The following is a 57,671-nucleotide window of genomic DNA, read 5'->3' as shown; positions in this document are numbered from 1 at the left end:
TACAAGAGAATCTAGTGATTTACATGAGGAATAAATGAGAGTATTTTACCGCTGTTTCGACATTTTGGATGTTTCTCTTCTTCAAAAAAAGCTTAGAATCCTCTCTGAGCACAAAAAAACAGTGATTTTCTAATAAAAATTTTAGAATTTAATTTTTGAATAGATAAAAATCTTCGAAAAGCCTGTATTCATACGCACGAAAAATTGTGTCCTTATTAACTGTAAACTAGGGAAATGAGAGCAACTATTTTTACAAAAAACATCAGTTCTGATAGGACAAATTTTGGGGTTTGGAGTAAACTAATTATAAAGAGGTGAAGAATAATGTTAGATGATCAATTAACGTGTCCAACCTGTGATACCCGCTTTTACTATGATGAAGTAAGAAAGATTGCTGATCATAGAATGAAGGAGATGCCGATTCGATGTCCAGAATGTAATACAGTGGTTAAAAGAAAATTATCTCATGGGTACTTTGTGTCTTACAAACTTGAAGAAGAAAAGAAAAGGAAACTATTTTCTGAACCGAAATTTTACAAAAATCATCAGACTGGTGCTATTATTTCCTCGGATGAGTATAGGCAGCTAATTGCTACAGAAGAAATGCGGTTTAATGAGTTAGGCTCAGGTCCTTCAATGGGAATGGATAGTTTGTTTGAAGCAGAAGAACAACGTCAGTTAGAAACATATGATGATTATGTACCATACGACAAAGAATAGTGATAGAATAGAAATTTGCTTTCTTTCGTTTTGTAGTATGTTTAAAGATTTAGCGATTTTCATCGCGTCTGTCCTTTGACTTGTTGTATAATACGAAATAGAAGGAGATGAATTATCGTGAAAAAAGCTAGTTACATTATCGTTTTTTCTCTATCCAATGGGAAAGAAATTCAAGTGACGTTTACTACTGACAAAAAGGATAATCCGTTTGAGCTTTATCAAGAAGTTCTTCAAGAAAAAGGAGATTTCTATCGAGTAATGGATGACTTTGGAAAATATCATAATATCCACAAAAAATCAATTATAGATATTGAAATAACTCCTGTAAAATCTTCTATTAATGATGTGCAGCTGTAGTTATGTCTGAAAAATAAAGGAGGAGCATGCAGTTACGCCAGCAACCGCATGCTCCTCCTTTACCATTTAATCCTAAGCACAAGCCAAATCATCCACAACAATACATAATAGTTCTAACTACTTCATCAGTAATTGAACGAGTATCATCACAATAAAGATTGGGAGAACTCCTTTAAGGAGCATATCAATCAGGAGAGGGATCTGGTTAGAATCAATATTGACCTTTGCATTTCCCAATAGGGCTGATTTTTGCATATCAAACAGCTTTTGCTGAGAAGCATAGGTATTACAATTTGGGCAAGTAAACTTGTAGTAAAATACCTGTCCTTTAGGTGAACTTTTTTTTATTTTTATCGCACCCTTAATTTTTTGCTTTGCTTCAATTCCATTTAATTTGTATTCTGTTTGGCAGGACTGACAAATAAATCTATGTAAGGTGTTTTCTGAAAAAGAGATTTTTGATGATTTACGAAATAATTGAACTGCTCGATAAAAAAAATTGATAGCTGCTAAGCCGAAAATAATCATAGCAACAAACCGCATAATAACTCCTCCAAATAAACTATAGTTGTGAATCTTTAATTCTTGCTACGCAATCCATCAAGTACTTCCGAAAAAGAAGCAGACGATTCAATCTGCCGATTAATCCATCTCTCATCTAAGAGAAAAATCATCAGTACTGTTATTTTAGCACAACGAAAAAAGCAACTCAAATTTACTAAGTGAAAGAAGAATACCACTTTTTCTGTAGAATAGGATTTTTTTCGTATGATGATACACAGTACCTTTTCTCAAAGCTGAACGCTTCTGTCTCAACCTCCTATTTATTTCACTGAATGAACAAAAAACCACCGGCAGAAAACCGGTGGCAAATACAGCAAACTAGTTTGTTTCAAGAATTTATTTTCAAAAACGGCTTATTTCTTGGGTTCATCTTCGTCCATCTTAAGAACAGCCATGAAGGCTTCTTGCGGCACTTCGACAGAACCAATTTGTTTCATCCGTTTTTTCCCTTCTTTTTGTTTCTCTAATAATTTACGTTTACGAGAAACATCTCCGCCATAACATTTAGCCAATACGTTTTTACGTAACGCTTTGATGTCTGAACGAGCAACAATTTTTTGTCCAATGGCTGCTTGAATAGGAACCTCAAACTGTTGACGTGGGATTAATTTCTTCAATTTTTCAACAATTGCCTTTCCACGTTCGTAAGCAAATTCTCTATGCACGATAAAGCTCAGCGCATCCACTTTTTCAGCATTTAAAAGAATGTCCATCTTCACAAGACGGCTTTCTCTATAACCCACCAATTCATAATCAAGAGAAGCATAGCCTTTTGTACTTGATTTTAATTTGTCAAAGAAGTCAAAAACAATTTCAGAAAGTGGAATTTCATAAACAACGTTCACACGATAATCATCTAAATAATCCATGGTAACGAAGTCTCCACGTTTTCGCTGAGATAATTCCATCACGGCTCCAACGTAATCATTTGGTACCATAATTTGTGCTTTTACATAAGGTTCTTCAATCTTTTCAATACTTACAGGATCTGGAAATTCTGCTGGGTTATCAACAACTACTAAAGAGCCATCTGTTTTTTCTACATGGTAAATTACAGAAGGTGCCGTCGTAATTAACTCTAGATTAAATTCACGCTCCAAACGCTCTTGAATAACATCCATATGAAGTAAACCTAAAAATCCACAGCGAAAACCAAATCCTAAAGCTTGAGATGTTTCTGGTTCAAATTGTAAGGCAGCATCATTTAACTGCAGCTTCTCTAGTGATTCACGTAAGTCATTATAACGAGAGGTATCGATAGGGTACAAACCACAATAAACCATAGGATTCATTTTTCTATAACCATACAGAGCTTCTTTTGCGGGATTATCAGCCAAAGTAACGGTATCACCAACACGAGTATCCTGAACTGTTTTAATACTTGCTGTGATGTAGCCAACATCGCCAACCATTAAGAAATCTCTAGCAATTGTTTTTGGAGAAAAAACGCCTACTTCAGTAACATCAAATGTTTTTCCGTTACTCATTAATTGAATTTTATCTCCAGGTTTCACCACACCATCCATAATCCGTACATTTAGGACCACCCCACGATAACTATCATAAATAGAATCAAAAATTAAGGCTTTTAAAGGTGCTTCTACATCACCTGTAGGAGCTGGAACATACTCAACCACTTGTTCTAATATGTCTTCAATCCCAATTCCTGCTTTGGCACTTGCTAGAACAGCTTCACTTGCATCGATACCAATCACATCTTCAATTTCTTGTCGAACGCGTTCAGGGTCTGCAGCAGGCAAGTCAATTTTATTTATTACAGGTAGGATTTCCAAATCATTATCTAATGCTAGATAAACATTGGCTAAAGTCTGTGCTTCAATTCCTTGTGCAGCATCTACAACTAAAACGGCCCCTTCACAGGCAGCTAAACTTCGTGACACTTCATAAGTAAAATCCACATGTCCCGGAGTATCAATCAAATGGAAGATATAGGTTTCACCATCTTTTGCATCATACGTTAATTCAACTGCATTTAATTTAATCGTAATCCCACGCTCACGCTCAAGATCCATCGAATCTAATAGCTGTTGTTGCATTTCACGAGTAGTTACTGTATCTGTTTTTTCTAAAATTCGATCAGCCAAAGTTGATTTTCCGTGGTCAATATGGGCAATAATCGAAAAATTCCGGATTTTTTCCTGTCGTTTTTTCATTTCGTTTATATTCATGGATTAATTCCTCATTTCTTTTAATCAGCACTTACCATTATACCAACGAAAGCATCATAATTAAAGTATTTTTCACAACACGAAGAATTCCCACTTTTCCTTCGCATTTGTTATACTATACTTATAAAGAAAACTGGAGATGAAAGAATGGAACAAAAAGAATTTCGAGAGAGTCTTGAATTAAAACAGGTGGGAGAAGAACACGTCGATCAGTTTAATGAGCTTTTATCCTACGTGTTTCAAGTCACTCAAGCCGACATAGAAGAAAGTGGCTTCGAAAATAAAAGAGAATTTATTAAATCAAAACAACCTATCTTAGAGTTATCCAAAGTATTTGGCTGGTTTCACGAAAACAAGCTGATTTCTCAAATTGCTATTTATCCATGTGAAGTCAACATACACGGATCCATTTATAAAATGGGCGGAGTCACAGGAGTTGGAACCTATCCTGAATATGCCAACCATGGTTTAATGAAAGATTTAATTGCCTTAGCCTTAGAAGATATGCGTGCAGACAAGCAGTGGATATCTTATCTTTATCCATATAATATTCCTTATTATCGTCGTAAGGGATGGGAGATCATGTCGGACAAACTCTCGTTTAAAATTCGAGATACGCAGCTGCCAAAGCAAGTGCCCGTCTCTGGGATGGTAGAGCGGCTTGAAGTTACTCACCCAGACGTGATTCGAGTTTATGAACAATTTGCGCGACAAAATCATGGGGCACTGATTCGCAGTGAGTTTAACTGGGAAGAGTACTGGCGATTTGAAAATGAAGAAGAACGGACGGCTGCTGTTTATTATGGGGCAAACCAAGAACCACTTGGGGTGCTATTTTATTGGGTGGCAGAAGAGGTTTTTCACATCAAAGAGCTGTTTTACATTAATCAAGAAGCTAGAAATGGCTTATGGAATTTTGTAAGTGCACATTTTTCGATGATTTATTGGGTTAAAGGGGATATCTATAAAAATGAACCTCTTGCATTCTTATTAGAGGATGGACAAATAAAAGAATCAATTGAACCATATTTTATGGCTAGAGTCGTTGACGTAAAAGAATTTCTAAAAGTTTTTCCTTTTGCAAGTACTGCAAAGCCTTTTCATTTTATCATTGAAGATCCTGTGGCAAAATGGAACAATGGTATATTTAGTGTTCTTTGGGATGAAAATGATCAAGTCCATATTTCGGATGAGCCACTGGGATCACCTGTGAAACTAGACATTCAAACCTTTACTTGTCTCATGATGAATTATCGTAGAAGCGCCTATTTACATCGGATTGAACGAATTGAAACAGATAAGGAAACTTTAAACAGCTTAGAAAGAATCATTCCTGATACGGAAGCGTACTTTAGTGATTACTTTTGAAAAAAATCTAACCATATGAAAAGAGGAAACAAATGAATATTTATTTTGCAGCACCTATGTTTGCTAAAAGTGATTTGCTATACAATGCATCTGTAGTAGCGAAGATACGCGAACTATCTGAACGGATCTCTGTTTATCTGCCGCAGGAAAATGGGGCAATCAATGATAAGAGTGCCTATGCTGATAGTAAAATGATCGCGCAAGCTGACACAGAAAAAGTAGTAGAAAGTGATCTTCTGATTGCTCTGTTGGATGGTTTGGTCATTGATCCAGGAGTAGCCTCTGAGGTAGGGGTTGCTTATGCGAAAAATATCCCTGTGATTGGCCTGTATACTGACACTCGTCAGCAGGGAAGTGACAATCAAAAGAAACTTGCCGCACTTGGTGAAGTCGCTGAAAATCAATTCCATTATGTAAATTTATATACCACTGGCTTGATTAAGCTAAATGGAACAATTGTTTCTAACGAGGAGCTTTTGCTTCAAAAAGTAAAAGAGTTTATGAATAAAGAGGATTGAGGTGTGTAACAATGAAAAATAATGAAAAAAAAGTCCAACTATTTATGATTTTATTCGGTGTATTTGTCTTCGGTTATACAATTTATGAATTTAGTATTGGCAGATATTCAGAAAGTCAATCTTGGATTTTTGTGATAGAAGCGTTAGCGAGTATCGCACTAATCTTCTTACCTCAGGTCATTCGAAAGCTGTTTAAAATTGAAGTGCCCACATCAATCATCTATTTTTACTGGTTTTTCTTATTGATTTCGGCCTTTATAGGCACAGGTTTACATGTGATTAGTTATATCTCATTTTGGGATAAGATTCTTCATGCCGTGAGTCCTATGTTGTTAACTGCTTTGGGATACGGACTAATAGGGTTCTTTATGAAACGTGCAAAAATTGCTGACTCGAGTCCTTGGCTCTTTTTACTCTTCGGTTTTGCATTTGCAGGCTTATGTGGTGTTTTCTGGGAGTTCTGGGAATTTGGTTGCGATCAATTTTTCTCTATGAATTTGCAGCGCTATATTGCAAGTAACGGTGCAGCTCTTGTAGGTCGAGCAGCGTTAATGGACACCATGGGTGATTTGATTACGAATACCATCGGTGCACTGATTATGGGAATATTTGCTTGGAGCAAGAGTCGAAAGAATCCTTCTTATTTTGAAAATTATCGAATAACTAAAAAAAAGAACTAGAAACACAATTAAAAGGAGAAGGTGGGAGATGACTAATTAAGTTATACTCCACCTTCGTAAACTCTTAATAAAGGTTGGGAACAGAAAGCAACTCCTTCTTATTTATCGGAGCTGAACACTTCTATCCTAACCTCTTTTTGTATCCTTTTTCAACTTATTATCTTAGCAGTGAATAGAGCGTTTGATTTGAACATTTGAAAAATCTCTTTTTATGATGTTTAATAAGAGAGAAGGACGATAGAAAAGAGGCGTTTCATGGAAAAGGTGAGTAAAAAAAAAGAGAATAGCATTCAAACACGTCAAGACTTGCTTGATGCAGCATTTGATAACTTTTATACAGTTGGCTTAGAAAATGTATCCTTAGAAAAAATCTCAAAGGATGCAAAAGTAAGCAGGGGAGCAGCATACTGGCACTTTAAAAATAAACAGGACTTATTTAAACAAACAGTCATTGATACTTTAGAAAACATCCGCAAAAAAAAAGAGCCCATTTATCAAGATTCTACACTCGATTTTAAGGATAAAGTTGTAAAAATGATTCTTTTACCTTATAAAGACCGTAAATATTATGCATTCATACAGCAAGCCGCTGTGTCTATCCATGCCAATCAAGAGTTTGAGGATTTAGCAAATCTGATTGAGGAGTCCAGAGTAAAATTATATACATTTTTTAAAACAGGAGTAGAAGAGCTTCAAGAAAAGAATATCCGTCTTAAAAATTGTGATTCAGCTGTTGTTGCCAGTTTGTTATATTCTTATTTTGAAGGTATGCACAGCAGTGATACGCCAACTATCATTGCCAAAAATTATACAATTGAAAGCATCAAGCAAAGTATTGGTTTAATTTTAAATGATGATTTATAAACAACGGTCGGGACAAGAGTGTTCATCTAGAACCAAGTATGTTTCGACAGCTATTTCAGCTGATTACAAGCATATCCCATGCGTAGAAGTTGAGGAGAGCGAGAAAGATGTTGGGTATGAGTTACTTCTCTTCCCAAGCTTTATTAACATTTTCCGAGGCTAGGATATAACTTAGATGGTTATATCCTAGCCTCGTTTTCTTTTTTCAGATAAGAGGATTTGAGTATATTTATCAGTAGCGAAGAAACAAGTAACGTTTATTTCTAAGCATAACCTCGATTTATCATGTTCAATAATCAACAAATAAAGGATGCACTATAAAAAATTTACATAAAAAACTATTTTTTTACCTAACTTGAACCTCTTTTTTTATCACACTGACAAGTAGTTATTTTCACTTTCCGATTATTAATTGACAACTGGAAAAGAATAAATTATGATGTAGGTGTAAAACATACATGCGCGTATGTATGTAAAAAGCGACGTCGTAAACTATTTTTTTACCTTATTCTGAAAACGCTTTCTAAAAATGTAAGGAGGAATGTATTATGAACACGCTCTCGGATAAAATTCTAAGAGGTCGTCAGGCAATGCAGTCAATTTCTAATTACACACAAGAACAAGTGGATGAGATGCTTTCGGTTATTTCTAAGACAATTTTTGATCATGCAGAGGAACTTGCAAAAGAGGCGGTTGAAGAAACAGGATTAGGAAACTACGAACACAAAATCGGGAAAAATCAAAATATGGCTATAAATATTTTTTCTCATTTAAAAGGCAAGAAATCAGTTGGTATTATCCAGACACTAAAAGAAGAAGGGGTAGTGGAAATTGCTCATCCTGTAGGCGTCATTGGTTCAGTAACCCCCACAACAAATCCGACAATCACTCCTTTAGGCAACGGATTAATGGCTTTAAAAGGAAAGAATGCCATGATTGTTTCTCCACATCCAAGAGCAAAAAAAACAACCAAGCATACGATTGACTTAATGAGAAGTGCACTAGAATCAATTCATGCTCCAAAAGACCTGTTACAAGTTATTGAAGAACCAAGTCTTGAACTTTCTCAACAGTTGATGAGAGAGAGTGATGTTATTGTTGCAACTGGAGGACCAGGGCTTGTAAGAGCAGCCTATTCAAGTGGGAAACCTGCCTTTGGTGTTGGACCAGGAAATGTTCAAGCGATTTTAGATGATGATTTTGACATCAATTTAGCTGCAGAGCTTACTGTCATTGGGCGTTCTTTTGATAACGGAATTGTCTGTGCGTGCCAACAAAGTTTGCTTTATCCAGAAAAAAAAGAAGAGGAACTATTTCAAGCACTTGAAAATAACAAAGCCTATATAATTAAAGAGGAGATAGATGTTCAAAAAATGAGAGAGCTTTTATTTCCAGGTGGAAAATCAAATCCGGATTTGGTAGGACAAACCGCCACATTTATCGCTGAAAAAGCAGGAATTAAGGTACCAGAGGATACCATTATTCTAGCTGTTAAAGTGACTACGTCCGGGCAAGAAGAGCTCTTAGTAAAAGAAAAAATGAATCCTGTTTTAGTAGTAAAAGGATGCGAGTCATTTGAAGAAGCACTTTTAGATGCTAAAAATAATTTATGGGTTGAGGGCGCTGGACATTCTACGGGAATTTTTTCAAATAATGAACAGCACATTCTATCAGCTGGAGAAACGTTACCAGTTAGTCGAGTAGTTGTCAATCAGCCAACTATTGATGCAGGCGGAAGCCCAACAAATGGGTTAAACCCAACCGTTTCATTAGGCTGTGGTTCGTGGGGGAATAATAGTATTTCAGAAAATTTATCTTATCATCACTTAATAAATATCTCCCGCATTGCGTATCCAATTTCACCCAAACATACAGAAACACCTTGGAACTAAAGAGAGGAGTATCGCTATGAGCATAACAAGTTTTCATCAACTTGCTGAAATTACTCCCCATCCAAACAAAGTACGTATCGGTGTGGTTTATGCTAATGATTTGGCTGCTTTACAGAGTCTCTTTGATAAAACCATTCGCTTACACGTATTTCCTGTTTTGATTGGTCCGAAAAAAAAGATTTTTCAACAGATGGAAGAAAGAAACTACACGGATTATCCCTATGAACTCGTTGAAGCAGCGAATGAAGAAGCTGCAGCTCAGATAGGTACTCAGCTGGTTCATGAGAAAAAAATTGATTGCTTAATGAAAGGGCATCTGCAAACAAGGACGTTTCTAAAAGCAATTGTTTCAAAAGAACAAGGACTCGTTTCTGACTCTCTTTTATCACATATCTCAGTTAATCAATTGCCAAACTATCATAAGTTACTTTTGACAACAGATGGAGGAATGGTTGCAGCCCCAACTTATGAAGAGAAAAAGAAGTTATTGCATCATGCAATAACTGTCATGCAATCTCTAGGTATAAAAAAACCTAAAATTGGTGTACTAGGAGCAACGGAACTTGTTAATCCGAACATTCAATCATCAGTTGAAGCAGAGAAATTAATGATTGAATTTGAAGAGAAATTTTCAGATAAATGTTTCATTGATGGACCAATTTCTTTAGATTTAGCTTTGAGCCAAGAGATTGCTTCTATTAAAGAGTATACAAGTGCTGTTGCAGGTGACGCAGATATTCTGCTTGGCCCAGATATAACAACAATGAATGTTCTTGGAAAAAGTATGACACTCTTAGCTAAAGGGAAAATGGCTGGCTTGATTATGGGGGCCCAGATTCCCATCATTCTGACTTCTAGAGGATCAGATGCTGAAGAAAAGAAAAATGCGATATTGTTAGCAATGTCTGTAAGTCGAGGGGGGGAAATATGAATATCCTAGTCATTAATCCTGGATCAACCTCTACAAAAGTTAGCTTTTTCATCAATGAAGAAAATCAAAAAACGGTTAATTATCCGCACACTAGAGAAGAATTAGCCGTGTATCCTACCATAAATACTCAAATAGAATTTCGGAAATCGATTATTTTCCAATTTTTAGCTGAAAATGAAATAAAGCCAGAATCTCTGGATGTAGTGGTAGGGCGAGGAGGAATACTGCCGCCTGTAAAATCAGGTGCCTATGAAATAAATCAGAGGATGATTGACTATCTACTTTCTGCAACAAAAATAGAGCATCCATCAAATTTAGGCGCTATTTTAGCAGAAGAAGTACGAAAATCAGCAAACAAAAAAACAAGAGCGCTGATTTATGATCCTGTATCAGTCGATGAATTCTCAGAAGTAGCACGTATTTCAGGATTAAAAGGTGTTCCCAGACAAAGTATCGGTCATGCACTTAATATGCGTGCAGTTGCCATGAAAACAGCAGTCGATTATCACTCAGATTATAAGTCTCTAAACATGATTGTGGCTCATTTAGGTGGTGGAAATAGTATCAGTATTCATGAGAAAGGAAGAATGATTGATTCTATATCAGATGACGAAGGCCCTTTTTCAACAGAACGAACAGGTGGACTCCCCTTAAAACATGTCATTCATCTTTGTGCGAGTCATACTGAAAAAGAGATGTTGCAACTGTATAAACGTGCAGGTGGACTTCTTTCTTATGCTGGAACAAATGATGCAAGAAAAGTTGAACAAAGAATTGCTGATGGAGATAAAAATCTGCAGATTGTGTATGAAGCGCTAGCTTATCAAATTGCAAAAGGAATTGGAAGTCTTGCAACTGTGGTTGAAGGAAAGGTAGATTTTATCGTTTTAACTGGTGGACTTTCTTATTCTGAGTACATCGTTGAGGAAATTAAACGTCGAACGGCATTTATTGCTCCTATAAAAATTGAAAAAGGAGAACATGAGATGCAGGCACTTGCAAGTGGCGCTTATCGTGTATTGAGTGGAAAAGAACAAGCGAGAGAATTTGATTAAAGAAAGGTGCGAAGAATAAAATGGAGATAAAAGCAGCTTTAGTTAGAGAAAAAGGAATGCCTTATGAAATTAGTGAAGTGAAATTAGCAGAACCAAAAGAAAAGGATGTATTAGTGAAAATTGTTGCTTCTGGACTTTGTCGTTCCGACTATGGCGAGCGTACAGGAAACAGTATCCAATTTCCTAACGTATTGGGACATGAAGGATCAGGAATTGTCGAAAAAGTGGGTACTTCAGTAACTACAGTGAAACCCGGAGATCACGTGATTTTATCCTATGCCTATTGTGGTGAGTGTAAACACTGTGCTGAGGGACATCCGTCTTCTTGTTCACACTGGTTTGAAGTCAACAATATGGGGAAAAACAAACGCGGAGAATATGTCATTCATACACCGGAAGGAGAAGCAGTCAATAACTTCTTTAATCAATCGGCTTTTGCTACCTACAGTTTGACGGATGAATCAAATATTGTAAAAGTAGACAAAGATATTGATTTACGACTTGTAGGACCATTAGGCTGTGGATTAGGGACAGGAAGTGGTGCGGTCTTAAGTGTTTTAAAACCAGATGCAGGAAGTACGATTGCGGTTTTTGGTACTGGTGCAGTTGGATTTGCGGCAATAATGGCAGCAAAAATCGTTGGCTGTTCACAAATCATTGCAGTTGATATTAACGATGCCAGACTTCAAACTGCAAAGGAATGTGGTGCAACAACTATCATAAACAGTAAAATGACAGATCCTAAAGAACAAATCATGAAACTGACAAAAGGAATTGGGGTAGATTACACGATTGATACAACAGGTGTTCCTCCAGTAATGACGCAAGCACTGCAGGCTTTAACCAACAGCGGGACGTTTATTCCTCTGGCAGTAACTAAAAGCAATTTTGAATTGAATACTTTCTTTGATTTAGTATTTGGCAACAAAAAAATGGAAGGCGTACTCATTGGAAATACAATTCCTAAATTCCATTTACCAAGATTGCTAGATTACTATAAAAAAGGAGAATTTCCTTTCGATCGCTTTGTAAAATTTTATGACTTCCAACAAATTAATGAAGCAGAGGCAGACTCTTTAACAGGAGAAGTTATTAAACCAGTTGTGGTTATGGATAAAACGTATCAGCCACCTAAATAAAGGAAGGTGAATAGTGATGAAAAAGGGCGATTTTCTATGGCTAGGAATATTTATAGGTATACTTTCTCTCTTCATTATTCCTGTAAGTAAAGAGTTTATTATGGAGCAATCAGCAATTCATCCTTACATCTCAGGCTTTTTAACCTTTGCTATCTTGGCATCTATGGGTGATTTATTAGGAAAAAGGATAGCGACAGGCACATATATTTTTGAAGCAGGATTTCTATTGCGGACACTTGTTTGGGGAGTAATCGGATGGATGGTTACCCTTGTATTTACCGTCTTTATGTCAGGGGCAGCAGCCGCACAAGAGGCAGGATTATTGCCTTTTCCAAAGCAAATCATCGCTCAAGCAATTTTTGGAAGCAGTATTATGAATTTAACATTCGCTCCCATGATGAACACTTTTCATCGAGTAATGGATGAATTAATTGAAATGAAATATAAAGAGACCGAAAGAGGAAAAATTTCCTTTCGACGTGTATTAGGAAAAATTGATTGGGTAACATTTGTAACTTTCAATTGGCTGAAGGTAGGTATTTTCTTCTGGATTCCTGTTCATTCGATTGTCTTTTTATTGCCGGAAGAAATTCGAGTAATTGTAGCAGCCTTTAGCTCGATTGCTCTAGGAGTCATTCTTTCTTTTGCAGCAAAAAATGCGAAGCTACAAAAAGAATTTGTAGAGTAATTATAGAAGAGAAAATTAAAAGAGTAGGCAACATCAGTATGGTTGTCTACTCTTATCACATGAAATTATCCAATTTGTTTGACTCTCCCGCCTATTTGGTTTGCAAATTTTTGTGCATGCTCTTTACAAGAAAAAGTCAGTAAAATTTGTGGATTCTTATTTCTAGTTCGTTTTCCATCTTTTGCAATATATCCATGAAACACTTTCACAGCAAACATAGCCTCATCTCCTCTCTACTATTTATCATAGGAGGTATTTTTACGAACGTCAAGAAATCACACTCAAAAATGAGAAAAAGTCGGTCATTTGATTAAATAAAAGTGAAAAAATACTATATTTTTAATGGAAGAAGAGAACTGTGAAGATTAATACAAAAGAGAAGCGGGAAGTAAGGAGAGGGAAATAATCATTATCACTGATAAGCGGAACGATTTATAAATATAATAAGTCTGATTCAAAAAACGAATAATTGGGATGGCAGGGCTCGAACCTGCACTTATCTGATTCAGAGTCAGACGCCTTACCAATTTGGCCACATCCCATTAAGAAGATTACTAGTTAATTGTAGCACTTTTTTTGCAGATGGACGAATAAATCGTACTTGCATTTACCTCTGAAAATTGTACAATACAGACAAGGGAGTGGCATACAATGGATTATGAAAAAAAGTTAGATGAATTAAAAGAAGGCACAATAAATGAGATTGAGGTTTCCAAAGAAAATTTCTTTTTATTTAGAGAAGCTTGGTTAAAAAGAGAAGATAGAAAATTTTTCGTAGGAGAAGCACATTTAAACGGGGATATTACCTATCGATACAATCCGAATGTTTTATAATATGAGGTTTAGAAAAAGCGGCTTAGATCTGAGGGTGGGGCATAACTTAAACAGTTGTCCCACCCTCACGTTCTTTAAAAAAATAAGATACTTGTATTAATAATAGAATAGTTACTTTAAATGAAGGTTTAAAACTTTATTGATTAATTTTCTTGATAGTAGGGTTCTTCTGAATTATTTTGCTGAATTATCCCTTGACGCTTTCCATTATACTCATTTTCATCTATTGTAATGAATTTTTCTGGACTCGATACATAAAGATAATAAGAAGTCTTTCCTTCGATTTCGGTTGTCTTTATGACATAGATTCGTTTATTACCCGAATAATTAGGGGTATATATTTCTGTAGAAAATGTTGTTCGATCTGCACCTGAAGAAGATTCTATCAATTTCAAAATTTCTTCTATCCCTTCAGGAAGTTCTTTATGTATAGATGCTGTAGTTGATTCTGATTGTTTGGTTTCTGCAGCTGAACTGTTTGTATTTGTTGTCTTTTGTGTATCAACTTGACTACATGCTCCGAGAATCGGAACAAAAATAGCCAAAAGATAAAACACTCTTTTTTTCATAGAAACGCCTCAAGTCTATTTTGATTTCAAAAATGTAAGAATAGTTAGTGGTAAACATAAAACAATATAACCAATCACTGTGAACAACAGGCCCTTAACCCAAATACTAGCTTCTGGAAAAAATGAAATTACGCCATATCCTACAATGACAGAGAGCAGATAACAAATAAATAATTGAAAAAAACGTTTAAAAGTCATGATTATTTTCCTTTATATACTATTTACTAATAAAAATATTTTTAAAAGCATTGTCTCTATTATAACAAAAGCTCAAGAAAAAACAGAAAATTTTGTCCGACTATGAAACAAGAGAGCCATCATCATGAGAATAACTCACTTTGATAGCTCACGCCCCTGCCAAGAAAACAAGTATAGCATGAAATAGATACTCTAGCTATTAGAGAATAGATTATAGAAATTGAGAATAGATTTATTACTCTTTTTAAATAAAAAATCATTTTTCCAAAATAATCAAAATATTGGCGTATATTAGTTATGAAAAGGAGAGCACCCGTTGAAAGAAGATTAATGATTCTCGAAAAATCATATCAAATATTCGAATTTTCCTTAATTAAATTATGAAAAAAGTAAAAAAAACGCTTTAATTTCAGAAAATAAGGTATAATTGTTCTATAGGAGGCGAGTAATATGCAGGATAAACGACAAATTGATCAATTGAAAAAAGATAAAATGAAATATGTTCAACGGCTCGCTGCCTATTATCAGCAAATTGATTCTATGGAGCTAGGCGAAAAACGCGACCAAGTGATTAAAGAAATTTTAAGTAATCGTCAAGAAATTTTTTCAATAAATAAACAGCTTGAGGCCTTAGAGCAGCATTCTGATGAAGAAACAAACATCAAAAAATAAAAGGGTAGTACGAGACTCATCATCACGTACTACCCCTTTTGATATAGACTATTACCTATAGAGCTTTCTCAACTGAAAGTAATTTACAAGTTCAGATAATCCATTAACAATTAACAGAACACCAAAGACTTGGCAAACCACTAGAAGTGTTTTAAATGGATTAAACATAAGTATCAAACCTGCTGCAAGCATGATAATACTAAATATCAACCACAAACCTTTCCCTTTTGGCGTATTTAAGGCTTGAAGAAGTTGGGATAGTCCATTTACTACTACTAGTAAACCGAGGAAAAATGGGATGATGCTTAAAATTGCTTTTGAAAAGAATAGTACGATAACCGCTAGAAGAAAGAAAAACAATCCTGAAGCCATACTAAACCCATAGCTTCCAGTTTCCTTATGAAGTTTTCTTGCGGCTAAACAATTGATAATTCCCATCAATACAAAGTATCCTGCGATGAAATAAATAATTGCTTTAAAAAAAACACCGGGATTCGTCAGTGCAAATATTCCCACAAGCGTGTAAGCAATTCCTCTTAAAATAGCGTATTTTTGAAATTGTTTAAAAAATGCTTCCATTACATAATCACCCTTTCTTTTCTACATTGTATCGAAAATTTATAGAAATGACGAATCATTTGCTATAATAAAGAACCTTTTGATTGTGAAAACGAAAACAATTCGATATAATGCTCTTAAGGATGAAAGTGAGGGGATGCTTTGTGGAAATTCTAGACACAAAATATACTGAAATGGACCGTCATTTTACTTCTGTTTATAGGGATATGGCTTGTGGTATTGACTATGATTATTTAGATGATGCTGAGCAATGGTTAATTACAACATGGGGAATGCAAGAAGGCCATTTAATTGATTTGTTTAAAACAAATCCACAATTAGAGGTGGATGCGATGCTCTTGTTGGAAAAACTAATAAAAAATTAGGATGTTGTAGGAGGTTGCTTTGGATGCAAGAAGAACAAGTTGAACTGGGGCAAAACTATCAATGCCAGCCAATTGGTTTTGAGAAAATTGTTGTTGGAGAAGTCGTTTCCAAAATGATAAATTGTGCCGTTGTTCGTGTTAACTCATGCGAAACAATTGATGCAGAACAATTAGAAGCAAAATCAAACATGGTTGTTGCACGATATGATACATTTAATCAAGCGCTTTAATAGAAGTAGATTGAGGCTAAAGCTTTCAATCTACTTTTTCTTTTTAATTGAAAATAATTGGTTCTATAGTTGAAGAAAGAATTTTTACGAAAAAGGATAGGAGAATTTCATGAGTCTATTTACACTGCTTTTGTTTTTATTTGTAATTATCATGTTTTTATATTTAAATTTAGTGAGAAAAGAAGTACGAATCGCCACACTTAGAAGAAAAAATACTTCTATTATAATAGTAGGGCTTTCGATTCTGACTATTTGGATGTCGATTACTACATATACTACTCTAGATGATCGTGTTCGAGGCGTACTTGCTGCACTGATATTTTTAAGTTTCTTATTGGATAGAAAAGGTTTAACTGATGAACGTATAATTCTAAACGTATTTGATCGTCGAGGGGTTGCTTATTCTGAGATTGATCGTATTGTACTCTATCAAAATAAAGAGTCCAATGAGGTAAAATTAAATTTTTTTCGAAGCGGACTCCGGGGACCACTTTTAAAATTTTCTATTCCAATGGAAGAGCTGGTACTTTTTCTTTCAACAAAACTTAAAGAAGATGCAGATTTGGAAATCATTATTGAGTAATTATTTTTATTATGCCGACTTCTTATTTCCTTCTTTTTTCTGAAAAAACGACAAGCATTTTCTAATTATTTTCCAACTAATTAATCATCAGGCTAAAATGTTTAGAGTATAAACTTACAGTTATTAGTTTTTTAGGAATATTCATACAATTCATTATGACTATTCTGAATAAAAAAAAGAATTGGGGTTTTACAATGGAAAACGAGCAGGATCGATCCTTCTTCGGGCAACCCAAAGGTCTATCGACATTGTTCTTCACAGAAATGTGGGAAAGATTTAGTTACTATGGAATGCGTGCCTTACTAATTTTTTACATTTATGACACCGTAGCAAATGGGGGACTAGGCTTACCACGGACAACCGCATTAGCAATTATGTCCATTTATGGTTCCTTGGTATTTATGTCGAGCATTATTGGTGGCTGGCTATCTGACCGAGTGTTAGGCTCTAGAAAAACGGTCTTTTATGGCGGCGTCTTTATTATGATTGGACACGTTGTTTTAGCTACACCGTTTGGTATCGGCGCTCTATTTATTTCCATGCTTCTAATTATCATTGGAACAGGGATGTTAAAACCAAATGTTTCAGGTATGGTTGGTCATCTTTATTCTAAAACAGATTTACGACGTGACGCTGGTTTCTCCATTTTTTACATGGGAATCAACATGGGGGCATTGCTTGCGCCATTCATCGTAGGAACGCTAGGTCAAAATTATAACTATCATTTAGGATTTTCTATTGCTGCTTTTGGAATGTTCTTTGGTCTGTTGCAATATTTGATTCAAGGAAAGAAAAGCTTAGGAAACATTGGAAGAGTTCCAACAAATCCTATGGATGCAGCAGAAAAGAAAAAATTTGGGATTGCTGCATTAATTGCTGTTATTCTCGTTGCTGGTATTTTTGGCATCGCTTATGCAACTGATAATTTAACCATTGATTTTATTGTCAATGCGATTAGTATCTTGGGAATTTTATTACCTATTTATTATTTCGTGAAAATGTTGACATCAAAAGATGTAACAGCTGAGGAAAAACCTAAAGTGATGGCCTATATTCCGTTGTTTCTTTCCGCTATTGTCTTTTGGTCTTTAGAAGAGCAGGGCTCTTCTATATTAGCTTTATTTGCAAGCGAGCGTACAAAAGGGGCATTGCTTAGTTTCCCAATTGCGGCTAGCTGGTTTCAATCGTTAAATCCAATCTTTGTTTTTATTTTAACGCCTGTATTTGTTACTCTTTGGACAAAACTTGGAAATAGACAGCCCTCTACAGTAGTTAAATTTTCATTTGGATTAATTTTTGCTGGTCTCTCTTTTGTGTTGTTGATGTTTCCAGGATTGTTATTTGGAACTGAAGGACGAGTAAGCCCCATGTGGTTAATCCTTAGCTTCTTTATTATGATTGTTGGAGAAATGTGTCTATCTCCTGTAGGATTATCAATCACAACTAAACTAGCACCAAGGGCCTTTGAGTCACAAACAGTTGCTATTTGGCTACTTGCAGATGCAGCTTCTCAAGCAATCAATGCGCAGATTGCTCGTTTTTACACGCCTGCCACTGAATCAGCATATTTTGGTATCGTTGGTGGCGTTGCAGTAATTGCTGGGATCATTTTAATCTTAGTAAAAAATCCAATAAAAAAATTAATGGGCTCTGTTCATTAATTAAGGAAGAGGTGAGACATTGTGTCTTGCCTTTTTTATTAAAAATATATTTCTTTACGAGTGATCTTTTTCCTGGATTCGCTTATCACTTCTTATTCAAAGATAATATTTTCACATGTTTAACCTTTGTTTCTCAATTAGGCTTTATGGTAAACTGATTTTACAAATAAATAGGAGGGAAAATATTGAGGCGGTTGAGATGGATATATATGGTTAATGGACTTCTCTTTTTTGTCTTATTACTTGTTTTCTTACGTATTTTTTTATTTACGCCTGTTATTGTAAAAGGAGATTCCATGGATTCGACATTAGTGAATGGTCAACAAATCCTTACTGTTTCTCATACAAAAATCAAGCGATTTGATATTATCACGTTCTTAGCGCCTGATGAAGAAAATACAAATTACATTAAGCGAGTGATTGGCCTTCCCGGAGATGAGATAGAATATAAAAATGATATTCTTTATATAAATAAAAAAGCATATGCTGAACCTTACTTAGATGAAAATAAGAATAAGTACGCAGCAAGTTTGCCATTGACTAATGATTTCACGTTAACTGAATTGTATGGCCTAAACAAAGTTCCAGAAGGGATGTATTTTGTTTTAGGAGATAATCGTCCTGTTTCAAAAGATAGTCGATATGCTGAAGTCGGTTTCATAGATGAAAAAGCTATTTTAGGAGATGCGCGGTTTGGATTTTTTCCATTGAATAGAATCGGAGAAATTAAATAAAAAAGAGCACTAAGTTATTTTTACAAAAAATGAATCATTCATTTGCGTATGTAGAAATAGAAGGGGCTCTTTTTTCTGTTTCTATGCTAAGAAATAATCTAAAATAGATAGAAATAAGAAAAGAGAAAAAAAAGAACAAACGTTCCTTGTTTTTGTTATAATAGAAGTGCGTAACTCCATTTTGTTTCATTTAAAAGAAAAGGTTGTGATTGTGTGAGTTTACAGTTTATTATTGGTTCTGCCAACCATAATCATCAAGCTTCTTTAATTGAAGAAGCGAACGAATGGCTTTCTAAAAACCCAAAAAATGAGGTTTATTTTCTAGTTCCTAACTATAATAAATTTGAACAAGAACAAGAAATTTTATCTAAGCTTCGCCACTCAAAAAAATTAACAGCTATTAGTACGACTAAGGTACAAGTCTTTAGTTTCTATCGTTTAGCTTGGTTTTTTCTTCAGCAAACAACATTACTATCAGGAAACGAGTTAAGTGAAGCGGGAGCTGCAATGATTTTTCGCCAAATTTTAGAAAAAGAGCAAGAAAATCTTACTGTATTTCGTGGAGAAGTAAATAAGACAGGATTTATTCAACAGTTATACTCTTTATATACGGAGTTGAAAAGTGGAAATATTACCCCTGAAGATCTCCAAATAACATATACAAATCCTAAAGCAAAGCAATTAGACGAGCAGCTGAAATTAACCGATTTATCTTATCTTTTTTCAAAATTTGAAGAAGAGTTACTCAACCGTGATATCCATTCACCAGATGTTTTAGATTTGTTAATGAGCTATTTACCAACAATTGATTTAACACATACGAAATTTATCGTTTCTGGCTTCTCTCATTTTAACGCGCAGGAACATCAGTTAGTTTCTACTCTGATGACTTACGGACACCTATCTATCGCACTAATTCTTGATGTAGGGTATCCAGCAGAAAAACCGCAACCGTTAAATTTATTTAGAGAGACTGGGGAAGTTTACTATCGGTTACGGCAAGTTGCCGCTGAGAGGGGTATTCAAACTTTCATTGATAAAGTTGCTCCAGTTAAACAAAAGATTGAGGAATTTGATGCGCTAAATAATTTATGGATTGCTACACAAAATCAAGAAAAGTTTCAAAAAAAACAATTCAATCATACACAGGCAATTCAAATTTGGAGGGCTGAGACACCTACTGTGGAGATTCAACACATTGCTGTTGAAATCCGAAGACTCGTCTCTGAAGAACATTATCGTTATCGAGATATTCAGCTACTAACAGGGGATGTAGATTTATATAAACACTTAATTGAACCTGTATTTACTCAAATGGATATTCCTTGTTACATTGATGAAGATCAATTGATGGAGCAACATCCACTAGTTGAGTTTCTAAATTCACTTTTCGCTATAGATCGTTATCAGTTTCGTTTAGCGGATATTTTCAGATTCTTACGGACAGAATTATTTTTACCTAACTCAGATAGTGATACTTGGTTAAAGCAACGTGATAATTTTAGACGTAAGGTAGATATAACAGAAAATATCTCATTAGCGTATAATTTCCAAGGGAGTTTTTGGACTAGGGAGCGTGACTGGCATTTTATTTCCTATGATTTTGAATCAGAGACATTAAATGAATCCGAGTCGTTAGAAACTCTCTCTAATGAGATTAGAAAACTAATCCAAAATCGACTGCCTGAATTTTTTAAGACGATAAAAAAGGCGAAAACTGGGAATGAAGCCGCAGTATTTTTATACAAATTTTTAATAGCTTCCGGAGTTGAAACTCAGCTAATTGCCTGGCGAGATCAAGAGGTTGCTAGAGGAAATTTAGAAGCAGCTAGAAATCACGAGCAAACATGGAATGCGTTCATTGACTTACTTGATGAATATGTAACTATTTATGGGAGAGAGTCATTTGATTGGCGCGCATTTCAAGATATTTTGAGTAGTGGTCTTGAAAATCTTAGCTATGGGAAAATTCCGACCGCTATTGACCAAGTACAAGTAAACAAGCTTGATTTGGCACGAATTGATCAAGCAAAAATCACATTCGCTATTGGATTAAATGATCAGATTTTCCCAGGTCATTCTGAGACTAAAGGACTGTTAACAAGTGAGGAACGTCAACTGCTAAATGAACGTTTAGAGGATAATCAATATTTAGTTGATGCATCAAGCCAATCAATGTCTCAAAAACCTTTTCAGGCATATTTAGTATTCTTATCAGCAAGCGAAAAACTTTATCTTACGTATTCTGCAAACTATGATACACAAAAAAACTTGAGACTCTCACCTTATGTATCAAGAATAAACGACTATTTAGGGATTCCTATTCAAGAAAAAATCTCTTTACATTTAACAAGTGAACTCTCTCAATTCGTAGGGACGTATAGAAGCTTAATCAGTAGTTTAAATACGTTGTATCGATTATCAGATGAAGAAAAAGTAAATATTCCACTGAATTGGCAGACAATAGAAAAGAAATTGAAAAATTCATCTTACGCGCCGCTTGCTGAAAAGGTTTTTTCTAGTCGCTCTTATCAAAATATCCCTGTGTCACTTTCAGCTGATCTTGCTGAAAAATTATATGGGGAAGATTTATATGCATCCATCTCTCGTATGGAAAGCTTCTACAACTGTCAATACAAATATTTTGCTAATTTTGGATTGAAGCTAAAAGAAAGGGAATTGTATGGTCTAACGCCTGCAGCAACTGGCGATTTTTACCATGAGGCTTTGGATCAATTCTTTAAGCTTCTCTTTTCAAAAGACTTATTATTGACTGATTTAAACGAAGAACAACGGTCAGCCTTTGCTGAAGAAGTGTTAAAAAATGTCTTTGGAGAAATTCGATTTGAAATTTTAGCAAGCTCAGCACGTATGAATTATATTCGTCATCAGCTTAGCCAAACGATTCAAAAAGTCGCTTGGGCCTTACAAAAACAAAGTCAGCGAACTAACATGAGTCCTTTACAGACGGAAATTCTCTTTGGACAGATAGCTGGAGAAAAAGGAATCCCAGGGATTGAGCTTCCTTTAAACAACGGTGGAAAACTTCACCTGCGTGGGAAAATTGATCGTCTTGATGTAGCTAAAAATGAAAATCAAACTTGGCTTAGCGTGATTGACTACAAATCAAGCGGACGAAGTTTCGATATAACAGAAGCTTATTATGGGCTAGCAATGCAGTTACTAACCTACCTTGATGTTGCACTTATGGATGCTACGAGACTTACTGGACAAGCAAAAGAGTCTATTCATCCAGCTGGTGCATTCTACTTACATGTCCATAATCCTGTATTAACCTCTGAAAACTCAATAGAAAAAGAAACATTAAAAAAATATAGCTATGATGGACTATTTGTCGATGAGCCTGAATTATTTTCAACGTTAGATAATAGCTTGGAAGCCAAAGAATCGTCTTTGCTTTATCCTATCAAAAAAAATGCAAAGGATCTTTATCAAAAGAATGCATTAAGTAAGGATAAATTTTTTACAGAAGATGAACTGGCAAAATTTATGGAACATAACAGAAAAAATATGAAAGAAGCGGGAAATTCAATTACCTCTGGAGAAATCCAGCTGAATCCTTCCTATAAAGATAAACAGCGTATTGCTTGCCAGTATTGTCCATTTCGCAGTATTTGTACCTTTGATGTCATGCTTAAAGAGAATAATTATCATCGCTTAGAGAAGCTAACTAAAGAAGAAGCACTACAAAAGATACAAGAAGAACAAACAAAAGCCACGGATGAAGGAGGAAACAAACATGGTTAAGATTCCCGAAAAAGGCCCGACAGAAACATATACTCCTCAACAGTGGCAAGCCATTTATGATGGGGAAGACAATCTCCTTGTTTCAGCCTCAGCAGGTTCAGGAAAAACAACTGTATTGGTACAACGGGTAATTGAAAAACTAAAAAATGGAACAAATATTGATGAATTGCTAATAGTTACGTATACAGAAGCAGCAGCCAGAGAAATGAAGGAACGTATTCAGCAATCCCTGCAAGAAGCAATCAATACAGCAGCTACGGATACTGACAAACAGCATTTTACAAAACAACTACTGCTTTTGCCAACAGCAGCCATTTCTACACTACATGCTTTTTGTCTAACTGTTATTCGTCGCTTTTATTACTTGATTGATCTTGATCCTGTGTTTCGGATGCTCACAGATGAAACAGAAACAATTTTATTAAAAGAAGATGTTTGGGAAGAACTGCGAGAAACGCTTTACGAAGAAAATGAAGCCTTGTTTTATCAATTAACGACTAATTTTTCTAATGATCGAAATGACAATGGGTTAACGGATATGGTCTTTTCTCTCTATGAATTTGCTCGCGCAAATCCTTCTCCAAAAGAGTGGCTTAAGTCTCTCGCAGAAAATTACAGAGTCGGCACTGGGATTGAAGAGTCCGCACTTTACCAAAACTATGTTCGTCCGCAAATCATCAGTCAGCTTTCTCACGCAGTTCAAAGCTATGAAAAAATGATAGAGATTTCTCAAATACCGGGTCTTGAAAAGATAACAACACTTGTTTCTGATGAAAAACACATGTTTGAGGGCTTCTTATCTTCGATTGAAGAGGACAATCTTGAAGAAGCGTATCGGTATGTTGAGTCAATTGTTTTTGAACGCTATCCATCAATTAGAAAAGAAGAGCTAAAGCCTTATTCAGTGGAAATAAAAGGGTATCGCGATAAAACAAAAAAACAATTTGAAACACTTGTTAAATCATTTTTTAGTATTTCACCAAAAAAAATGAAAGAATTAATGGCGCAATCCTTGCCATTAGTAGAACTGATGGGTGAGATTACCACTTTATTTATGGACCGCTATCATCAACGAAAGCTGGAAAAAGGTGTTTTGGATTTCAATGACTTAGAGCATTTTACCCTTCAAATCCTTGCAACATCTGCTGAAGGCAAATGGCGAGCAACCGAAGCTTCACATTATTACAGAAGCCGCTTTAAAGAAGTTATGGTAGATGAATACCAAGATGTAAATAGGCTTCAAGAAAACTTGCTTTATTGGTTAAGAGAGCCGAATGATGCACAAGGAAACATGTTCATGGTAGGTGATGTAAAACAATCTATCTACTCCTTTAGATTGGCTGATCCGACATTATTTATCGAAAAATACAATGCCTTCAAAGATGAGCATGGCGGGCGTAGAATTATTTTAGCAGAAAATTTCCGTTCACGATCCGAGGTTTTAGACTTTACCAATCTAGTATTTGAACAATTAATGGACGAGAAAGTTGGACAAATCGAATACGATGCTGCTGCAAAACTTGTTTACGGATTTCCCGCATTTCCGGAAAGTAATGAATTTAGCCCTGAATTATTAATCTATGAAAAAGAACAAGATGTCTCTTCGGAAGATTCTCTCATTCCCTCTGAGTTCATTGAAGATAAAACAGATGGCGAACTCTATATGACGGCATTAAAAATTCGAGAACTGATTGATTCTGAATTCTTGATTTATGACAAAAAAGCAAAAGAGAATCGTAAGGTTACTTATAAAGATATTGTTCTATTAACACCAACAAAGAAAAATAACCTTGCTATTTTAGATGTGTTTAAAACATTGAGTATTCCTGTCGAAGTGAATGACGCACAAAACTATTTTCAAGCAACCGAAATTCGAATTATGATTTCTTTGCTACAAATTATTGACAATCCTTTTCAAGACATTCCGCTTGTTTCTGTACTACGCTCTCCGATAGTAGGTTTACTTGAAGATGAGTTGGCTCAAATTCGAGTGAGTGATAAGAAACGTAGTTTTTATGAAGCTTTGTGTCTCTATGAAGAACAGGAAACCACCACATTAGCCGGAAAACTTTCTGTTTTTCTAGCGCAGCTTTCTTCTTGGCGAGAACTTGCAAGGCGAGAACCCTTAGCTACGTTGATTTGGACAATCTATGATGAAACGGCCTATCTCGATTATGTTGCTGGTCTTCCTGTAGGTAGTCAGCGACAAGCAAACCTAATTGCATTAGTTGACCGAGCAAAAGCGTATGAGCAAAGCAGTTTTCGAGGGCTATATCAATTCGTTCGTTTCATCGAAAAAATGCAGGAAAAAGATAAAGATTTAGCTGAACCACTTGCAGTTACCGAAGAGAATGCAGTACGCGTTATGACTATTCATGCAAGTAAAGGATTAGAATTTCCAGTCGTATTCTTATTGGATATGAGTAAACAGTTTAATTTGCAAGATGTAAAAGCACGCTACATGTTTGAAGAAAATTTAGGTGCAGGTATTCGTTACCTAACTCCTGACACACGTGTTCTGTACGATACGCTTCCTTACCAAGCAATTAAACAGGTAAAGACAATCAAGCTTCTCTCAGAAGAAATGAGAAAGCTCTACGTCGGCTTAACTCGAGCAGAACAAAAGCTGTTTCTTGTTGGTTCCTATAAGAGTAAAGAAGATACCTTAAAAGCTTGGTCAGACTCATATGAGCAGCAATCACTTGTTTTGGATTCTGCTTCTCGAATAAAAAGCCAAGGAAGCCTACTTAGCTGGATTGGTATGACCTTAATGAGACATCCTGACATGAAGCAGTATGATGAAAACTATGTGCCATACAGTCCTCTACAGGAGCATGCAGGAAGCTTTAAGATTCATTGGGTAAACCAGACACAGCTCATGGAGAAGATGTCTGAACAGATACAAGTGACATTTGAAAAAGGAAACGAAAATCAAGTGGAGCTGGCAAGAGGTGACTTGCAAAAAGTTGCCAAGCGATTAGATTTCATGTATTCTTTTCAAGAAGCAACCCAAACTACGAGTTATCAATCAGTTTCAGAAATCAAGCGTTTATTTGAAGATCCGGATGATGGACAAACAACAAAATTAACGTGGGAAAGCCATGAAGAAAAAGCACTAAATCAAAAATTTCGCTATACACAAGAAAAACTGGCGACACCGAAATTTTTAAATCAGAAACGAGAAGTTACGGGTGCAGCAATTGGAACTGCGACTCATTATGTTTTACAATTGCTGCCTATTGACCGAATTCCTTCTGAAGAAGAGATAGAAGATTTGATAAATCAACTTGTTCAAAAACGTCTAATCGCAGAAGAAGTTGCAAAAAAAATTGACAGACAGACAATTTTATGGTTTTATAAAACAACACTTGCTAATGAGCTCATACAAAATCACCAGTTTGTGAAAAAAGAACAGCCATTTTCAACATTGATACCTGCTGATGAGATTTTTACAGATTATCCAACAAGTCAGGATGATTTGCTTATTCACGGAATTATTGATGGCTACTTGGAAAAAGAAAACGAGCTCATCTTGTATGACTTTAAAACAGATTTCATTTCAAGTGAAAACCGTCAACAGTCAATTGATGAAGTGAGTCAACGCTATCTAGGTCAATTACGTCTATATCAAAAATCTCTTAGTGATGCGCTTAATAAACCAGTTACAAGAGTATATTTGATTTTATTAGCTATTCATGAAGTAATTGATGTAACTGAAAAATTATAGAAGTGCAAATCAACTTACAAAAGGTAAGCAATGTGATATACTCGATGCATGAGGTGAGGTAGAATGGAACAAGTAAAATTTGATGAGTTTACACTCTGTCCAAAATTCGAAAAAACTTTCTCTATTTTAGGAAAAAAATGGAATGGATTAATCATTGATGTCCTCCTGGAGAATGGACCACAGCGATTTGTTGACTTGGCTAATAAAATTCCAATGGTCAGTGATCGTGTATTAGTCGAACGCCTAAAAGAATTAGAGAAAGAAAACATTGTCACACGTAATATTTCTTGTCAAGAATCCAGTCGTTCAGAATATATGTTAACCGAAAAAGGGGCCGATTTGAAAGAAGCCATGGGACAACTTCAAAATTGGAGTGATCGTTGGGTAACAAAAGAAGAATGCAGTTGATTTACTTAACAAAATCTTGTACACTGTTAGTAATTGGATAAGAAAAAATGTCGATGGAAAAGAGTAATTTGGCTGAGACTTACTAGGGAGATTTGTCAGGGACTGAAAGCAAATCAAGTACTCGAAAAATGAAGTTCACTTCCGGAGTTGTCTGTGTAACTGACAGACCGGCGCAAGTCGTTAATAAATTAAGTGCGCAATCTCTTTGATTGCGAATTAGGATGGTAACACGAGCCTTCGTTCCTTGATGGATACGAGGGCTTTTTTTCGTTCATTTTTTCCAAGTAATTTTTGAGGAGGAAGCAACAATGTCTTTACAAGCACAATTAGAGTCATTAAAAAAAGAAACAATTGAAAAAATTTCAGCAGCAAATGACTTAACGCAATTGAATCAAATTCGTGTAGAAACATTAGGTAAGAAGGGACCCATCACAGAAGTTCTCAGAGGGATGAAAGATTTAACACCTGAAGAACGTCCAATAGTTGGAAGCTTCGCAAATGAGATACGTGATTTGTTGGCGTTGGAAATAGAAAATAGAAAAGTAGTCTTAGAAGCGGCTGCATTAAATCAAGCATTGGCTAAAGAAACCATTGATGTGACCTTGCCAGGTACAAAAGTACATCACGGAGCTCGTCATGTACTAACACAAATTATGGAAGAAATTGAAGATATTTTCGTTGGTATGGGTTATCAGGTAGTGGAAGGATATGAAGTAGAATCAGACCACTATAACTTTGAGCGAATGAATTTACCTAAAGATCATCCGGCTCGTGACATGCAGGATACTTTTTATATCTCAGAAGAAATATTAATTCGTACTCATACTTCTCCAGTACAAGCGCGCACAATGGAAAAACATGACTTTTCAAAAGGTGCTTTGCGAATGATCTCTCCTGGAAAAGTATTTCGTCGGGATACGGATGATGCAACACATAGTCACCAATTCCATCAAATTGAAGGACTTGTTATTGATAAAAACATAACAATGGGCGATTTAAAAGGAACGCTTGAAGTCATGATGAGAAAAATGTTTGGTGAAGATCGAAATATTCGTTTGCGTCCTAGTTATTTTCCATTCACTGAACCGTCAGTTGAAGTAGACGTAAGTTGTTTTAAATGTGGTGGAGCAGGATGTAACGTCTGCAAACATACAGGCTGGATTGAAATATTAGGTGCTGGGATGGTTCATCCTAATGTCTTAAAAATGTCAGGAATTGACCCGGAAGTTTACTCTGGTTTTGCCTTTGGTTTAGGGCCAGATCGTGTAGCGATGTTACGTTACGGAGTAAACGATATTCGTAATTTCTATCAAAATGATTTACGTTTCTTAAGTCAATTCAAGGGGGAATAACTATGTTAGTATCATATAAATGGTTAAATGAATATTTAGATTTATCATCTGTAACACCAAAAGAGCTAGCAGATAAAATGTCTGTAACAGGTATCGAAGTAGAAGGTATTGATATTCCAGAAGAAGGTTTGAAAAAAATCGTCGTTGGTGAAGTAAAAGAATGTCAGCCTCACCCTGATTCAGATCACTTATCCATTTGTCAAGTGGACATCGGAGAAGAAGAGCTGTCACAAATCGTTTGTGGTGCGCCAAATGTAAAAGCTGGTATCAAAGTAATTGTTGCGTTACCTGGATCAAGAATCGCTGGAAACGTCAAAATTAAAAAAGGAAAAATGCGTGGACAAGTATCTAATGGGATGATTTGTTCATTGGAGGAGCTTGGATTTTCAGATAGTGTCATTCCAAAAGAATTTTCTGACGGAATTTATTATCTTCCAGAAGAAGCAATCAACGGAGAGCCTGTCTTCTCTTATTTAGAAATGGATGACAGCATCATTGAATTATCAATCACGCCAAATCGTGCAGATGCATTATCTATCCGTGGTGTTGCCTATGAAGTAGGGGCGATTTATCGACAAACACCTGCATTTAATGATGAACCATTGGTGGAATCAGTGGAAAAAGCAAGTGATAAAATATCGGTTGCTGTTACCGATATAAAAGACTCTCCAGCCTATCAGATTCGAATAATCGATAATGTAAAGGTTGCCCCAAGTCCGCAATGGCTGCAAAATCGTTTAATGAATGAAGGCATTCGACCAATCAATAATGTAGTTGATGTAACAAATTACATCTTACTTTTATTTGGTCAACCACTTCATGCTTTTGACTATGACAAATTAGGGAGCAAAGAAATTCTTGTTCGTCGTGCAGCCAATGAAGAAGAGCTAATCACCTTAGATGGTGAAACAAGAACCCTATCTTCTGAAAATATCGTTATTACAAATGGCCAAACCCCAGTTGCTTTAGCAGGTGTCATGGGTGGGGCTAACTCTGAGATTTCGGATGAAACAACCACAGTTGCACTTGAAGCTGCTTTATTTGATAACGTATCTATCCGACGTACCTCAAAACAATTCAATCTTAGAAGTGAATCCTCTTCTCGTTTTGAAAAAGGAATTAACCAAGCAACAGTCGGAGAAGCGAATGAAGCTGCTGCTGCATTGATTGCGAAACTTACTGGTGGAACGGTTCTTTCAGGAGCAGTGGAAGGTGCATCTGTTCATCCTGAAAACGTAACAGTAGAAATTGAACTAGAAAGAATTAACCGATATCTTGGTACAAATCTTTCAGAACAAGAAGTAAACGAAATTTTTGAAGCTTTACAATTTGAGTATACGGCTGCTAATGGACACTATTGTGTTTCTGTTCCACCACGTCGTTGGGATATTTCAATTGAAGCAGATATTATTGAAGAAGTGGCTCGTATTTATGGCTACGATCGTTTACCATCAACACTACCGAGTGGAGAAACAGTCGCAGGAAGTCTGACAGATGAACAAATTTTAACTAGAAAAGTTCGTTCGCTCCTTGAAGGCAGTGGTGCAACCGAAGCAATTAGCTATGCATTAACGACTGAGGAAAAAGCACGTCAATTTACGATGAAGAAAAGCAATCTAACTCGTTTAGACTGGCCAATGAGTGAAGAACGTTCCGTTTTACGAATGAATTTAATCAGCGGATTATTAGATGATGTAGCATATAACGTTGCTCGTAAAAATACATCTCTTTCTTTCTATGAAATTGGAAATGTCTTTTATCAGGAAAATGATGCCAAAAAGAATCTTCCTTTAGAGGAAAATCATTTAGGTCTTGCTTTAACAGGACTTCGTGAAGTCAAAAACTGGCATCAACAAAATCTAAAAGTTGATTTTTATACAATCAAAGGGATTCTAGAAAATCTATTTGAGCAACTATCTGTTTCTGCTGATATTCGCTATCAGCCAACAACTGAAATGAAAGATATGCATCCAGGAAGAACCTCAGATATATATCTAGGTGAAGAAAAGATAGGGTTTGTAGGACAGGTTCATCCAGCTGTAGCAAAAACCTACGATATCCCAGAAACCTATGTTGCAGAATTAAATTTACACGGCTTATTAACGATGGAAAAAACAGCCTTTGTCTACAAAGCTGTCACAAAATTCCCGGCCGTTAGTCGAGATATTGCATTGTTGGTTTCAGAAGAAGTTACCAATCAAGAACTCTCTGAAACAATCAAAAAAGCAGCAGGAAAATATCTAACTGCTATTCAACTCTTCGATGTGTATCAAGGGGACTCAATTGAAGCAGGTCATAAATCAATGGCATACAGTTTAACTTTTACAAATCCTGAAGCAACACTAACCGATGAAGAAATTAATAAATCAATGAACAAAGTAATCACTGCTTTAACTGAGACTCACGAAGCAGTAATTAGATAAGAAACATACTAAGAATAGAAGGTAAACTCATCCGTTGAAGAGTTTACCTTCTATTTTCGTATTCTTTAGGTTTATAGTAAGGAGTGAAAGAAAAATCGACCATTCTCTCTCTTAGACTTCGAGTCTCTTAAAAAAATGGTCTCCTTTACTATCATTTTAAAGTATGGTTAAAGTACGTTTGAGCTTCAAGCTCATATTTAAGAAATTAGAAACGAAATGAAACAGAGAAGAACCTTTCAATCAAAGAAAGCAGATGAAAAAAAGACTTATGCACTTGCATTAGATAGTTCATGCGCAGAAGTTGCTGAGAAGCAAACGAAGTGGAGACCTTCAACTCAAGTATGTATCATGCGTAGAAGTTGTTGAGAGCGAAATGAAATGGAGACCTTCAATTCTTAAAGTGTTCCACTTTTAGAGATTGATGAGAGCGAAACGAAGTGGAGACCTTCAACTCAAGCATGTATCATGCGTAGAAGTTGTTGAGAGCGAAATGAAATGGAGATGAGTTTTCCCAACCTGTACTAATATGTTAAGAGAGGATGGGACATAACTAATTAAGCTATGTCCCATCCTCATAAAATATTAATAACTGACGGGAGCTGAACGCTTCTGTCCCGACTTCTCACAAAATTTATTAGCCGAAATACTCGATTCCCATTGCCGTTTTTACTTCTTTTAATGTTTGAGCAGCAACTTTTTCTGCCTCTTTACTTCCTTTTTCTAAAATAGCCATCACAGCTTCCGGATTTTTACTTAGTTCTTCACGTCTCGCACGGATAGGGGCTAATTCTTCTTCTAATACATCGATTAAATAGCGTTTTATTTTTACATCCCCAAGACCACCCCGACGATAGTGTTCTTTTAGCTCTTCAATTTTTTCTTTGTCTTTCCCAAATACATCAAGGTAGGTAAATACCATATTTCCCTCTACTTGACCGGGATCTTCTACATGAATATGGTTAGGATCTGTATACATGCTCATTACTTTCTTTTGAACCACTTCTGCTGAGTCAGCAAGATAAATACCATTTCCAAGAGATTTACTCATTTTGCCGTTCCCGTCAATTCCAGGTAAGCGTCCCATTCCTTTAGGAGGGAGAACCACTTTTGGTTCAACTAATACTTCTCCATAGGTATTGTTAAAACTTTGAACAATTTCCTGTGTTTGCTCCAGCATTGGTTTTTGATCATCTCCAACAGGGACAAGCGTTGCTTTAAACGCCGTGATGTCTGCTGCTTGTGAGACTGGATAAATGAAAAAGCCAGAAGGGATGCTCTCACCGAATTTCTTTTGTTCAATTTCGGCCTTTACTGTTGGATTTCTTTTTACTCGTCCAACACTTACTAGATTTAAAAAATACATAGTCAATTCTGCAAGCTGCGGAATTTGCGACTGAATGAAAATCGTTGTCTTTTCTGGATCTAATCCAATTGAAAGGTAATCCAGTGCGACTTCTAATAAATTAGTAGAAACCTTTTCTGGATTTTTTGCATTATCTGTTAAAGCTTGCATATCCGCAATCATTACATATAATTTATTTTCTGGATCTGCCTGCATCTCCACACGTTTTTTTAATGATCCTACGTAATGTCCTAAATGTAAACGCCCTGTAGGACGGTCACCTGTTAAAATAATGTTCGTCATCTAAATATCCACCTTCTTAATTCCATTTGGGAAATCCCATGCACTTAACATCTTACCTTTTTTTTGAAGGAGAAACAACTAGTAAACCTAGGGTAGATCATAAGGAATTTATAAAAGCGTTTTATTACCATTTTTTAATAATTATTACATCACAATGTAAGGTTAACGAACAAAAGATTATACTTTTATAGGTCTTTTCTTAAATAAAACTTTACACATTGATGATTTTTCCGTTATAATGTGAAATGATTGAGGGTTTGTGAGAATTTTTTAATCTAAATTTTAATTAGGAGCGTGACGTTATGGCTATGATCGAGTTTAAAAATGTAGAGAAATATTATGGAAAATTTCATGCATTAAAAACAATCGATTTATCTTTTGAAAAAGGTGAAGTCGTGGTTGTGATTGGGCCCTCTGGTTCAGGGAAAAGCACCATGCTTCGCTGTATCAACGGTTTAGAAACAATTACTTCAGGTGATTTACTGATTAATGGTCAGGATATTCATGGAAACAATGTGAAACTAACAGAAATCCGAAAAAACATTGGTATGGTTTTTCAGCATTTTAATTTGTATCCAAATAAAACCGTGTTAGAAAATATCACGTTGGCACCAATAAAGGTTCTAAAACAGGATGAAGCAACCGCTGTTAAGAATGCGGAGAAATTTTTGAAGAAAGTAGATATGTATGATCGAAAAGATTCTTATCCATCGATGCTTTCAGGTGGACAGCAGCAGCGCGTGGCAATTGCCCGTGGACTTGCAATGAATCCAGAAATGCTTCTTTTTGATGAACCAACCTCGGCCTTAGATCCTGAAATGATTGGAGACGTCCTCAATGTTATGAAAAAGCTGGCTCGTGATGGGATGTCAATGATTGTTGTTACTCATGAGATGGGCTTTGCAAAAGAAGTAGCTGATCGAGTAATCTTTATGGCTGATGGAGAAGTCCTAGAGGATAGCAGAGACGTCAACGGCTTCTTTGAGAATCCAAAAGAGGAACGTGCAAAACAATTTCTTAGCAAAATTATAAATCATTAGAAGGAGGATATTGTATGAAACGATTGAAATCAACTCTTTCAGTTTTAGTGATGGGCCTTCTCTTGTTTACACTAACCGCTTGTAAAAATAGCAGCGTGTCCAATGAGGACATTTTGGAGAGAACAGAGAAATCTCCCGAAATTATATGGGGAGTAAAGTATGATACACGATTATTTGGTATGATGAATGTTTCTACAGGTGAAGTAGAAGGATTCGATATTGATATCGCAAAAGAAATTACCAAACAAATGTTAGGAGAAGATGCCAAAGCAACTTTTGTAGAAGTAACTTCAAAAACGCGAATTCCACTATTAAAAAATGGAAACATTGATGCAATTATTGCAACAATGACAATAACGGAAGAGCGAAAAGAGCAAGTTGATTTTTCCGATGTTTACTTTGATGCAGGACAATCTCTGCTTGTGAAAAAAGGAAGTAAGATTAATGGTGTAGCTGACTTGAATAGTAATACTACGGTTTTAGCGGTGAAGGGGTCTACATCAGCAATTAATATTCGTGAGCACGCACCTGATGCAAAAATTCTTGAGTTAGAGAATTATGCAGAAGCTTTTACTGCATTACAATCTGGTCAAGGAGATGCAATGACCACCGATAATGCTATTTTGTTAGGCATGGCTGATGAAAATCCAAACTACACACTTGTAGGAGGAAATTTCACAAATGAACCTTATGGAATAGCCATAAATAAAGAACAGGAAGCCTTTTTAACAGCTGTAAACCAAGCTTTGGAAGAAATGCACAAAAACGGCACTTATGACAAAGTATATAATAAATGGTTCCCTGACTCTACAGATGGAAAAGTTCAATAAGGAGGAGAGACAATGAGTCAATTATTTCAGACCTATTCTGGAATGTTTTTTGAAGGGTTTAAAGTAACTATTTTATCAAGCCTGCTGGCCTTATTTTTTAGTTTAGTCATTGGAACACTGATGGCAATTTTTCAATTATCCAGTAATAAATTCATTCGTGGCTTTGCAAAAGCATACGTTGAATTTTTCAGAAACATTCCTTTATTAATTATTGTTATGTTTTTTTACGTCGTTGTTCCTCTTTACTGGATGAGCTTTGATGGCTTTCAAGCAGGAACAATCGGACTCACAATCTATACTTCTGCATTTATTGCAGAAACGGTGCGCTCCGGGATTCAAACCGTTCCAAAAGGACAAACAGAGGCAGGTTTATCTTCTGGGTTCACTTATGCAGAGACAATGCGCTACATTGTTTTACCTCAAGCATTTAAAATTGTAGTGCCTCCTCTAGGAAATCAGTTTATCAATCTTGTAAAAAATTCTTCTATTTTAGCAATGGTAGCTGGTGTTGACTTAATGTATCAAGGCGATCTAATTGCAAGTACGACATTTAACACGTTTGATACTTATATCATTGTTGGATTATTTTATTTAGTCATTACTTTACCGTTATCTTACTTAATGGTTTATTTAGAAAAACGTTGGGCAATTCGCTCATAGAAAGGAGAGTCCTCTATGGATTTCAGTCAAGCATTTTCGTGGATGAATATCCGCTTCTTACTAGAAGGCCTGTTAGTTACCATTGAAGTCTCTCTAGTTTCTATTGTGTTCAGTTTCATTATTGGCGGACTAATTGGAATTATCCGTTTTACCAAAGTTCCTTATTTTTCCAAAATCGTTGGAATTATTACAGACATAATAAGAAACTTACCTTTGCTTCTTATTATTTTCTTTGCTTACTTTGCCTTGCCGCAAATTGGTGTGCGTTTAAGTATTTTTTGGTCAGCCGTAGCCGCATTGACTATTTTTGAATCGGCAATGCTCTCTGAAATTTTTCGTGCAGGATTGAATGCTGTACCAAAAGGGCAGATGGAGGCTGGTTTGTCTACAGGGTTAAGTTATGTCCAGACAATGGCAACTATTGTATTTCCACAAGCATTTAAATCAATGATTCCAGCAATTGTTAGCCAGTTAATCTCATTAATTAAAGATACTTCGTTAGCTGTAATTATTTCATTGCCAGAACTAACACATAATGCAAAAATAATTTATGGGCAAAATTCAAATTACGTGATTCCGATGTTTCTTGCAATGACTTTTTTCTACTTTGTGGTTTGTTACCTACTTTCTTTGTTATCTAAATATCTTGAATCTAGACAATATAACTACTAGATATTCTTCAAAGAAAAAAGACGATTCAGCCGATTCCTTCAAGTATTTATTCCATGCTTGAAGGAATCGTAAACTGAATCGTCTTTTTTAATACGGAAAACCATTGCCACTGTTTTTAGGCGGGATAGGAGGGAGCAATTCACTGATTCCATCCTTATCTTTTCCTTCTTTTGGTACATCATCGTCATCTTTATCATCTAAATTCAATTCTTTTTCAACTTTATCTAGTTCCTCAAAATCTTTTCCATGGTTGGTTTCTTCTGCAATGTCTGCGAGTTTTTTTTCAAAATCTTTTTCGGGCATAACAAATTCCTCCTCTCATTTCCTTTAGGATACCACGATTATAAAAAGGGTTAAAATGAAACGCTTTCTTAAGGTTTTCTAAAGAAAAGAAAACTTGAAAAATATGTACAAAAAGGCGACAATGGATAGGGTGAAACTTTTGTTTTACATTTCCTAATAAAGGATGGATGAATTTTGCATAATAATCAGCCAATTGGCTTTATTGATTCTGGCGTAGGAGGATTAACGGTTGTAAAGGAAGCCTTAAAACAACTACCAAATGAAAATATACTTTATGTTGGTGATACAGCACGTTGTCCATATGGTCCTCGTCCAGAAGAACAAGTCATTGAATATACTTGGGAAATGACTCGATATTTGATGAAGAGAAACATTAAAATGCTTGTTATAGCATGTAACACCGCAACAGCTGTCGCATTAGAAGAAATTAAAGAAGCATTAGACATACCTGTAGTTGGCGTGATTTTACCTGGGACTCGTGCGGCGTTAAAAGCAACAAAAAATAATAAAATAGGGATAATTGGTACCTTAGGGACGATTAAAAGTGGTTCTTATGAGACTGCACTAAAGCAAAAAGCACCTCAAACTACAGTTACCAGTTTAGCCTGTCCAAAATTTGTTTCGATTGTTGAAAGTAATGAATCTCATTCTTCTGTGGCAAAAAAAATTGTCGCAGAGACACTTCAGTCTTTGAAACACAAACAATTAGATACACTGATTTTGGGTTGTACACACTATCCGTTACTTCGTCCAATTATTCAAAATGTGATGGGACAATCTGTTACCTTAATTGATTCTGGTGCAGAAACAGTTAGTGAAGTAAGTATGCTATTGGATTATTTTTCCATTGCAAATCGTCCAAGTCGTCAATCAGAGAAAAGAATTTGTGACTTTTACACAACCGGCTCTGCAACTATGTTTGAAGAAATTGCAAAAAGCTGGTTAGACTTATCTACGATTTCGGTTTCACACATAGAGTTAGGAGGAACTACTTATGCGTCACGATAGAAGAAGCGAACGAGAATTACGAAAGATTACTATACAAACCAATGTATTTAAACATCCTGAAGGCTCTGTACTCATTTCATTTGGCGATACTAAAGTAATCTGCTCTGCTACCGTTGAAGAGTCTGTTCCGCCATTTTTACGTGGTGGAGGAAGCGGATGGGTAACAGCGGAATACAGTATGTTGCCTAGAGCCACAAATACACGTAATCGACGTGAGAGTGCAAAAGGAAAACTAAGCGGTCGAACAATGGAAATTCAACGATTAATCGGTCGTGCGCTTCGTGCAGTGATTGATTTAGAAAAATTAGGCGAGCGAAGTATTGTGATTGATTGTGATGTGATTCAAGCAGATGGCGGAACACGCACTGCTAGTATCACTGGCGGATTTGTTGCATTAAAATTAGCAATCAATCGCTTGCTCCAAACAAACCAATTGGAAGAAGATCCTATAAAAGAGCACCTTGCAGCAGTTAGCGTAGGAATTTTACCTGATGGCTCATGTGTAGCTGATTTAGATTATGTGGAGGATTCGACTGCATTTGTCGATATGAATCTTGTCATGACCGAATCTGGTCAGTTTGTGGAAATTCAAGGGACTGGTGAAGAGGCAACATTTAGTGGAGAAGAATTAAATACGATGCTCTATTACGGCAAGGGCGCGATAGAGGACCTCATTGCCTATCAAAAAGAAGCGCTGTTGGCGTCTGAACCTGTTTCAGTAGCAATACCAGAAAATACTTTAGTCATCGCTACCAGAAATCCTGGTAAAGCAAAGGAATTCGCTTCTTTATTTGCTCCGTCTGGCTATACGATTAAAACATTATTAGATTATCCCGAGTTACCTGATATTGAAGAAACTGGAAAAACCTTTGAAGAGAATGCGCGTTTAAAAGCAGAAACTATTGCTCAACTCATTCAACAACCTGTTTTAGCAGATGACTCAGGATTAAAAGTAGATGCTTTAGGCGGCATGCCAGGAATTTATTCAGCTCGATTTGCAGGGGAACCAACTAGCGATGCGGCAAATAATGCCAAGCTTCTCCATGAACTTACTGATGTTGAAGATGAGAATAGAAAAGCACAGTTTCACTGCACATTAGTGTTTGCAGCGCCAAAAAAAGAGAGTCTTGTTGTGGAAGCAGAATGGCCTGGAAGGATTGGTCGTATCCCACGTGGCGATCAAGGCTTTGGCTATGATCCACTATTTATTGTAGATGGACTTGAAAAAACTGCAGCAGAGCTTGACCCTTCTGAAAAAAACAAGCAAAGTCATAGAGGGCTTGCAATGGAAAAATTAAAAAAACAATGGAAAGAATGGTTGGAGGCATAATAGATGAAGTATTTAGTAGTAAGTGATAATCATGGAGATCGTCAAATTCTTCTTGATCTAGTTGAACGGTATAAAGAAAAAATGGACTATTTTTTTCATTGTGGGGATTCAGAACTAGATAGTCATGACAAGCTTTGGGATACGTTTATTGTTGTGCGCGGAAACTGTGATTATGGCGGAGATTTTCTGGAACGACAAACAATCAGTACGCAACAGGATATTGTCTATATCACACACGGTCATCTGTCAAATGTTCGCTTTGGATTAACTCAACTTTCCATAGAAGCAAAAGAATCCAATGCAACAATCAGTTTATTTGGGCATACTCATCAAATCGGTTGTGAGGTTGTAGATGAAATACTTTATTTAAATCCGGGAAGTATTTCACAGCCTCGTGGACCAATTCAAATTCCTTCTTATGCAGTGATTGACAGTACGCCTGATGCATTTGATGTACAGTATTATAATCGTGCGCATCATCCAGTAGAGGAGCTTCATTTTTCATTTCCTAAATTAACTAGAGAATAGATAAATGAGCCTTTAAAAGACTATCTTTACTCATTAAAAAAGTAATAAGATTTTCAATAATTTCGAACTTTACAGCATATCCACCCATGTTTTCGGTAAAATAGAATTGTTGATTGAAACTGAAATGGAGGCAATCGAATGATTGGACCTACGGTAAAAGAATTGTTACTAGAAAATCAAGAAACCTTTTTAATTCCAGCAAAGAATGTTGCAAATGTTATGTATCAAAATCCATTAGATCACTGCTTACTGGTGTTAACGAAAGTTGGCTATAGTAAAATCCCTGTCTTAGATAAAGGGGATCGATTTGTTGGATTAGTCAGTTTATCTGAAGTTGTTGAAAAAATGATTGATTTAAAAGAAATCGATATGGAAAAACTAAACGGACTCACAGTAGCTGACGTCATGCAGACACATGTCTCTGTTGTATCGGAGAATTGGGATTTAGAAGAGGTGCTACATTTATTGGTAGACTTACCTTTTCTTCCAGTTGTAGATGATCAGCAAATTTTTAAAGGAATCATTACAAGAAAAGAAATTTTAAAAGCAGTGAATCATATGTCTCATGAATTAGAACGCCGAAACTTACTTCTATCAAAGACAGATCCTATTTTAGAAAAACAAAAAATTGTGTAATTATTTCCTATCACTTCACATTCTTCTTATTTTTTGATACGCTTAATTTTATAATAGAAGAAAGGGCGTGAACGATGGACGCACATGAGATTATTCGTCATATTGGAAATGCAAAAAAACGAACACCCGTAAAAGTGACAATAAAAGGAAACTTAAAAGAGCTGATCTATCCAGATGATATACGCTCATTTACAAATTGTAAAACCGGAACGCTCTTTGGTGAATGGGAGGTCATCAAGCCATTCCTAGAAGAAAATAGTTCACTTATTAGTGATTACGTTGTAGAAAATGACATGCGTAATTCAGCAATTGCGCTATTGGACAAAAAAGAGCTGAATGCACGAATTGAACCTGGGGCGATTATTCGCGAACAAGTTGAGATAGGCGATCATGCAGTGATTATGATGGGCGCCATTATTAACATCGGTGCAGTTGTTGGTGAAGGAACCATGATAGATATGGGCGCTGTATTAGGGGGACGTGCTATTACAGGAAAAAACTGCCATATAGGGGCAGGAACTGTCTTAGCAGGTGTCATTGAACCACCTAGTGCAAATCCTGTTGTAGTAGAAGACGATGTATTAATTGGCGCAAATGCAGTTGTATTAGAAGGAATTCGAATTGGTAAGGGCGCAGTAGTTGCAGCTGGTGCAGTGGTTGTTCATGATGTTGCTCCTTATACAGTAGTAGCTGGTGTACCAGCTAGAAAAATAAAAGATATTGATGAACAAACAAAAGGCAAAACTAGTATGATGGAAGAGTTACGTAACTTATAATACTCAATAACTGAATATTTTTTCTTCAATAGATAATAGTTTCCCGGAGGCAGATGCCTTCGGTTTTTTTGTATATCACAAAAGTTATTTTAATAAAAATTCATTAAAAAAATATTCACCTAAAATTATTGTAGTTATAATGGAGAGACAATTTTTTTCACTAGCTATGCTATAATTTATTTATTCTTGCATAAATTATTATTTTAGCAATCTAGTAGTTCTTGAATCCCCAAAATGCAAAAATTACTAAGGAGCGGAATAGTTATGTTGAGAAAAAGGATAAATTTTCTTTGTACGACCAAGCAGTTATCACGAAAAGAGCTAGTTCAAGGTCTGATTACCGTTCCTCATCTTTCAAATATTCTGTTAGGTAGATACCAACTGGCAAAAGATCTCGCCGTTCAGTTTTCCTCAAGATTAGGTGTTTCTACAGAGTACCTTTTAGATGCTAATACCATTACTGAAGCACAAAAAAGTAATCTTGAAATTCTTGTTAAACAAACTATTTCAAATCAACGAATAGAATCCTTCGAATCCGTTATACCTGAAACAGACAATTCTTTATATGTAGAATTTATTTCAAATCTCTGCAAAGCTTGCTTCTATTATATGGAAGAAGACATGTCGAATTATCATAGAATAGTGGACAACTATCTCTCTTTTTATCTACCCGTTTTTGCAAATGATGAAGAGTTGATGGAGAATCCATTAATACAAAAAGCTATTCTCTATTTTCAAATTTTATCCAATGAAGGTCAATTTCATTATACACTTACTCTGGAATACCTAACAAGATTGCTAGAGCTTGTCTCTAATGATATTTCTTGTTTCTTACCGTTACAAGTACTGTATATAGAAATATTAGGATTATTAGAACAATACAGTGAGGCAAAAAAAAAACTAGATAGCTTGTTTAGAGTGGCCAATCACATGAAGAAAAAGGAATATTTTTCAAAGCTTTATTTAGCAGATTGTCGTTTATCATTCCAGCTCAGGCACTATGATGAAGCTTGGAAATTGTCCATTTTTGCTCAAACATATATTAAATTCTCTGATAATAAAAAGAAAGACTACTTGTCACTTATCCATTATCAATATGTAATATTACTGCAAAAAAAAGAATACAAAAAAGCAATCGACCTTCTTAATCAACTTGATTCACTGTATGTTAAAGATGAAAATCTACAGAGCATTTACTTTTGTGGAATATTTGCTTCACAAAAGAGATGGGCAAAACTACAAAAACGTCTAGGATTAATAAATGAGCAATTATTGACAGAAGATCAGCAAATGCAAGTAAACATTTTCCATGCTCTAGTTCTTTATAAGAAGAATTTTTTAGATGATGCAAAACTGTTAGCAGAAGACAGTTTATTCTACTTTGAAAAAAAGCGACAACGAGTGTTCCTTATGCCACTTTATCTGCTGATGGCAAAAATTGAAGAAAAACAAAAAAAATATAAACAGGCAAATAAATACAACAAAAAAATTATTCATTTGCTACAAAGTTAAGGAGAAAATATGTATTTTCTAATCATTATAATTTTTGTTCCTATTGCTTGTTTCTTTCTCTATCAAAGAAATAAAGCTTATCACCAAGACTATTCTGGTGAAAAACAAAAGGAAGACAATCGATTAAAAGAAGTAGTTTCTGGTATTGTTCAAATAGCTCAAAAAGATTTGGACAACAAGATTTTTGTAAATGGACATTATACAAAACAAGTAACACTTATCAAAAAAAAAACAACCTATTATTCTTATGTAATTCTTTTTGATAAGAGTACGGAGGAAATTGAATTAATTTCCTATAACCCAAAATCTGGTGAAGCTGCTAGTTTAGGATTTTATACAAAAAATCAAATAGAGGCAGTGGATATAGAAGGAATAAATACGAATTATTTGTTTAAAGAAGCGAATAAAATAAGGTATCGTGTACAAACACAAGGAGTAGATATTACCTATGAAAATGACTACGGTATTCATTACTCTCAAGTAGATGATTGCAATCAATTAAGAGCACAATTCAATTTAAAAACTTTATCAAATTAAGGAGAAAAAAACTAATATGACACCTGAAATCTTAACTTATCTATTAGCAATTGGCAGTTTTACAATAATAGCTGGACAAGCTTATCGCTATCAAAAAAATAAAAAAAATGGACATGGCATTGTTATACGACCCGTCCAGTTAATTGCAGCTGCAATTGTTCTTGTAATTGCTTTTTATGCGATTTTTACCGGTCAAACCTATGAAGATTTAGTTCAGCTTATAGAACGTAGTTTTTAACGATTTCGATATTAATTGGGGAATATAATGAAAATTCTATTAATACTTACTGGTATAGTGGGGATTTTATCTATACTATTTATTCATTCTTACATACAGAATAAACAGAAACGACTAATATTTCTAAAAGATAATCAAGTAAATCCTAAAATGCAAAAATATCTTACTTTAGGAGCAATTTTGATTGAAACAAACGAATCTACAAGCTCAATTATGAAATTACGTGCACCAAAAGAACAATATCAACAAATTCTAATGCAACAATGGTCGATTGCTGACAAGGCCTCTCTTTTTTATCAGTTAAACTTTTTACTTGAAAACGGAGGAGATGCAAAAGACAGCAATCAATTAATTGATAATATACGTATAGGCAAACCTTATAAAAAATATAATCAACTAATTGAAGATGTTGGTATTATTGGAAAAATACCTGTAGCGTTTTTTGAAACCTGTCAAACACTTTCTGCATGGGATATTGAACGAGCTGCATTTTTGATCAGAATTTCTGCACATATCGGTTATATCACAGAAGAGAAGGCCTTTACTTTATTAAAAGAACGAGTGACACCTATTCTAAAAAAACAATCCTTTACTAGCTGGGAAGAATACAGTGCCTCCTTCATTTTAGGACGTATCCTATGTTATTCTGGTGATTTGTCAGATATCAAATACCCTGTAGAGGATCTTCTCTATGGTAAAGAAGAGTCAGTTTGGAAAAAGTATAAGCTTACTAAAATTTTAACCTGACATCAGATAAAATTGTTCGGCCTCTAGAACCAAGTAGGTACTGCTCATTATCGGAAGTGAAACTTCCTTGATTTACAATAATAAGAAGGCATTCATGAAGATTGCTTCTAAAATCTTTAGAACCGAGTAGATATATCTCTACATCTTTTTCCTTCAGAAGAAGTGTATCATTGCAATTTCAGCTTGCTTTCGCTCTCAACACATGATGAAGATGAGTTGCTTCTCTTCCTAACCTTTATTAAGATTTTGCGAGGGCGGGGTGTAACTTGATTAGTTATGTCCCATCTTCCCTCACAGACTCAATAACTGAAAGTCTGTGTTTTTTTCTTTCTTCTAGTCAATCTCATTCATAGAATAAAAAAAATAATACGTACTTTAGAATTAATTCCATACTCGTACATAGTTTTTTAAAAATATTTCTATCTTCTATTTTAGGTATTTGACAGAAGCCATTTTTTCCGTAACAATAGGAAAAAAGAAGGGATGCTGCATATGACCATTCAAGAACAATTAATTGAGATTCGACGAGCATTGCATACCATGCCCGAAATCGGTCTTAAAGAGTTTAAGACTTCAGATTTTTTACTTAAAAAAATTCAACAGCTAGACAAAGCGTATGTAGAAATACGGCAATGGCAAACTGGAATTCTTGTCTATGTCAAAGGTCATCATCCTGAAAAAACGATTGGTTGGCGAACAGATATTGATGGACTTCCAATAAAAGAGCTTGTTAAAAGTTCTTTTTCATCTCTTCATGAAGGATTCATGCATGCATGTGGGCATGATTTTCACATGACAATCGCCTTAGGTCTTTTAGAAAACTTAAGTGCTGTTCAACCAAAAAATAATTTTCTGTTTTTATTTCAACCGGCTGAAGAAAATGATGCAGGAGGCATGTTAATGTACAATGCCCAGGCATTTGGTGAGTGGCTACCCGATGAGTTTTATGGATTGCATGTTGCACCAGAGCTTCCAGTTGGTGAAATTCGTACACGCGTAGGGACATTATTTGCCGGTACTTGTGAAGTCCGCGTCACCTTAAAAGGCAAAAGCGGTCATGCTGCTTTCCCACATCTTTCAAATGATATGATTGTTGCTGCAACCCAATTTATTCAACAAGCACAAACGATTATCAGCCGCAGCGTTGATCCTATACAAGGAGGCGTCATTACTTTTGGAAGCTTCCACGCTGGTAAAACAAATAATGTCATAGCAGGAGAAGCGGAGCTTTATGGAACGATTCGTACGCTTACGCAAGAAATGAATCTGCTCACGCAAAAAAGAATGCAGGAAATAGCAAAAGGTATTGAAGTTTCCTTTCAATGTGAGGTTCTTCTTTCTTTAGATCAAAAAGGATATTTGCCCGTTGAAAACAATCGTAAGACAACAGAAGCCTTCATTCACTTTATGGAAAAACATCCGAAGATTACCTTTAATGAAGCACAACCAGCCATGACTGGTGAAGACTTTGGATTCTTATTAAGTAAAGTTCCCGGAACGATGTTCTGGCTGGGCGTAGATAGTCCTTATGGATTACATCATCCTTTGTTTAACCCAAAAGAAGAGGCTATTTTATTAGGAGTAGAGGTCATTAGTGATTTTTTGAAAACACTAGATGAGAAATAAATTATAGATACCAACGAATAAGTAAATACTATTTTCTGCTAGTTTTCTAAAATTCACTTCTTACCATTTATTCATTTTCGTTAAAAAATAACAAAAAAGTGTAGAGAAACGTCACCATCGTTTCTTTACACTTTTTTTAGATTATCCGAGTCTTTTGATTTCTTGAGACTATGGTGTAACAATCGGCGTATTTGGAATAGTAAATCCAGCTTCTGACAGTTCTTTTACATAGGTAGTCAAAAATTCTTCCTTGATTTGTGCCTGTTGTCCATTTAATACATACATGTTGGTCCGAACAGCAAAATTCGCGTTACCCAAGTCCACCATCCCAAATAATGTTGGTCCTGTTTGAATTTCATCTTCATGTTCTTTTGCTAGTCGATGATTCACCGCTTCAATAACTTCACGAATCTTCTCGTAACCTTCGTCTGGTAAAATTCGAACATCAACAACCACTTGCATATTTGCCCGAGAAAGATTACTAATTGTTGTTATATTACGATTTGGAATAAAATGAATCGTTCCATCAATGGATTGAAGCTGAATTGTACGAATACCAACAGAAACCACTTTTCCTTCAATTGTAAGATTCACCAAACGAATATAATCACCAACATCAATCTGTTGCTCCATAATGATAAAAAAACCTGTGATAATATCATTCATAAACCCTTGTGCACCCAGCCCGATTGCTAAACCTGCAATCCCAGCACCAGCTAAAAGAGAACCGACAGGAACACCAATAATTGATAAAACCGAATAGATGAAGAAGAAAACAAGCATATAGGCATATACATTGTTCAATAAAGTGTGCAGGGTATCAATCCTATTTTCACTTAAATGTGCTTTTTTCTGATAACGATCATATAACTTGTTGATAAAATACTTTCCTAACCGATTTAAAATACCAAATAGAACGATGGTTAAGATTAAATAAATGGTCTTTTCAATTAGAAGTGCAACTACTTGATCCCAATCAATTCCTTCCCAGAACCGTTGAAAGGCATTTAGTTTTTTTGTTGTCTGTTCAACAATCGTTTCCGTAGTTGATTCTGTTGTTGCTTGTGTCAAAAATAATTTAAAAAACATAAAAAATATCACCTTTCAAAAACTTGATTATTCCCATTTTAACAGTAAAAAAAGGAAAAAGGAAATCTCTTCAACGGATTTTAAGAAAAACGAAAAAATAGATAAACAAATACTTGATTCTTTGATAAACTAGAAGAACAGAAAAATTGAAAGAAAATTATGAAAAAACAATGACATTTTTCTCATAAAGTGGTAAACTTATCAGAAATATTAGAAAACAGGAGGAATTTTTATGGAAATTGATTGGGATAATTTAGGGTTCTCTTACATCAAGACACCGTTTCGTTATGTGTCTCGTTGGAAAGATGGCCAGTGGGACGAGGGCACACTATCAGAGGACAATACAATTACGCTTCATGAGGGTTCCTCAGCCTTACATTACGGGCAGCAGTGTTTCGAAGGAATGAAAGCCTATCGAAGAAAAGATGGCGGAATTAACCTGTTTAGACCTGACCAAAATAGTCAGCGCCTGAATAAAAGTGCAGAACGTTTACTGATGCCTGCAATTTCTGAAGAAAAATTTATTGATGCGGTAAAGCAAGTCGTTAAAGCAAACGAAGCATTCGTTCCACCTTATGAAAGTGGCGGAACACTATACTTACGCCCACTCTTAATTGGTGTTGGAGAGGGAATTGGCGTGAAAGCTGCGCCAGAATATATTTTCACCATCTTTTGTACGCCTGTTGGTGCCTATTTCAAAGGGGGGTTAACACCAACTAATTTCATCGTATCTGAGTATGATCGTGCCGCTCCCCATGGAACTGGTGCCGCTAAAGTAGGTGGGAACTACGCGGCTAGCTTGCTTCCCGGTAATGAAGCGCATAAAAAGAATTTTTCCGATTGTATCTATCTTGATCCAGCAACACATACAAAAATAGAAGAGGTAGGGTCTGCCAATTTCTTCGGGATAACTAAGGATGGAAAATTCATAACGCCTTATTCTCCTTCTATTCTTCCAAGTATCACTAAGTATTCACTTCTATACATTGCAAAAGAGCGTCTAGGATTAGAGGCAGAAGAAAGTGATGTACGATTAGATGAGCTTGATAAATTTGCCGAGGCAGGTGCTTGTGGCACTGCTGCTGTTATTTCTCCGATTGGTGGCATACAAAATAATGACGAGTTTCATGTGTTCTTTAGTGAAACGGAAGTTGGACCTGTCACGCAAAAACTTTATAAAGAGTTAACAGGTATCCAATTTGGTGATGTAGAAGCACCTGAAGGATGGATAGTAAAAGTAAACTAATGATGGTTAGGGGAAGACACCTAATTTCTTTTTAGTGAATAAAGAAAACGTCGTGAAAAGTTCACGACGTTTTCTTGTGCGTTATATTTAGCGCTCATTATTCATTTTTCCTATAATTAAGAAAGATGAACTCCTTTATCTACGTAAATAACGTCTCCGATAATTCCACTTGAAAGTGGGCTAATTAAGAAGGCACATGTATTACCAACTTCTTCAATGGTTACCCCGATATGATCTGGCGTACGGTCTTCAGAAAGTTGAATAAGTTTTTGATAGTCTTGAACACCTGTCACTGCAAGTGTTTTAATTGCTCCAGCTGAAATCCCATTAACACGGATTTTCTTCGGTGATAATTCAGCAGCAAGGTAACGAATGCTTGCTTCCAATGAAGCTTTTGCAATCCCCATCATATTGTAATTTGGAATGGCACGTTCTGAACCAATGTACGTAAGGCTGACGATTCCGCTATTTTCTGATAAAATTTCTTGACCATATTTTGAAACAGCAATTAATGAATAGCTGCTAATATCTTGAGCAAGTGCATAACCGTCACGAGAAATATCTGTTACATTCCCAGATAACTCTTCTTTTTTTGCATACGCAATCGCGTGAACAATTCCATCAATTTCTCCTGCATAATCTTTAATTTGACTAAAGGCAGATTGAATACTCTCATCGCTAGCTACGTCACATTCTACTAAAAATGCATCCTCACTAACAATTTTTTGTAAAGATTTCTTCATACGATCATTTTGATACGTATAGATAACTTCTGCTCCTTGAGTTTCCATGGCTTCTGCGCAGCCCCATGCAATACTTTTTTTATTTGCGACACCCATTACTACAATTTTTTTTCCAGATAAATATGTCATAATTACACTCCTTGATTTTTCTTAATTAATTAACTAGAGAAAAAGAACTAAATATTAAAATAATTGCGACTTGCCTTTCTTGTCTCTATGATTTATTATTATTATCGATAATTGTTTGATTGTCAAACTATTTTTATCAAGAATAAAAAATGATTGTCAAATAGTAAGAGATATGATACTTTGATTATCAAACAAATAAAGTTTTCCTAACAATTTAAGAAAGTAGGTTTATAATATGACAAAAGTGTTAACTGCAGTCGAGGTAATGGAGCTTATTCCAAACCGCTATCCGATTTGCTATATCGATTATGTAGACGAATTGGAGCCTGGGAAAAAGATTATTGCAACAAAAAATGTCACGATTAATGAAGATTTTTTCCAAGGTCATTTCCCTGGAAACCCCGTTATGCCGGGCGTTCTTATCTTAGAATCCCTTGCACAAGCAGGATCAATTTTGATATTAAAATCAGAAGAATTTCTTGGACGAACAGCATATATCGGTGGGATTAACAAAGCAAAATTCCGTCAAAAAGTTGTACCAGGAGATGTCGTTAAGCTCTCCTTTGAAATCATCAAAATCAAAGGCTCTGTAGGGACAGCTAATGCAATTGCCACTGTTGAAGGAAAAAAAGCTGCGGAATGTGAATTCACGTTTATTGTTGGGCAACAATAACTAGTTATTTCTTTAGAAATTCTTAATAAATAAATGAACGCCAAAGTGAATTCTCTGGCGTTCATTTATTTATTTTGCTTCTTGTAAAACTTTGATTGATTTAATTTTTACTGGGTCAGTAGGTGTTTGACCGTCATCGCCAACTTTAGCCGTCGCAATTTTATCCACTACATCCATACCTTCATAAACTTGTCCAAAAACGGTATAATCGCCGTCTAGATGAGGTGCACCCCCATTTTTATAGGCATCAATAATTGCTTTTGGTTTATCTTCATACAATAATCCATCTGACTTGTCCTCCGTATTTTGAACGATAAAGAACTGACTGCCATTTGTATCTGGACCAGCATTTGCCATAGAAAGAGCCCCACGGATATTGTAAAGCTGATTTGAAGGTTCATTTTTGAATGGTTTCCCCCAGATACTTTCACCACCAGCACCAGTTCCTTCAGGATCGCCACCTTGAATCATAAATTCATTAATTACACGATGGAAGGTGATACCGTCGTAATAGCCATCCTTTGAGTGGGTGATAAAGTTTTCTACTGCTTTTGGTGCGATTTCAGGGAATAATTTTATCTTGATATTTCCTGCAGTTGTTTCCATTTCAACAGCAGATTCATTTTCTTTCAATTCTGAATCTAACTGAGGTAAATCAAGTGCATTTAAATCAACGGATGATTCTGTCGTTTTTTCGCTTGAAGCAGTGGTGGATGAGCTAGAACCACTAGTCGCTTCTTCTTTAGGGGAACATGCTGCCAATAATAACCCTGCTCCTAAAATGCTTAAAGGAATGATAACTTTTTTTAATTTCATGAAAAAATTTTCCTCTCTTTTTTAAACTTCCTAACTATCATATCAAACTGAGATAAGAAAAACTATTAAATTTTGTCAGATTCGCAAAGGTGTAGACCATTTTTTGAAGTTTTGTTATAATGGAAGTGTATTCAAATTTAAGAAACAACTACTCAGGAGGCAATACACATGGGAAAATTAGGTATTTCAGTTTATCCAGAACGCTCAACATTTGAGAAAGACAAAGCATATTTAGACCTTGCACACAAGTATGGATTTAAACGTGTCTTTACAAGTTTGCTACAAATCACTGACGATAAAGAAAAAGTTTTAAGTGAATTTAAAGCGGTTGTTGATTACGCAAACAGCTTGGGCATGGAAGTCATGGTAGATATTAATCCTGCATTATTTGATCAACTTGAAATCTCTTATAGTGATCTGTCATTTTTTGACAAAATGGGAGCATACGGTGTCCGCTTAGATGTTGGATTTACCGGAGCAGAAGAAGCACAAATGACTCGTAATCCTTATGGTATAAAAATTGAAATCAACATGAGCTCAGGTACAAATTATGTCGATAATATTATGAGCTACTCTCCAAACACAGATAATCTACTTGGTTCTCATAATTTCTATCCACATCGTTACTCAGGACTAGGCTATGATCATTTTGTCTTTTGTTCAGAAAAATTCCGTAAATATAATTTAAATACCATGGCATTTGTAAATTCACATGCTGCAACATTTGGTCCTTGGCCAACACAAGATGGCCTTTGTTCCTTAGAAGACCATCGTGATTTAGAAATCAGTACACAGGTAAAACACTTGATGCTTACAGGCTTGATTGATGATATTTCAATTGGGAATGCCTACGCTTCTGAAGAAGAATTAAAAGCAATGGCTGAAGCATTCACTGCTGATTATCCAACTTTAAAGGTAAAAGTAGAAGAAGATATTACAGAAGATGAACGTATTTGCCTGTTTGATAATTTACACAGCTATCGTGGTGATCGTTCTGATTATATTATGCGTTCTACAATGACTCGTATCTATTACAAAGATAAAGAATTCCCAGCGCATAATACTCGGGACATGATTAAAGGGGATGTATTAATCGACAATGTTGGCTATGGTCAATACAAAGGTGAAACACAAGTTGCCCTTAAAGAAATGAAAAATGATGGTCGTGTAAATGTGGTTGGACGTATTTCTGATGATGAATTATTCTTATTAGATTTCTTGAAACCATGGTCAAACTTTAAGTTTATTGAAACAAACGCATAGAAAAAAAGCACAGGCTGCCTACGAGTTGAGAGGATTTCATCTCAGACACAGCTTGTGTTTTTTTGTGGAACGAATGTAGCAAGCCACATCAGATTCGTTAGTCACTATGCGAAAATCAATTTGCGAATAAAGTAGATTTTGTCTATACTATTTTGAGTAGTGAATTTGAAAAAAGGTGGCAAGCAAATGAAACGTTGGATAAAGGTTTTAATCGGAGTCGTTGTTGTAATTGTGATTGGATTATTATTTGCAGGAAATTATTTTTACAATTATGCAGTCGTTCCTTCAGAAAAAGATTTTTTAGCAGGAGATACTGCAGGAACGGATAAAGAAAAAAAGGAAACAGAAGAGTCTAAGTGGTTTACAGATGAAAATAATCGTACTCGCTGGACGCTTGAATCAACAGATGGACTACTATTGTCTGCCATTTATTTACCAGCCGAATCAGACACAAACAAGACGGTTCTTATGGCACACGGCTATATGGGGACGGCAGAAACCATGGCTACATTTGCAAAAATGTATCATGATATGGGCTATAACGTCTTAGCACCTGATGCAAGAGGACACGGAGAAAGCCAAGGCGATTATATAGGATTTGGCTGGCCAGAAAGAAAAGACTATGTTCAATGGATTGATCGAATTATTAGTGAAAATGGCAAAAATGAACAAATCACGTTATACGGAATCAGTATGGGTGGTGCTACCGTCATGATGACAAGTGGAGAAAAACTTCCAGAAAATGTAAAAGCAATCGTTGAGGATTGCGGCTACTCCTCTGTCAATGGAGAATTAAGCTATCAGTTAAAAGAAATGTTCAATTTACCAAGTTTCCCACTCATTCCAGTGACAAGCGGTATCACTAAACTTAGAGCAGGCTACTTCTTCGGTGAGGCAAGTTCGATTGATCAGCTAAAGAAAAATAAAACACCTATGCTCTTTATACACGGAGACGCAGATACTTTTGTTCCATACAGTATGCTTGATGAAGTGTACAATGCAACAGATGTAAAAAAAGAAAAATATATCGTTCCTGGTGCAGAGCATGGGGGCGCCTATAATAAAAACCCTGAAAAATATAAAGAAGTCGTAAAAGGATTTTTAGAAACATATGTAGATTAATTAAAATAAGAAGCACAGGATTTCCATTAATGAGAATCCTGCGCTTCTTTAGTTTATTATTCAATTATAAATTGGCGAATTTTTCCAACAAACGAATCATTTGGCAGGTAAAGCCGTATTCGTTGTCGTACCAAGCAACAGTTTTCACTAATTGGAAATCACCAGCAGTGGTTACTTCTGTTTGCGTTGGGTCAAAGATAGATCCTTCTGTTGTACCAATCACATCACCAGAAACAATTTCACGATCATCATAACCAAAAGAAGGATTGTCAATCGTATGTTTTTTAATTGCTTCATTGACTTCTTCAGCCGTAACTTTTTTCTTTAAGATAGAAACAAGTTCAGTTAATGAACCATCAACAACTGGTACACGTTGTGCATGGCCTTGAAGTTTCCCTTGAAGTTCTGGAATAACCAGTCCAATCGCTTTTGCAGCACCAGTAGAATGTGGGATTGTGTTGTCTGCTGCTGAACGTGCTGCACGCAGATTTCCTCCCTTAACAGGACCATCTAAAAGCATTTGTGTTGAAGTATAGGCATGAACGGTCGTCATTGTTCCTACCTCAATCCCAAATTCATTATTCAAAAAGTAAGCCATAGGAGCTAAACAGTTTGTAGTACATGAGCCAGCAGAAATAATTTTATCATTTTCATCTAATGTATCATCATTCACATTGTAAACAATTGTTTTCATTGCACCCGCAGGAGCCGAAATAACTACTCGTTTTACACCTGCGTCTAAGTGAGCTTGTGCTTTTTCTTCTGAAGTGTAAAATCCTGTACATTCTAAAACAATGTCTACCCCGTTTTCTTTTACCCAAGGAATTTTACTTGCATCTGGTTCAGCATATACACGTGTCGTTTCGCCATCAACTACGATAGAATCATCAGTTGCGGTTACCTTGCCAGGATACGTGCCGTGCGTAGAGTCAAATTGTAATAAATGAGCTAACATTGTAGGACTAGTTAAATCGTTGATTGCAACTACTTCAATATCATCTGATACTTCTTTAATCCGACGAAATGCTAAGCGACCAATTCGTCCAAAACCATTGATACCTACTTTTACTGTCATATAAATACTTCCTCCTCTATAAATAAGAACCTGTAATTTATAGCAAAGTCTTTCTTTTAGAAAGAATATTCGCTACACTATTAGTGTGCCCTCCTTTATTTTTTTTGTCAAAAGATTCATCTTATGGAGGAATACCACAAAGAAAATACATCTTTTTACAGAAACCATAAAAAACGAAAGAAGGGGTATAGATGACGTTACAAGCAGTAATAGAACTCCAAGAAAATTATGAGCAGTTAAAAAAAGAGCAGTGGTTAGATAAACAGCTTCGTTATGTTCTTGCACGAAGCTTTGTAGGGAGTCAACACCCTTTTTCAGGAACCGTTTATCAACAAACAAGACAACGAATAAAAGATCAATTAGCTTTATTTAATCAATTTAGCAGTCCTGTCAGAGAATCCATTATTTGTCTTCTCATGACTCATAATCGAACATCAGAGCAGGCGATTAGTCAGCTATTAGAAGATTATGATCAGCTAATCAATGGAGGGTTTCGTCGTTCACCTTATACCTATTTCGCTGCCTATCTTCTTCAATTTTCTAAGACAAACGATAAGCTTGCAATCATTGCCAAGGGAAAAGAAATCTATCAGGCAATCAAACAAACTCATCCGTTTTTAACTGGAGAGGAAGATGCGCCCATTACTATTTCTCTTGCCCAAAACAGCTTATTGCAAAAATTTCCGGTGACCGATATTACTGATATCATGGAAAAGTATTATGTTTCAATGAATAAGATTGGTTTCTCAAAGGGTGATGAGCTACAATTTGCTGCCGGAAATGCCGTTTTACTTTTTCAAGGCTATCATCCATCAATTATTGAAGAAATGATGCAGATGATTCAACAGTTCAGCTTACACAGACTTCCATTTCGACGTGAGACATATGCAAGTATTGTATTTCTTACTTATCTATCAACATAAAAAGGGATTGATTTTTCAAAAATTGTTCATTTATATGAAGAAATTACACAAACCTGTCAACTGGGATTTTATAAGAATCTACGTACATCACTAGCTGTGAGTCTATATATCGGCTCAGAGCTACAAGAATATCAAAAAGAAGAAATAGACTTATTATCCTTAAATACTAACTTTCTACTCATTCAACAAGAGATGGCCGCAATGATTGCAACAACCACTATGATTGCTGCAAGTACATCTTCTAATAATTAAATGAGTAGAAAACATGGACAAATGTCAATTTCACGGCTAAAATAAGAGAGGCTTTTGTTTATTGTGGAGATTCATGTAGTCAAGTAACAAAATAGGAGGACGAAAAGATGTCCATGTTTTTAGATCAAGTAACAATTGATGTCAAAGCCGGTAAAGGCGGAGACGGAATGGTCGCCTTCCGGAGAGAAAAATATGTTCCCGATGGCGGACCTGCTGGTGGCGATGGTGGTCATGGCGGAGCAGTCATTTTAGTAGTAGATGAAGGGTTACGTACCCTAATGGATTTCCGATTCAATCGTCATTTCCGTGCACAGCCTGGTGAAAACGGGATGAGTAAGGGAATGCATGGTCGTGGATCTGAAGATACTTATGTGAAGGTCCCACCTGGTACAACTGTTCGTGATGCAGATACAGGCGCGTTATTAGGAGATTTAATCGAAAACGGCCAAACACTTGTTGTCGCTAAGGGCGGACGTGGCGGACGTGGAAATACACGATTTGCCTCCCCAAGAAATCCAGCTCCTGAAATTGCTGAAAATGGAGAACCAGGTCAAGAACGAAAAATAGAACTAGAACTTAAAGTTTTAGCTGACGTTGGATTAGTCGGATTTCCTTCTGTAGGAAAATCAACGCTTCTGTCAGTCATTTCTTCTGCTCGTCCTAAAATAGGCGCGTACCATTTCACTACATTAGTTCCTAATTTAGGAATGGTTGCGACAAGTGACGGCCGTAGTTTTGCAGCAGCTGACTTACCTGGTTTAATCGAAGGCGCTTCTCAAGGAGTAGGGTTAGGTACTCAATTCTTGCGTCACATCGAGCGCACACGTGTCATTTTGCATGTAATTGATATGAGTGGTATGGAAGGGCGAGACCCTTATGAGGATTATCTAGCAATTAACCATGAATTAGCGACCCATAATTTACGATTAATGGAACGTCCGCAAATTATTGTTGCAAATAAAATGGATATGCCAGATGCAGAAGAAAACTTGAAGATTTTTAAAGAAAAGCTGGCAGCAGATAAAGAAGATGAATTTGCTGATGATTTGCTGATTTTTCCGATTTCAGGTGTAACAAGAAAAGGAATTGAGCCTTTATTAAATGCAACGGCTGATTTATTAGAAGTCACTCCTGAATTCTTACTCTATGATGAAGAAATTGAAGATGAAACTGTTCATTATGGATTCACTTCTGATGAGCCAGCCTTTACCATTGATCGAGATCCAGATGCTACTTGGGTATTGACAGGTGAGAAAATTGAAAAACTGTTTGAAATGACAAACTTTGCGCATGATGAAACGGTCATGAGATTTGCTAGACAGCTACGTGGACTTGGTGTTGATGAAGCGCTGCGTGCAAGAGGTGCCAAAGATGGCGATTTAGTGCGAATTGGTGAATTTGAATTTGAATTCGTCGATTAATAACAAAGTATTTTGAATTGAAAACGAGATTGTGGCAGAAGTATTCAGATTATTGGCGAAGAAATGGCTTCTGTTCCCAACCTTTATTGAGCTTTTACGAGGGTAAGATATAACTTAGATAGTTATATCTTACCCTCGTTTTTTTGTCGTCATTTTTTACTTTAACGCTCTGTTTTGTTATATATACTGTTCATTCTTTTTTCTACTTACTTAAAGAAATTTTAATCTTTGTAGGAATTTTTCGAAAAAATACCATAATTTAAGGTTCATTTATGGTAAGGCTTCTAATATGAATAACAGATTACAACTCTTACCAAGGAGGAATACACAATGAAATTAAAGAATGTGTTTCAACGAAAAGAAAACAAATATACGTTATCTATGGAGACCTATAAATTGCTGCGACACTATCTAGCTCCTTATATGACAGAAGATGAATATGGTCTTCATACAATCTTATCCGTGTATTTTGATACAGAAGATTATGCCTTGATTCGTCATTCAATTCAAAAACCTGTATACAAAGAAAAATTCCGTTTAAGAAGTTATGGTGTGCCAACCAATCAACAGCAAGTTTTTTTGGAGCTGAAGAAAAAAGTGAAGGGAATTGTTTATAAAAGAAGATTGTCTCTTAAATATACACAGGCACTTGACTACATTGAAAATCCTAATAGTTTATCGCCCGATTCCTTACGCGATCAGCAGATTAAGCATGAGATTGATTGGCTCTACGCAAGAAAACATCTGTCCCCAAAAGTATTAATTGCCTACGACAGACGTGCACTTGCTGCAAAAGATGTGAAACTCTCTGATTTTCGTATTACGTTTGATTTTAATATTCGTTATCGAACGGATAAATTGAATTTACTGGAGGGCGATTTTGGTGAACCTGTTGCCTCTGAAATCGGTGTTTTGATGGAGGTAAAAGCATTGGGCGCTTATCCATTATGGTTCAGTGAAATTTTATCTGAGCTTTCTATTTACAAATGTTCATTTTCAAAATATGCGCAAGTTTATGAACGGTATTTATTCAAGGAGGAATTATCACATGTTATCTAGTTTATTAGTAGAAGAATCAAGCAGTACAATTACTGCAGGAATAATTGATGTAGCTATCTGCGCATTTGTCTCTTTATTTTTAGGTTTAGTAGTGGCTTATGTCCATATGTATCGGAATATCTATACCAAAAATTTTGTCGTTACATTAGCTGTACTTCCCGTTCTTGTTCAATTAGTCATCATGCTGGTTAATGGAAATCTTGGTACAGGTGTTGCGGTTTTAGGTGCATTTAGTCTGATTCGATTTCGTTCTGTTGCAGGTGGATCAAGAGAAATCACCAGTATCTTTTGGTCTATGGGAATTGGTTTGGCAACCGGAATGGGCTATATAGGCTATGTATTCTTGTTTTCAGTGATTACAGGGGCATTTATAGTAGTGCTTAATACAACAAAATTTGGCGAAAATAATAAGCTCGCTGAAAGAGAGCTGAAAGTGACCATTCCAGAAGACTTAGATTATCCTGGGTTATTTGATGATTTGTTTGAGAAATATACGTATCAAGTAGTAACAGAATCTGTTCGTACAACAAACATGGGGTCATTATATGAATTGCGTTACCACATTAAACTAAAGGATAGACAGCTGGAAAAACAATTAATTGATGAAATTCGTATACGTAATGGAAATCTGACGGTGATTTCCGGTAAAGTTTCAACAAATAAAGAGGAGCTTTAGGAGGATCTTTTATGCGAAAAATAACAAA

Annotated in this window: 59 protein-coding genes, 1 tRNA gene and 1 other annotated feature (1 of these 61 only partly in view); of the genes, 47 read left to right on the top strand and 13 right to left on the bottom strand. The window is 35.7% G+C overall.

The window, feature by feature from the left end; translation table 11 throughout:
- Positions 1–324: 324 nt before the first annotated feature.
- Positions 325–720, top strand: coding sequence for a zinc ribbon domain-containing protein (locus I589_RS18105; RefSeq protein WP_010767563.1), 396 nt, complete (start codon positions 325–327; stop codon positions 718–720).
- Positions 721–837: 117 nt separating this feature from the next.
- The gene (locus I589_RS09975; protein WP_010767564.1) at positions 838–1,077 is read left to right on the top strand and encodes a hypothetical protein; all 240 of its coding nucleotides are present in this window, start codon (positions 838–840) and stop codon (positions 1,075–1,077) included.
- A gap of 117 nt (positions 1,078–1,194) precedes the next feature.
- Here I589_RS09975 and I589_RS09970 read toward each other — a convergent pair whose 3' ends face one another.
- A complete protein-coding gene (locus I589_RS09970; protein ID WP_010767565.1) occupies positions 1,195–1,620 on the bottom strand; it encodes a hypothetical protein in 426 nt (141 codons plus the stop codon).
- Positions 1,621–1,994: 374 nt separating this feature from the next.
- Positions 1,995–3,830, bottom strand: a complete 1,836-nt coding sequence (gene lepA / locus I589_RS09965) for a translation elongation factor 4 (RefSeq protein ID WP_010767566.1) — start codon at positions 3,828–3,830, stop codon at positions 1,995–1,997.
- 147 nt (positions 3,831–3,977) lie between these two features.
- Here lepA and I589_RS09960 point away from each other — a divergent pair, with 147 nt between their 5' ends.
- The 9 genes from I589_RS09960 to I589_RS09920 all read left to right on the top strand — a co-directional run bounded on the left by I589_RS09960 (position 3,978) and on the right by I589_RS09920 (position 12,965).
- The gene (locus I589_RS09960; protein WP_010767567.1) at positions 3,978–5,198 is read left to right on the top strand and encodes a GNAT family N-acetyltransferase; all 1,221 of its coding nucleotides are present in this window, start codon (positions 3,978–3,980) and stop codon (positions 5,196–5,198) included.
- 32 nt (positions 5,199–5,230) lie between these two features.
- Positions 5,231–5,716 carry a nucleoside 2-deoxyribosyltransferase gene (locus tag I589_RS09955; protein ID WP_010767568.1) on the top strand — a complete coding sequence of 162 codons (486 nt, stop codon included), beginning with the start codon at positions 5,231–5,233 and terminating at the stop codon, positions 5,714–5,716.
- An 11-nt stretch (positions 5,717–5,727) separates the two neighbouring features.
- On the top strand, positions 5,728–6,396 hold the full coding sequence (locus I589_RS09950; RefSeq protein WP_010767569.1) for a DUF2238 domain-containing protein: 669 nt from the start codon (positions 5,728–5,730) through the stop codon (positions 6,394–6,396).
- A gap of 255 nt (positions 6,397–6,651) precedes the next feature.
- On the top strand, positions 6,652–7,260 hold the full coding sequence (locus I589_RS09945; RefSeq protein ID WP_010767570.1) for a TetR/AcrR family transcriptional regulator: 609 nt from the start codon (positions 6,652–6,654) through the stop codon (positions 7,258–7,260).
- Between the two features lie 548 nt (positions 7,261–7,808).
- Positions 7,809–9,152 (top strand): aldehyde dehydrogenase family protein, encoded by a 1,344-nt coding sequence (locus I589_RS09940; RefSeq protein WP_010767571.1) that lies wholly within the window; start codon positions 7,809–7,811, stop codon positions 9,150–9,152.
- 16 nt (positions 9,153–9,168) lie between these two features.
- Positions 9,169–10,083 (top strand): phosphate acyltransferase, encoded by a 915-nt coding sequence (locus tag I589_RS09935; protein ID WP_010767572.1) that lies wholly within the window; start codon positions 9,169–9,171, stop codon positions 10,081–10,083.
- Positions 10,080–11,138 (top strand): butyrate kinase, encoded by a 1,059-nt coding sequence (gene buk / locus I589_RS09930; protein WP_010767573.1) that lies wholly within the window; start codon positions 10,080–10,082, stop codon positions 11,136–11,138. Before I589_RS09935 ends, buk begins: the two co-directional genes overlap by 4 nt.
- 20 nt (positions 11,139–11,158) lie before the next feature.
- A complete protein-coding gene (locus I589_RS09925; RefSeq protein WP_010767574.1) occupies positions 11,159–12,277 on the top strand; it encodes an NAD(P)-dependent alcohol dehydrogenase in 1,119 nt (372 codons plus the stop codon).
- Between the two features lie 16 nt (positions 12,278–12,293).
- The gene (locus tag I589_RS09920) at positions 12,294–12,965 is read left to right on the top strand and encodes a hypothetical protein (protein ID WP_010767575.1); all 672 of its coding nucleotides are present in this window, start codon (positions 12,294–12,296) and stop codon (positions 12,963–12,965) included.
- Between the two features lie 65 nt (positions 12,966–13,030).
- Here the strand turns inward: I589_RS09920 and I589_RS18485 are convergent, their stop codons facing one another.
- Positions 13,031–13,183, bottom strand: a complete 153-nt coding sequence (locus I589_RS18485; protein WP_010767576.1) for a hypothetical protein — start codon at positions 13,181–13,183, stop codon at positions 13,031–13,033.
- Between the two features lie 251 nt (positions 13,184–13,434).
- Positions 13,435–13,507 (bottom strand) — tRNA-Gln (locus I589_RS09915).
- A gap of 109 nt (positions 13,508–13,616) precedes the next feature.
- Between I589_RS09915 and I589_RS09910 the strand changes: the two genes are divergently transcribed.
- Positions 13,617–13,799, top strand: a complete 183-nt coding sequence (locus I589_RS09910; protein ID WP_010767577.1) for a hypothetical protein — start codon at positions 13,617–13,619, stop codon at positions 13,797–13,799.
- A 143-nt stretch (positions 13,800–13,942) separates the two neighbouring features.
- Here the strand turns inward: I589_RS09910 and I589_RS09905 are convergent, their stop codons facing one another.
- Positions 13,943–14,368: a hypothetical protein gene (locus tag I589_RS09905; RefSeq protein WP_010767578.1), complete on the bottom strand. Its 426-nt coding sequence runs from the start codon at positions 14,366–14,368 to the stop codon at positions 13,943–13,945.
- 15 nt (positions 14,369–14,383) lie between these two features.
- Positions 14,384–14,566 (bottom strand): hypothetical protein, encoded by a 183-nt coding sequence (locus I589_RS09900; protein WP_010767579.1) that lies wholly within the window; start codon positions 14,564–14,566, stop codon positions 14,384–14,386.
- Positions 14,567–15,016: 450 nt separating this feature from the next.
- On the opposite strand from I589_RS09900, the gene I589_RS09895 reads away from it, so the two are divergent.
- Positions 15,017–15,238 (top strand): hypothetical protein, encoded by a 222-nt coding sequence (locus I589_RS09895; protein WP_010767580.1) that lies wholly within the window; start codon positions 15,017–15,019, stop codon positions 15,236–15,238.
- 51 nt (positions 15,239–15,289) lie between these two features.
- Here I589_RS09895 and I589_RS09890 read toward each other — a convergent pair whose 3' ends face one another.
- Complete coding sequence (locus I589_RS09890; RefSeq protein ID WP_010767581.1) at positions 15,290–15,817, bottom strand: HdeD family acid-resistance protein; 528 nt, start codon at positions 15,815–15,817, stop codon at positions 15,290–15,292.
- A 143-nt stretch (positions 15,818–15,960) separates the two neighbouring features.
- Between I589_RS09890 and I589_RS09885 the strand changes: the two genes are divergently transcribed.
- The 10 genes from I589_RS09885 to pheT all read left to right on the top strand — a co-directional run bounded on the left by I589_RS09885 (position 15,961) and on the right by pheT (position 31,068).
- Entirely contained in the window at positions 15,961–16,182 is a 222-nt protein-coding gene (locus I589_RS09885) for a hypothetical protein (protein ID WP_010767582.1), read from the top strand.
- A gap of 23 nt (positions 16,183–16,205) precedes the next feature.
- Positions 16,206–16,412, top strand: a complete 207-nt coding sequence (locus tag I589_RS09880) for a hypothetical protein (protein WP_010767583.1) — start codon at positions 16,206–16,208, stop codon at positions 16,410–16,412.
- Between the two features lie 109 nt (positions 16,413–16,521).
- Positions 16,522–16,995 carry a hypothetical protein gene (locus I589_RS09875; protein WP_010767584.1) on the top strand — a complete coding sequence of 158 codons (474 nt, stop codon included), beginning with the start codon at positions 16,522–16,524 and terminating at the stop codon, positions 16,993–16,995.
- A gap of 194 nt (positions 16,996–17,189) precedes the next feature.
- Positions 17,190–18,656 carry a peptide MFS transporter gene (locus I589_RS09870; protein ID WP_034684964.1) on the top strand — a complete coding sequence of 489 codons (1,467 nt, stop codon included), beginning with the start codon at positions 17,190–17,192 and terminating at the stop codon, positions 18,654–18,656.
- A 209-nt stretch (positions 18,657–18,865) separates the two neighbouring features.
- Positions 18,866–19,390, top strand: coding sequence for a signal peptidase I (gene lepB, locus I589_RS09865; RefSeq protein WP_139242842.1), 525 nt, complete (start codon positions 18,866–18,868; stop codon positions 19,388–19,390).
- 213 nt (positions 19,391–19,603) lie between these two features.
- Complete coding sequence (locus I589_RS09860; RefSeq protein WP_010767587.1) at positions 19,604–23,158, top strand: PD-(D/E)XK nuclease family protein; 3,555 nt, start codon at positions 19,604–19,606, stop codon at positions 23,156–23,158.
- A complete protein-coding gene (addA, locus tag I589_RS09855) occupies positions 23,151–26,885 on the top strand; it encodes a helicase-exonuclease AddAB subunit AddA (RefSeq protein ID WP_010767588.1) in 3,735 nt (1,244 codons plus the stop codon). The genes I589_RS09860 and addA overlap by 8 nt, the downstream gene beginning before the upstream one ends.
- A gap of 63 nt (positions 26,886–26,948) precedes the next feature.
- Positions 26,949–27,293: a winged helix-turn-helix transcriptional regulator gene (locus I589_RS09850; protein WP_010767589.1), complete on the top strand. Its 345-nt coding sequence runs from the start codon at positions 26,949–26,951 to the stop codon at positions 27,291–27,293.
- A 41-nt stretch (positions 27,294–27,334) separates the two neighbouring features.
- Positions 27,335–27,541: a binding site (T-box leader), on the top strand.
- A 60-nt stretch (positions 27,542–27,601) separates the two neighbouring features.
- On the top strand, positions 27,602–28,645 hold the full coding sequence (gene pheS / locus I589_RS09845; protein WP_010767590.1) for a phenylalanine--tRNA ligase subunit alpha: 1,044 nt from the start codon (positions 27,602–27,604) through the stop codon (positions 28,643–28,645).
- A gap of 2 nt (positions 28,646–28,647) precedes the next feature.
- On the top strand, positions 28,648–31,068 hold the full coding sequence (gene pheT / locus I589_RS09840; protein WP_010767591.1) for a phenylalanine--tRNA ligase subunit beta: 2,421 nt from the start codon (positions 28,648–28,650) through the stop codon (positions 31,066–31,068).
- A gap of 634 nt (positions 31,069–31,702) precedes the next feature.
- Here the strand turns inward: pheT and trpS are convergent.
- On the bottom strand, positions 31,703–32,713 hold the full coding sequence (gene trpS / locus I589_RS09835) for a tryptophan--tRNA ligase (protein WP_010767592.1): 1,011 nt from the start codon (positions 32,711–32,713) through the stop codon (positions 31,703–31,705).
- A gap of 302 nt (positions 32,714–33,015) precedes the next feature.
- Between trpS and I589_RS09830 the strand changes: the two genes are divergently transcribed.
- Genes I589_RS09830 through I589_RS09815 form a run of 4 tightly spaced genes read left to right on the top strand, consistent with a single transcriptional unit; the run spans position 33,016 to position 35,915 of the window.
- A complete protein-coding gene (locus tag I589_RS09830) occupies positions 33,016–33,753 on the top strand; it encodes an amino acid ABC transporter ATP-binding protein (RefSeq protein WP_010767593.1) in 738 nt (245 codons plus the stop codon).
- 50 nt (positions 33,754–33,803) lie between these two features.
- Complete coding sequence (locus I589_RS09825; RefSeq protein WP_425386986.1) at positions 33,804–34,583, top strand: transporter substrate-binding domain-containing protein; 780 nt, start codon at positions 33,804–33,806, stop codon at positions 34,581–34,583.
- 12 nt (positions 34,584–34,595) lie between these two features.
- On the top strand, positions 34,596–35,243 hold the full coding sequence (locus I589_RS09820; protein ID WP_010767595.1) for an amino acid ABC transporter permease: 648 nt from the start codon (positions 34,596–34,598) through the stop codon (positions 35,241–35,243).
- Positions 35,244–35,258: 15 nt separating this feature from the next.
- The gene (locus I589_RS09815; RefSeq protein WP_010767596.1) at positions 35,259–35,915 is read left to right on the top strand and encodes an amino acid ABC transporter permease; all 657 of its coding nucleotides are present in this window, start codon (positions 35,259–35,261) and stop codon (positions 35,913–35,915) included.
- Positions 35,916–36,002: 87 nt separating this feature from the next.
- Here the strand turns inward: I589_RS09815 and I589_RS09810 are convergent, their stop codons facing one another.
- Positions 36,003–36,218 carry a hypothetical protein gene (locus tag I589_RS09810; protein WP_010767597.1) on the bottom strand — a complete coding sequence of 72 codons (216 nt, stop codon included), beginning with the start codon at positions 36,216–36,218 and terminating at the stop codon, positions 36,003–36,005.
- 174 nt (positions 36,219–36,392) lie between these two features.
- Here I589_RS09810 and racE point away from each other — a divergent pair, with 174 nt between their 5' ends.
- The 10 genes from racE (at position 36,393) to I589_RS09760 (ending at position 45,156) form a co-directional block, all read left to right on the top strand.
- Complete coding sequence (gene racE / locus I589_RS09805; protein WP_010767598.1) at positions 36,393–37,226, top strand: glutamate racemase; 834 nt, start codon at positions 36,393–36,395, stop codon at positions 37,224–37,226.
- Positions 37,213–38,556 (top strand): ribonuclease PH, encoded by a 1,344-nt coding sequence (rph, locus tag I589_RS09800; protein WP_010767599.1) that lies wholly within the window; start codon positions 37,213–37,215, stop codon positions 38,554–38,556. Before racE ends, rph begins: the two co-directional genes overlap by 14 nt.
- A 3-nt stretch (positions 38,557–38,559) precedes the next feature.
- Positions 38,560–39,084 (top strand): metallophosphoesterase, encoded by a 525-nt coding sequence (locus tag I589_RS09795; protein WP_010767600.1) that lies wholly within the window; start codon positions 38,560–38,562, stop codon positions 39,082–39,084.
- Between the two features lie 138 nt (positions 39,085–39,222).
- Entirely contained in the window at positions 39,223–39,720 is a 498-nt protein-coding gene (gene cbpB / locus I589_RS09790) for a cyclic-di-AMP-binding protein CbpB (protein ID WP_010767601.1), read from the top strand.
- 74 nt (positions 39,721–39,794) lie between these two features.
- The gene (dapD, locus tag I589_RS09785; RefSeq protein ID WP_010767602.1) at positions 39,795–40,496 is read left to right on the top strand and encodes a 2,3,4,5-tetrahydropyridine-2,6-dicarboxylate N-acetyltransferase; all 702 of its coding nucleotides are present in this window, start codon (positions 39,795–39,797) and stop codon (positions 40,494–40,496) included.
- 264 nt (positions 40,497–40,760) lie between these two features.
- Positions 40,761–42,008: a hypothetical protein gene (locus tag I589_RS09780; RefSeq protein WP_010767603.1), complete on the top strand. Its 1,248-nt coding sequence runs from the start codon at positions 40,761–40,763 to the stop codon at positions 42,006–42,008.
- Positions 42,009–42,017: 9 nt separating this feature from the next.
- Positions 42,018–42,545 (top strand): hypothetical protein, encoded by a 528-nt coding sequence (locus I589_RS09775; RefSeq protein ID WP_010767604.1) that lies wholly within the window; start codon positions 42,018–42,020, stop codon positions 42,543–42,545.
- 16 nt (positions 42,546–42,561) lie between these two features.
- On the top strand, positions 42,562–42,783 hold the full coding sequence (locus tag I589_RS09770) for a hypothetical protein (RefSeq protein WP_010767605.1): 222 nt from the start codon (positions 42,562–42,564) through the stop codon (positions 42,781–42,783).
- Between the two features lie 27 nt (positions 42,784–42,810).
- Positions 42,811–43,530: a DUF1266 domain-containing protein gene (locus I589_RS09765; RefSeq protein ID WP_010767606.1), complete on the top strand. Its 720-nt coding sequence runs from the start codon at positions 42,811–42,813 to the stop codon at positions 43,528–43,530.
- 492 nt (positions 43,531–44,022) lie between these two features.
- The gene (locus tag I589_RS09760; RefSeq protein ID WP_010767607.1) at positions 44,023–45,156 is read left to right on the top strand and encodes an N-acetyldiaminopimelate deacetylase; all 1,134 of its coding nucleotides are present in this window, start codon (positions 44,023–44,025) and stop codon (positions 45,154–45,156) included.
- Between the two features lie 168 nt (positions 45,157–45,324).
- Here I589_RS09760 and I589_RS09755 read toward each other — a convergent pair whose 3' ends face one another.
- A complete protein-coding gene (locus I589_RS09755) occupies positions 45,325–46,245 on the bottom strand; it encodes a mechanosensitive ion channel family protein (protein WP_010767608.1) in 921 nt (306 codons plus the stop codon).
- A 232-nt stretch (positions 46,246–46,477) separates the two neighbouring features.
- Between I589_RS09755 and I589_RS09750 the strand changes: the two genes are divergently transcribed.
- Positions 46,478–47,491, top strand: a complete 1,014-nt coding sequence (locus I589_RS09750; protein ID WP_010767609.1) for a branched-chain amino acid aminotransferase — start codon at positions 46,478–46,480, stop codon at positions 47,489–47,491.
- Between the two features lie 116 nt (positions 47,492–47,607).
- On the opposite strand, the gene fabI is transcribed toward I589_RS09750, so the two are convergent.
- On the bottom strand, positions 47,608–48,363 hold the full coding sequence (gene fabI, locus I589_RS09745; protein WP_010767610.1) for an enoyl-ACP reductase FabI: 756 nt from the start codon (positions 48,361–48,363) through the stop codon (positions 47,608–47,610).
- A gap of 235 nt (positions 48,364–48,598) precedes the next feature.
- Here fabI and fabZ point away from each other — a divergent pair, with 235 nt between their 5' ends.
- Entirely contained in the window at positions 48,599–49,036 is a 438-nt protein-coding gene (fabZ, locus tag I589_RS09740) for a 3-hydroxyacyl-ACP dehydratase FabZ (protein ID WP_010767611.1), read from the top strand.
- A gap of 69 nt (positions 49,037–49,105) precedes the next feature.
- Here fabZ and I589_RS09735 read toward each other — a convergent pair whose 3' ends face one another.
- A complete protein-coding gene (locus I589_RS09735) occupies positions 49,106–49,852 on the bottom strand; it encodes a peptidylprolyl isomerase (RefSeq protein WP_010767612.1) in 747 nt (248 codons plus the stop codon).
- A 168-nt stretch (positions 49,853–50,020) separates the two neighbouring features.
- Here I589_RS09735 and I589_RS09730 point away from each other — a divergent pair, with 168 nt between their 5' ends.
- Positions 50,021–51,115 carry a DUF871 domain-containing protein gene (locus I589_RS09730; RefSeq protein WP_010767613.1) on the top strand — a complete coding sequence of 365 codons (1,095 nt, stop codon included), beginning with the start codon at positions 50,021–50,023 and terminating at the stop codon, positions 51,113–51,115.
- A 186-nt stretch (positions 51,116–51,301) separates the two neighbouring features.
- Positions 51,302–52,237 carry an alpha/beta hydrolase gene (locus tag I589_RS09725; RefSeq protein WP_010767614.1) on the top strand — a complete coding sequence of 312 codons (936 nt, stop codon included), beginning with the start codon at positions 51,302–51,304 and terminating at the stop codon, positions 52,235–52,237.
- A 64-nt stretch (positions 52,238–52,301) separates the two neighbouring features.
- Here I589_RS09725 and gap read toward each other — a convergent pair whose 3' ends face one another.
- Positions 52,302–53,312, bottom strand: a complete 1,011-nt coding sequence (gene gap, locus I589_RS09720; RefSeq protein ID WP_010767615.1) for a type I glyceraldehyde-3-phosphate dehydrogenase — start codon at positions 53,310–53,312, stop codon at positions 52,302–52,304.
- Positions 53,313–53,503: 191 nt separating this feature from the next.
- Between gap and I589_RS09715 the strand changes: the two genes are divergently transcribed.
- The 6 genes from I589_RS09715 to I589_RS09695 all read left to right on the top strand — a co-directional run.
- On the top strand, positions 53,504–54,235 hold the full coding sequence (locus I589_RS09715) for a DUF4003 family protein (RefSeq protein WP_010767616.1): 732 nt from the start codon (positions 53,504–53,506) through the stop codon (positions 54,233–54,235).
- A 96-nt stretch (positions 54,236–54,331) separates the two neighbouring features.
- A complete protein-coding gene (locus tag I589_RS18370) occupies positions 54,332–54,487 on the top strand; it encodes a hypothetical protein (RefSeq protein ID WP_155854201.1) in 156 nt (51 codons plus the stop codon).
- A gap of 107 nt (positions 54,488–54,594) precedes the next feature.
- A complete protein-coding gene (gene obgE / locus I589_RS09710) occupies positions 54,595–55,908 on the top strand; it encodes a GTPase ObgE (protein WP_010767617.1) in 1,314 nt (437 codons plus the stop codon).
- A gap of 330 nt (positions 55,909–56,238) precedes the next feature.
- Positions 56,239–56,967, top strand: a complete 729-nt coding sequence (locus I589_RS09705) for a polyphosphate polymerase domain-containing protein (RefSeq protein WP_010767618.1) — start codon at positions 56,239–56,241, stop codon at positions 56,965–56,967.
- Positions 56,957–57,643, top strand: coding sequence for a DUF4956 domain-containing protein (locus I589_RS09700; protein ID WP_010767619.1), 687 nt, complete (start codon positions 56,957–56,959; stop codon positions 57,641–57,643). Before I589_RS09705 ends, I589_RS09700 begins: the two co-directional genes overlap by 11 nt.
- A gap of 11 nt (positions 57,644–57,654) precedes the next feature.
- Positions 57,655–57,671 carry the 5' end (the start) of a carbohydrate-binding domain-containing protein gene (locus I589_RS09695; protein ID WP_010767620.1) on the top strand. 1,843 nt of this gene lie beyond the right edge of the window, so 17 of the gene's 1,860 nt are visible here — the first part of the coding sequence; the start codon lies at positions 57,655–57,657; its stop codon lies off the right edge, out of view.

It is taken from the genome of Enterococcus phoeniculicola ATCC BAA-412 (genome assembly GCF_000407505.1).
Classification (GTDB): domain Bacteria; phylum Bacillota; class Bacilli; order Lactobacillales; family Enterococcaceae; genus Enterococcus_K; species Enterococcus_K phoeniculicola.
Note: the sequence above shows the minus strand (reverse complement) of the source record. Positions and strands in the feature narration are given on the sequence as shown.

Coding starts and splice junctions, on each gene's coding strand:
- I589_RS18105 (WP_010767563.1), top strand. CDS start 325: ATGTTAGATGATCAATTAACGTGTCCAACCTGTGATACCCGCTTTTAC.
- I589_RS09970 (WP_010767565.1), bottom strand. CDS start 1,620: ATGCGGTTTGTTGCTATGATTATTTTCGGCTTAGCAGCTATCAATTTT.
- lepA (WP_010767566.1), bottom strand. CDS start 3,830: ATGAATATAAACGAAATGAAAAAACGACAGGAAAAAATCCGGAATTTT.
- I589_RS09960 (WP_010767567.1), top strand. CDS start 3,978: ATGGAACAAAAAGAATTTCGAGAGAGTCTTGAATTAAAACAGGTGGGA.
- I589_RS09955 (WP_010767568.1), top strand. CDS start 5,231: ATGAATATTTATTTTGCAGCACCTATGTTTGCTAAAAGTGATTTGCTA.
- I589_RS09950 (WP_010767569.1), top strand. CDS start 5,728: ATGAAAAATAATGAAAAAAAAGTCCAACTATTTATGATTTTATTCGGT.
- I589_RS09945 (WP_010767570.1), top strand. CDS start 6,652: ATGGAAAAGGTGAGTAAAAAAAAAGAGAATAGCATTCAAACACGTCAA.
- I589_RS09940 (WP_010767571.1), top strand. CDS start 7,809: ATGAACACGCTCTCGGATAAAATTCTAAGAGGTCGTCAGGCAATGCAG.
- I589_RS09935 (WP_010767572.1), top strand. CDS start 9,169: ATGAGCATAACAAGTTTTCATCAACTTGCTGAAATTACTCCCCATCCA.
- buk (WP_010767573.1), top strand. CDS start 10,080: ATGAATATCCTAGTCATTAATCCTGGATCAACCTCTACAAAAGTTAGC.
- I589_RS09925 (WP_010767574.1), top strand. CDS start 11,159: ATGGAGATAAAAGCAGCTTTAGTTAGAGAAAAAGGAATGCCTTATGAA.
- I589_RS09920 (WP_010767575.1), top strand. CDS start 12,294: ATGAAAAAGGGCGATTTTCTATGGCTAGGAATATTTATAGGTATACTT.
- I589_RS18485 (WP_010767576.1), bottom strand. CDS start 13,183: ATGTTTGCTGTGAAAGTGTTTCATGGATATATTGCAAAAGATGGAAAA.
- I589_RS09910 (WP_010767577.1), top strand. CDS start 13,617: ATGGATTATGAAAAAAAGTTAGATGAATTAAAAGAAGGCACAATAAAT.
- I589_RS09905 (WP_010767578.1), bottom strand. CDS start 14,368: ATGAAAAAAAGAGTGTTTTATCTTTTGGCTATTTTTGTTCCGATTCTC.
- I589_RS09900 (WP_010767579.1), bottom strand. CDS start 14,566: ATGACTTTTAAACGTTTTTTTCAATTATTTATTTGTTATCTGCTCTCT.
- I589_RS09895 (WP_010767580.1), top strand. CDS start 15,017: ATGCAGGATAAACGACAAATTGATCAATTGAAAAAAGATAAAATGAAA.
- I589_RS09890 (WP_010767581.1), bottom strand. CDS start 15,817: ATGGAAGCATTTTTTAAACAATTTCAAAAATACGCTATTTTAAGAGGA.
- I589_RS09880 (WP_010767583.1), top strand. CDS start 16,206: ATGCAAGAAGAACAAGTTGAACTGGGGCAAAACTATCAATGCCAGCCA.
- I589_RS09875 (WP_010767584.1), top strand. CDS start 16,522: ATGAGTCTATTTACACTGCTTTTGTTTTTATTTGTAATTATCATGTTT.
- I589_RS09870 (WP_034684964.1), top strand. CDS start 17,190: ATGGAAAACGAGCAGGATCGATCCTTCTTCGGGCAACCCAAAGGTCTA.
- lepB (WP_139242842.1), top strand. CDS start 18,866: ATGGTTAATGGACTTCTCTTTTTTGTCTTATTACTTGTTTTCTTACGT.
- addA (WP_010767588.1), top strand. CDS start 23,151: ATGGTTAAGATTCCCGAAAAAGGCCCGACAGAAACATATACTCCTCAA.
- I589_RS09850 (WP_010767589.1), top strand. CDS start 26,949: ATGGAACAAGTAAAATTTGATGAGTTTACACTCTGTCCAAAATTCGAA.
- pheS (WP_010767590.1), top strand. CDS start 27,602: ATGTCTTTACAAGCACAATTAGAGTCATTAAAAAAAGAAACAATTGAA.
- pheT (WP_010767591.1), top strand. CDS start 28,648: ATGTTAGTATCATATAAATGGTTAAATGAATATTTAGATTTATCATCT.
- trpS (WP_010767592.1), bottom strand. CDS start 32,713: ATGACGAACATTATTTTAACAGGTGACCGTCCTACAGGGCGTTTACAT.
- I589_RS09830 (WP_010767593.1), top strand. CDS start 33,016: ATGGCTATGATCGAGTTTAAAAATGTAGAGAAATATTATGGAAAATTT.
- I589_RS09825 (WP_425386986.1), top strand. CDS start 33,804: ATGGGCCTTCTCTTGTTTACACTAACCGCTTGTAAAAATAGCAGCGTG.
- I589_RS09820 (WP_010767595.1), top strand. CDS start 34,596: ATGAGTCAATTATTTCAGACCTATTCTGGAATGTTTTTTGAAGGGTTT.
- I589_RS09815 (WP_010767596.1), top strand. CDS start 35,259: ATGGATTTCAGTCAAGCATTTTCGTGGATGAATATCCGCTTCTTACTA.
- I589_RS09810 (WP_010767597.1), bottom strand. CDS start 36,218: ATGCCCGAAAAAGATTTTGAAAAAAAACTCGCAGACATTGCAGAAGAA.
- rph (WP_010767599.1), top strand. CDS start 37,213: ATGCGTCACGATAGAAGAAGCGAACGAGAATTACGAAAGATTACTATA.
- I589_RS09795 (WP_010767600.1), top strand. CDS start 38,560: ATGAAGTATTTAGTAGTAAGTGATAATCATGGAGATCGTCAAATTCTT.
- cbpB (WP_010767601.1), top strand. CDS start 39,223: ATGATTGGACCTACGGTAAAAGAATTGTTACTAGAAAATCAAGAAACC.
- dapD (WP_010767602.1), top strand. CDS start 39,795: ATGGACGCACATGAGATTATTCGTCATATTGGAAATGCAAAAAAACGA.
- I589_RS09780 (WP_010767603.1), top strand. CDS start 40,761: ATGTTGAGAAAAAGGATAAATTTTCTTTGTACGACCAAGCAGTTATCA.
- I589_RS09775 (WP_010767604.1), top strand. CDS start 42,018: ATGTATTTTCTAATCATTATAATTTTTGTTCCTATTGCTTGTTTCTTT.
- I589_RS09770 (WP_010767605.1), top strand. CDS start 42,562: ATGACACCTGAAATCTTAACTTATCTATTAGCAATTGGCAGTTTTACA.
- I589_RS09765 (WP_010767606.1), top strand. CDS start 42,811: ATGAAAATTCTATTAATACTTACTGGTATAGTGGGGATTTTATCTATA.
- I589_RS09760 (WP_010767607.1), top strand. CDS start 44,023: ATGACCATTCAAGAACAATTAATTGAGATTCGACGAGCATTGCATACC.
- I589_RS09755 (WP_010767608.1), bottom strand. CDS start 46,245: ATGTTTTTTAAATTATTTTTGACACAAGCAACAACAGAATCAACTACG.
- I589_RS09750 (WP_010767609.1), top strand. CDS start 46,478: ATGGAAATTGATTGGGATAATTTAGGGTTCTCTTACATCAAGACACCG.
- fabI (WP_010767610.1), bottom strand. CDS start 48,363: ATGACATATTTATCTGGAAAAAAAATTGTAGTAATGGGTGTCGCAAAT.
- fabZ (WP_010767611.1), top strand. CDS start 48,599: ATGACAAAAGTGTTAACTGCAGTCGAGGTAATGGAGCTTATTCCAAAC.
- I589_RS09735 (WP_010767612.1), bottom strand. CDS start 49,852: ATGAAATTAAAAAAAGTTATCATTCCTTTAAGCATTTTAGGAGCAGGG.
- I589_RS09730 (WP_010767613.1), top strand. CDS start 50,021: ATGGGAAAATTAGGTATTTCAGTTTATCCAGAACGCTCAACATTTGAG.
- I589_RS09725 (WP_010767614.1), top strand. CDS start 51,302: ATGAAACGTTGGATAAAGGTTTTAATCGGAGTCGTTGTTGTAATTGTG.
- gap (WP_010767615.1), bottom strand. CDS start 53,312: ATGACAGTAAAAGTAGGTATCAATGGTTTTGGACGAATTGGTCGCTTA.
- I589_RS09715 (WP_010767616.1), top strand. CDS start 53,504: ATGACGTTACAAGCAGTAATAGAACTCCAAGAAAATTATGAGCAGTTA.
- obgE (WP_010767617.1), top strand. CDS start 54,595: ATGTCCATGTTTTTAGATCAAGTAACAATTGATGTCAAAGCCGGTAAA.
- I589_RS09705 (WP_010767618.1), top strand. CDS start 56,239: ATGAAATTAAAGAATGTGTTTCAACGAAAAGAAAACAAATATACGTTA.
- I589_RS09700 (WP_010767619.1), top strand. CDS start 56,957: ATGTTATCTAGTTTATTAGTAGAAGAATCAAGCAGTACAATTACTGCA.